Origin of the sequence: Thiomonas sp. FB-Cd, from assembly GCF_000733775.1 — a bacterium.
Taxonomy (GTDB): Bacteria; Pseudomonadota; Gammaproteobacteria; order Burkholderiales; family Burkholderiaceae_C; genus Thiomonas_A.
The window spans coordinates 2,621,612-2,677,758 of record NZ_JPOE01000002.1; the positions used below are offsets into that span (position 1 = coordinate 2,621,612).

Sequence of the window (56,147 nt, forward strand, 5' to 3'; positions counted from 1 at the left end):
CGCTTGCGGCCGGGTGCCCGGTGATCGTCAAACCTGCCGAGCAGACGCCATTGACAGCACTGGCACTCCGAGAGCTGGCGCACCGAGCTGGCATTCCTCCAGGCGTTTTCAATGTGCTCACGGCCGATGCAGCAGAGTCCGTTGCCATCGGACGCATGCTTTGCTCCCATGCTGCAGTCCAACATATCTCATTCACGGGGTCGACGGAGGTTGGCCGTGCCCTGATGAGGCTGGTCGCTCCTAGCCGCAAAAGGCTTGCGCTTGAACTTGGAGGCCATGCGCCCTTCATCGTCTTTGATGACGCCGACTTCGATGCCGCCATCCAAGGTGCGATGAGCAACAAATTTCGCAATGGCGGGCAGACCTGTGTCGGGGCCAACCGCCTGTACGTGCATGATCGGATCTATGATCGACTTTTGGTGGCTCTTGTCCAGGCGACACGGCAATTGAAGGTCGGCAATGGATTAGAGAGCGGGGTCTCGCTTGGCCCTCTCATGCATGAGCATGCTCTACAAAAAGCTGAACGCCACGTCCAGGATGCGCTGAACAAAGGCGCTCGCCTGCTGATCGGTGGCGGACGGCTGAGCGAAGCTTGGGGTTTTGGGAGGCTGCATGCGATCAGACAAGCTCAGTGAGGAGAGGATTGGGGAGATTTTGGCGATCCTCGATGAACTCAAGGCCAGCGGTGCGAGTGCCGAGGTTTTTGCCCAAAGCCATGGCGTCAGCTACGGGCAGCTTCGGGGCTGGCTGTCCCACGCACCGCCCTAGCGTGCGCAGTTGGCAGGGCAGGAGGTGCCTGCGCGAGCGAGCGGGTTCGTGAAGGTGAACCTGCGGCGAAGGTGATTGAAGCCTATGGGTTCAACCGCACGACGATCTACAAATGGCTGCAGGCGGCGATGCAACCGGGCCTTGGCATTCGCGCCCTGCGCTCCACACCCGCCAGGGTGCGACCGCGCACCTTGACACCCAGGCAGGAGGGTCAGGTGTTCCGGTGGGGCAACGGGCGCGACCCTCGGCAATATGGCCTGGACTTTGGGCTGTGGACCCGCGCTGTGGTGGGCGAACTCATCGAGCACAAGTTTGGCATCACGCTGGGGCTGAGTGCCATCGGCGCCTTGTTGGCCCGACTGGGACTCACGCCACAGAAGCCCCTGCAGCGTGCCGACCAGCGTGACCCCGAGGCCATCGAGCGCTGGCAGCGCGAGGTCTTCCCCGACATCGCCCGGCAGGCACGCCAGGACGGGGCCGACATCTTCTTCTGGGACGAGTCGGGCTTTCGTGCCGACACCGTGCTCCTGTCTCAATCCCCGTAGGGAGGGAGGCATCCATCACATCTCCTGTCGAAGACCGAGACCGATTGCCTCGATCTTCAACACAGGACTCACCACATCTCCGCACCCGCGACACCCTCTCCGGAGCGCCTCCCGCGAGAGCACTTTAGTCCTTGGCCAATTTGGAGATGGTGTCCCAGAACCCAATTGCGTTACTGATGAGTCGTTGTCAGTTGAGAAGGCTCGGGAAGTGTGACCCAGAACAGTCCTTGAGTAGTTGCTCAGCAGCGACATTCGCGAGCTAACTTGACGAAACCCTGAAGATAGTCCGTGGCAACTTCCGCTTTCCGGTAACCAATGAAGATTTGTTTGGCGATCCCCTTCTGTCCCAACCGCACGGGAACGACAGCAAAGTGAGATGCCTGTTCATCGACGAGCCAACGGGGCAGCGCCGCAACGCCACGCCCGCTGGCAACCATCTGCAGCATGATGTCGGTGGTCTCGATTGTCTTGTGCTTGCGCGGAGAGATCCCCGCTGGGGTCAGAAACAGACCGTAGATGTCCAATCGATCAACGCTGACGGGATAAGTCAGCAGGACCTGCTCGCTCAACTGGGAAGGTTTGATCCATACCTGCTGCGCGAAGGGGTGGTCCACACCGACAACCAGGACCTGCTCATAGTCAAATACAGGCTCGAAGACGAGGCCTGGCTTGTGCAGCGGGTCCGGAGTGACCAGCAAATCGATCTCATGGTCGAACAGGGCTCCGATGCCGCCGAACTGGAACTTCTGCTTGACGTCGACATCCACATCGGGCCATGACGACAAGAACGGTGAGACCACCCTCAGCAGCCATTGATAGCAGGGATGACACTCCATGCCGATGCGTAAGGTCCCACGCTCGCCCTGAGCGAACTGCTCCAGGCGCTCCTCGGCCAAGGCGAGTTGCGACAAGACGCGGTTGGCGACGGCCAGGAAGTATTCCCCTGCCTGCGTCAACCGCAGGGTTCGACCGTCGCGAACCCAGATTGCAGTTCCAAGTTGCTGTTCCAGCCTCTTGATCGAATGGCTCAGCGCCGACTGCGTCAGGCACAGGGTGTCGGCTGCGGATGTCAGCGTGCCCACACGGGCGACCTCGCGCACGATGGCCAAATGTATTCGCTCGATCATTGATGACCCATGGTCATATCTTTTTGATAAATGATCATTTTACGTCACACTATGTGCTCGTTACGATGGCGACTCTTATACCCAGAAATCGGTCAAAGACATGGTCACTACCCACAATCTCGGCTTCCCGCGCATCGGGGCCAAACGTGAATTGAAATTCGCCCTCGAGTCCTACTGGAAGGGGTTGTCATCTCGCGATGAACTCGCCTCAGCCGGAGGCGAATTGCGCCAAAAAAACTGGACTGATCAGTCAGGCATCGACATGGTCGCAGCAGGTGACTTCTCTTTTTATGACCATGTGCTCGACATGACCTTCATGCTAGGCAACATCCCCGAGCGCGCGCGGGGGCTCACGGACGATGTTCTGGACAACTACTTCCGCGTTGCACGCGGTCGCTCGGCCAACGTGCGCGGCGGACATGCCGGATGTTGTGCCGAGGTAGCCGCTGGCGAGATGACAAAGTGGTTCGATACCAACTACCACTACATCGTCCCCGAATTCACTGCCGACACCACTTTCAAGCTCGACGCCTCGCGCCTGCTCGCTCAGTTGGAGGAAGCACGGCGCGCGGGGTTCAAGGCCAAGCCCGTGATCGTGGGCCCGGTGACGTATCTGGCGCTCGGCAAGACCAAGGATGACTCGGAGCGTCTGGCCCTCCTGCCGCGCCTCGTCACCGTCTATGCCCAACTTCTGGACGCACTGGCCGAACAGGGCGTGGAGTGGGTTCAACTCGACGAGCCGATCCTGGTCACCGAACTTGACCTCGACTGGCAGCAGGCCTTCAACATTGCGTACCGCCGACTGCGCAATGGGCGCATCAAGATCCTGCTCGCGACCTATTTCGGCGAACTCCTGGAGAACCGCTATCTGGCGGCCAATCTGCCCGTCGATGGCCTGCATCTCGACGCCATCAACGGCCGCGAGGACGTGGCTCCTCTGCTGAACCTGCTGGCGCCGTACAAGGTCTTGTCCTTGGGGGTGATCAATGGGCGCAACATCTGGAAGACCGACCTGACCGCTGTGCTTGACTGGCTCGAGCCCATTGCGCAGCGGCTGGGGGATCGGCTGTGGATCGCGCCATCGTGTTCGCTGCTGCATGTCCCGGTCGACCTGAACAGCGAAGACAGGCTCGACGCCGAGGTGAAATCTTGGCTGGCTTTCGCGCGGCAAAAACTCGATGAACTTAAGATCCTTGCCAAAGCGCTGCGGACCGGGCGGGCGTCGGTCGCGGGCGATCTCGACGCCAACAAATCGGCGATCGATTCGCGCCGCAACTCGCCTCGCGTACACAATCCGGATGTCAAGGCGGCGCTGTTCGGAATCACCCCAGAGCTGGGGAGGCGCAAGAATCCTTACTCGCAACGTGCCCCAAGGCAGGCTGAATTGCTGAATCTGCCCGCCTATCCGACCACGACGATCGGATCCTTCCCCCAAACGGCCGAGATCCGGCACGCCCGTAGCGAGTACAAAGCCGGCCGCCTTGACGATGACGGGTACAGGCGAGCGATGCACGCCGAGATCGAACGCTGCGTGCGGGAACAGGAATCCCTGGATCTCGACGTGCTGGTGCATGGCGAAGCCGAGCGCAACGACATGGTCGAGTATTTCGGCGAACAGTTGGAAGGCTACGCGTTCAGCAAGCTCGGTTGGGTACAGTCCTATGGATCGCGCTGTGTGAAGCCGCCAATCCTGTTCGGCGACATCACTCGCCCGAAAACGATGACTGTCGAATGGATTCGGTACGCGCAGTCACTCACGCAGCGCCCGATGAAGGGAATGTTGACCGGTCCGGTCACGATCCTGAACTGGTCCTTCGTGCGTGACGACCAGCCGCGTTCAGCCTCCTGCTACCAGCTTGCGCTTGCGATCCGCCACGAAGTCATGGACCTGGAGAAGGCCGGTGTACGCGTGATCCAGATCGACGAGGCTGCGCTACGTGAAGGACTGCCTTTGCGAAAGTCGCAGTGGGAACGTTATCTCGACTGGGCTGTCGAGTCGTTCCGCATCACCGCCAACGGTGTTGCCGACGAGACGCAGATCCACACCCATATGTGCTACTCGGAGTTCAATGACATCATCGCGTCCATCGCCGACATGGACGCCGACGTCATCACGATTGAAACCTCGCGCTCCGACATGGAGCTTCTGGATGCATTCGACGACTTTAACTACCCCAACGAGATCGGACCGGGTGTCTACGACATCCATTCGCCCAACATCCCGACCCAGGAGCACATTGAATCGCTGATGAAGCTTGCGGCCAAGCGCATCCCCGCCGAACGCCTCTGGGTGAACCCGGACTGTGGCCTGAAGACCCGTCAATGGCAAGAGGTAATCCCGGCTTTGCGCAACATGGTCGCTGCAGCCAAGGAATTGCGCAAAACAGCATAAATGACCTAACGAATCGCGACCTGAATCCCGACGCCCCTTATGGCCGCCATTCAGGAACTCTATGCACAGCCTTGATCTGCCGCGATCTCTTTTAACGGCACCGACATCTTCCTCGTTGGGTTTGATCGTACGGCTCCCCGGCGCAAACGGATTCACCGCAAGATGATTTTCACGTCTTGACCATCCTGACGAATGATGACCGAACCGTCTTCCTGCTCACTGCGACTAGCGACGTTGAGCAATGCGACGGCTTTGCGCAGGATCTCCGCTTTCGAACTCGCGTCGTAGTGGGTCTTCAGCGCTTCGAGCGTCTGATCAAGTTTCGGATCGACATTGAACGTGGTGACAGCCATGATGACTTCCTTGAGGATTTGTGTGAAATATATTTAGATTTCACATGTCTAACACGTTCGGGCCTGCTCAAGACTGGCTTCTCAATGTTTTCATCGCGCCGGCTGTTGACGCCGACGCCAAAATGAACAGGCTGTCGATCGAAGCCATGACCAAGCCGGTGGCTTGATTGGCCGGGCGGAGAAGCGCTCTGCATGATGCCTGGGCGATCACTGCGGGATCGGCACGCGAGATTTTTTTGCTCAAGCCAACGTCGATGCCGCGAGGCCGGCTCGCGCACTTCGATCCTGGCAAGAGCAGAAATCGCGGAAGACACCGCATGAGCGATCGTTGTCATCGTCGATAGGTTGGCATGATCAGTTTCCGATTAAATCGCGTGAGTTCGCCGGCTGCCAGGCGCCCGGGGCGCCTTCGATATCGATTTATTTGAGCCAAGTCAACTTTCCGGCGTCGGCTGCGGTTTCTAATCACCGCTGCCGCCGCCTTGGTGCGGAGTCTGCCGCATCGAGGGACATCCATGAAGATCATCGTGCTCGGCGCCGGGGTTGTTGGCGTCGCATCCGCGTACTTTCTACGCGAGCAGGGGCACGAGGTGACCGTCATCGAACGTCAAGCCCAGGTCGCGGCACGCACCAGCTTTGCCAATGGAGGCCAGATCTCGGTCAGCGGCGCCGAGCCTTGGGCGAATCCCGGCGTGCCACGGCAGTTGCTTGCCTGGTTGGGGCACGAAGATGCACCGCTGCGTCTGCGCCTGCGCGCCGACCCGCGGCAATGGGCCTGGTGCCTTCGCTTTCTCCAGGAGTGCCTGCCTTGGCGCACTGCGCGCAACATGCGTGAGCTCGTTCAGCTGGGGCTGTATAGCCGCGAGGTCCTGCGCGCGCTGCGCAAACGTCGCGACCTGCACTACGACAAACAGTGCCGGGGCATCTTGCATCTCTACACGGATGCGCGAGCACTCGACGGGGCAGCCCACTGCACCCGCCAGATGCGCGAGCTCGGCTGCGAGAGACGGGTGGTTGGTGTTGCCGAGGCGGTGCGCATCGAACCGGCGCTTGCATCGATGCGCGCACGTCTGGTGGGTGCCACCTATACCGCGGATGACGAATCGGGCGATGCCAACGCCTTCGCGCGCCAACTGGCGGCGAGCTGCGAGCGCGACGGCGTGCGGTTCCGATTCGGCCGCACCGTCACAGCGCTACGCCGATCCGCGGACAGCGTGGATCATGTCGAGCTCACGAACCCCGACGGAAGCTTCGAGCGCATGACGGCTGATGCCTATGTGCTGACCTGCGGGTGCTGGAGCGCGCAGCTCGCCAAGACTGCGGGCCTTCACCTCCCCCTCTACCCGGTGAAAGGCTATTCGGTCACGCTCCCGGTCGCCGATGCCGGCGCTGCCTGGCAGGTATCGCTGACCGACGAGCAGCACAAACTCGTCTTCTCGCGCCTGGGTGACCGACTGCGGGTGGCGGGGACGGCCGAGGTCGGCGGCTGGACGCGCGAGTTGGACAGCCAGCGTTGCGCGGCGATTGTGGCGCAGGTCAACACGATGTTTCCAGGCGCAGCAGATGTCTCCCGCGCCCGTTACTGGGCCGGATTGCGACCGATGACCCCGGGCAACGTGCCCATCGTCGGTCGCAGCCGACTGCGCAATCTCTATCTCAACACGGGCCATGGCAGCCTCGGCTGGACACTGGCCTGCGGCTCGGCGGCCGGCCTGGCAAGCATCGTTGGGGGCCGCCGACCCGACGTGGCCTTCGCCTTCACGGGAACCTAGCATCCGCCGGCGGCGGATCATGCATCGGTAGGAACGCTCAAGATGATCAACAAACAGGAATCAGCTCGCGACGCCGGATGGTCGGTCGATGGCGTCACGCTGCACAGCCGACTGCTGCTCGGCAGCGCCAGCTACCCCTCGGCGCAGAGCATGCGCGACGCCATCGTGGCCAGTGAGGCCGAGATCGTCACCGTCGGCCTCAAGCGGATCGCCAGCGGCGGCGAGGACCAAAGTTTTGTGCCGACCCTGCTCGACACGCTGCGCGAAAGCGGCGGGCGGCTGCTGCCGAACACCGCCGGGTGCTACGACGCGCGCAGCGCGATCGAGACCGCCATGATGGCGCGCGAAATCTTCCAAACCAACTGGGTCAAGCTTGAGGTCATTGGCGATCGCGACTCGCTGCAACCCGACCCGGTGGAGCTCGTCGAGGCTGCGCGTGTGCTCGTGCGCGACGGATTTGTGGTCTGGCCCTATTGCACCGACGACGTGGTGAGCTGCAAGCGCCTGCTCGACGCTGGTTGCGCCGTGCTCATGCCGTGGGGGGCGCCGATCGGCTCCGGCCAAGGACTGTTGAACCCGTTCGCCCTGCAGGCGCTGCGCAAGAGCATGCCGCAGGCGACCCTAATCGTCGATGCCGGCATTGGTGCGCCGTCGCATGCCGCGCAGGCCATGGAGCTCGGTTTCGATGCCGTCCTGCTGTGTTCAGCCGTGTCGCGGGCGCGCGACCCGGTGGAGATGGCTGGTGCGTTTGCCGCCGCGGTGCAAGCCGGTCGCAGCGCCTGGCGGGCCGGCGTGATCGGAAAGAGCGAGCGCGCGATACCCAGCACGCCAGTGGGAGCATGATGCGACGTGGCGACGCGTCACGGCGTAGGGTAGGACGGGCGGCCCACCCCATCTAGGCCGGACCGATTGGCCCCCTCCACAGTTCGCGCCTCATGGCGCCCAAACGCGTGGCGTTGAGCAGCGGTGACGAGCCCTTTTTGCTGCCTCGATTTGCCACCGGAGATGTTGCCGCCGACACGGGATGGAGCTGACAGAGCAGCGTGTTCCGCGCCATCCGCGACCAGCCTCGATTGCCATAGCCCATTCATCTGGCTGGTTATTCACGGCAGCCGCATGGTCACGGCCTCGCTCGGCAGCATGGTCAGGGCAGCGGCAGCATCTTCTGCGTCAGAATGCGCCCGGCACGCTGCAACAGGAGTTCGCTGGAGTTACATGGACGCTCCAGTTTGCCAGGCTTTCGGTTCATGATGATCAGAAGAAGGAAAAATTGCTCCCATACATTCGGACTTCCAGCGCCAGATGGACTCGCTTTCTCTGATGGGTTTTGCTGGTCAGCATTTCGATCGCTTACACGCGCTCTGGGCGCCTTGTCTGGCTTGCGATGCGCCGACCACGGTCTTGCCTGTTGTGCCATCAGTTCGAAATCGTCGGAGCGAACGTGGTGCAGTCTCCTTCACGGTGTGATTCCTCGATACGCTTGTGGACGGCCCGGTGACGCGGCTGCCGTAGCAGCTGCGTCACCGGGCCGGAGCTGCCGATCGTGTGCCAGAAACGTTCAAACGGCGCGGGCAGTCTTGTTGGCTAGCGCCACGGCCGCGATGTTCTTGTTCCGACGCGAGGTCACAGCGAAGACCCAACTCCTCAGGTCGCCTTCTGTCTCGCACGGTAAATCACGGATCGCGCCCCATGGATCAAAAGCGTACGCACGTACGCCTCGCCCCGCTTGCTCATACCCAGCAGGTTCTGCTTGCCGCCGCTGGAATGGTGTCGGGGCACCAGACCGAGCCACGCTGCAGCGTTGACGCTCATTGTCAAAGTTCCTCGCGTCGCCAAACGTGGCGAGCAGCGCGCTCGCTGGAAGAGGGCCGATAGCTGGGATCTTCTCCAGGCGCTGGCTCATCTCGTTATCCCGATGCCTCGCCTTGCTTTGCATCTCGATCTCTTCGACCTGCTGATGCAGCAGTCGCAGATGCTCGAGGAGCCGATCCATGAGCTGGCGGAACGAGCCCTGGAGCTCGCTGCTTGCATCCTCCATCAATTCAGGAGCGCGCTGCGTGATGTACGCGATGCACTGGGCTACAACAATCCCGAATTCACCCAACAACCCGCGGATCTGGTTGGCCTGCGCGGTGCAGGCCTTGACGAAGCCCTGGCGCACCCGGTGCGGCGAGAGTACTGACTGCGGCTCGATGCTCTTGATCGGGGCGAATCGCATCGAGGGCCGGCGGAGCGCCTGAAGGTCGCGCATCGAACGCAACTCTGCTTCGCGCATGACCAGAGCCTGGGTGGTAAGGATGCCCTCCTTGCCCGCGCCTTGGAGATCGCGCGCCAAGGCTAGCCAATCCGCGAGATTCATCTCCCCAGCGTCGTGAGCAGATCAACTCCCCCAATACGTCGGTGTCAGCCACCGTGTTGGCGACATGTGCGTAAAAATCCGTCAATACGGATCTGGGCACCAATACTGGCCTGAGCCCACGGTGAGTGGGATTCTTGCGGGAGTTTCGATTTCTGGCATGCCCACTCTCCAGAAAACTTTGTGCCGTCAGGTCCGGCGAGTCACCGCCATGGCCGGTCATACGCGCCGAGAGTGTGCTGCTGGCCCTCGGCCCAGCGGTTCAGCTGCTCGGACCATGCGGGGAGGACTGCATAGCGATTGGATGAGACCGCCAAGTCGATGGCGGCTCGCCAGACCCGTGTGACTTCGGCAACGTAACTGGGGCTGCGCTGGCGGCCCTCGATCTTAATGGCCTTAACGCCTGCATCAATCAACTGCGGCAGCAACTCCAGGGTGTTCAAACTGGTGGGTTCTTCCAGCGCATAGTCGCGCACACCATTGACCTCGAATCGACCCTTGCACAATGTCGGGTAGGCGCGAGGCTCATCAGACGCGTACCGATCGATCAAAACATCGTTCAAGCGCGCCTCCACGGCGCCGGCCCGTTCGATCCAACGCACTGCAGAGGGTGGCGAGCAAACGCCAGCATTGTTGGGGGACTTCCCGGTGGCGTAGGACGACAACGCGCAACGGCCTTCAACCATCACACACAAACTGCCGAAGCCGAACACCTCGATGTCAACGCCGGCATTCCGGATGACATGTGCGACCTGCGATAAGGTCAGTACCCGGGGAAGAACTGCGCGTTGAATGCCATAGCGCTCACGGTAAAACGCTATAGCTGCATAAGTCGTTGCCGAAGCCTGCACGGACAGGTGAAGCCGCATGACCGGGTGTTGACGCCGCGCATGGGCCATCACCGCGGTATCCGCCACGATCAGTGCATCGGCGCCCAATTCGACTGCGCGATCGACAGCGCGGAACCAGGGTGAGGTGTCATCAGCGCCGGCAAAGGTGTTGAGCGCCATCAGAACGTTGACACCGTGTTCATGGGCGTAAGCGACGCCAGCGCGAATCTGTCCGTCATCGAAATTCAGTCCCACGAAGTTACGCGCATTGGTGGCGTCGCGCAGCCCCAGATACACAGCGTCCGCACCGGCATCCACCGCCATTTGCAGTGCACGCAAGGACCCTGCGGGGCAGACCAGTTCAGGTCGGTTTTTTACGGTGGATTGCATCGATGTCATCAAGATTCCTCCATTGTGCGGCGCTGCTCATCGCAGCGCAAAGCCCGGCATTTGCGTGCTCAGGAGTCGCACCGTAGGGCTCTCGAGATTCAAGCTTGCCTGACTCGCACCCAACTGTCCCGGCAAACGACAAGCTTGAACAACCCAATGGCGTACACCGCGAGCCGCAAGATCCGTGCCCATGGACAGAAGCTCGGTTTCGCTAAAAAGACCCGGATGCCAGGTTGTCCTGCATTCGTAGGCCACTCCATGGGTCAAGACCCGCCTCAGGGACTCCCGTGCCCGCTCGCCACTGCCAGGAACACCAGTGATGGCGTCGTAACTCAGCCAAGGAGCCTTAACGTCCAAACCCACCCAATCGATTAGATGCAGGACTGTGGCAAGGCGCTCCGGGTACATACCTGCCGTATGCAAGGCCACTTCAAAACCCAGGCGTCGGACTTGTTGCATGGCATCGGGCAACGCCGCCTGCAATGTGGGTTCTCCTCCGGAAAATACGACGCCGTCGAGTAAGCCCCGCCGCCGCTCCAGGAAAGCCATGACAGCAGCCCAGGGCATCGTGAGCGCACCCCCGCCAGCATCAAGAAGATTGGGGTTGTGGCAGTAACCGCAGCGCCATGGGCAGCCTTGGCAAAAAACCACCGCAGCGAGACGCCCGGGGAAATCGATAGTGGTTAGCGCGGTGATCCCGCCGACGCGCAGCATGTCCATGCCACGATCTCAAGTTATGCGTCCAGGGCACAGCGTTGTTCAGCGAAGAACAGGCGCTCGTGATGCTCCCCCTTTTTGCCAACGTTAAAACTTGACACGGGTCGGTGATAGCCCATGACGCGTGTCCAGACTTCGCAAGGCTGGCGTTCCGTATCGAGCAATTCGACTGCTTCCGTGCTCGCCGGGATGGTATGAGACGCTTGTGTCATTGCTTTTCTCCTGGGTTTATGGTGGGCAAGGTTATGAATTAAGCCGCGAGCAAACCTCGCTTGCGCGCGAATGCCTCTTCGTCGCATTTAGGACAAAAGTGGTGCTCTCCAGACAGATAGCCATGTTTCGGGCAGATGGAGAATGTTGGCGTGATGGTGATGTAGGGCAGCCGAAAACGTGTGAGTGCGCGCCGTACCAACTCGCGGCATGCTGCTCCACTAGACAATTGTTCTCCCATATACAAGTGCAGCACGGTGCCACCGGTGTAGAGAGTCTGCAATTGCTCTTGCCGCTCGAGTGCATCGAATGGATCATCGGTGAAGCCGACTGGCAATTGCGTCGAATTCGTGTAATAAGGCTGAGCTGGCGTGCCCGCCTGCAGGATGCCCCGGTAGCGCTTGCGGTCTTCCTTGGCGAAACGGTAGGTCGTACCTTCGGCGGGAGTGGCCTCGAGGTTGTAAAGATGCCCTGTTTGTTCCTGAAAAGCAACGATGCGGCCGCGAACGTGATCAAGTAAACGCCTGGCAAAACTATGGCCCCATGACGTCGCGATATTGTGCTCATCAGCCGTAAAGTTACGAATCATTTCGTTGACGCCGTTGACTCCCAATGTCGAAAAATGATTGCGCAGGGTACCGAGATAGCGTTTGGTATAAGGAAACAGTCCTTGGTCCATCAACCGCTGGATGGCTTTGCGCTTGATCTCCAAGCTCTGCCTGCCCAAGTTAAGCAACGTGTCTAGGCGGCGGAATAAGCCTACTTCGTCTCCGCGATGGAGATGGCCTAGGCGCGCGCAGTTGATCGTGACGACGCCGACCGAGCCAGTCTGTTCGGCCGAACCGAACAACCCATTGCCGCGCTTGAGAAGCTCACGCAGATCGAGCTGCAAGCGGCAACACATGGAGCGCACCATATTGGGAGTGAGGTCGGAGTTGATGAAATTCTGAAAATAGGGGAGCCCGTACTTGGCCGTCATATTGAACAAGCGCTGGGCGTTCTCCGAGTCCCACGGAAAATCTTTGGTCATGTTGTAGGTTGGGATCGGAAAGGTGAAAACCCTGCCCTTCGCATCCCCGGCAGTCATGACATCGATGTAGGCGCGGTTAATCAGATCCATCTCTGCCTGTAACTCCCCGTATACAAAGGGCTGGTCTTCGTCCCCGATACTTGGCGTTTGCTCACGCAAATCCTCAGGACAGGTCCAGTCGAAGGTAAGATTTGTGAACGGAGTCTGCGTCCCCCAACGCGATGGAACGTTCAAGTTGTAGATCAACTCCTGCATGCACTGACGCACGGCCTGGTAAGACATCCGATCCTTGCGCACGAAAGGCGCCATGTATGTGTCGAATGACGAAAACGCTTGTGCTCCTGCCCATTCGTTTTGCAGAGTCCCGAGAAAATTGACAATCTGTCCGACTGCGGAACTCATATGCCGGGGTGGGCCAGACTCGACCTTGCCGGGAACGCCATTGAGCCCCTCATTGAGCAAGGTCCGCAGCGACCAGCCGGCGCAGTATCCCGACAGCATGTCGAGATCATGAATATGAAGATCTGCGGCGCGGTGTGCTTCGCCAATTTCCACCGGATAGACATGAGACAGCCAATAATTGGCCGTGACTTTCCCCGCAACGTTCAGAATGAGCCCACCCAGGGAATAGCCTTGATTGGCATTTGCATTCACACGCCAATCCGTACGCTTGAGATACTCGCTCACTGAGCTTTCCACATCAACCAAAGTCCGGTGATCCTGCCGAAGCCTGGCGTGCTGTTCACGATAGGCGATGTAGGCACGCGCGGTTTTCACATGATCCGCGGCAATTAGTGTCTGCTCCACGACATCTTGAATTTGCTCTACATTCGGAGCGCGATCGTGGAATCGATGCGCCAGAACTTCAACCACGGCGTCGCAATGCACACGCGCGGCTTGCTCATCGAACTCATGAGCGGCGGCTCCTGCGCTCTGGATTGCACGATAAATTCGCTCTGCATCGAAGCCTTCTTGCCTGCCGTCCCGCTTGATCACCACGAGCGGCCGAGCCTGTGATGTCCCGCTTTTTACAAAGTCCATCCCTTATGCCTCCCTTCTTGAGCGAACACTATATCTAGTGTTTCTATCTTTTGGAAAACACTAGATGTGTTTATGACATGGGTCAAGTGCATCACCTTGAAGGCATAGGGGCAGCCGCGGGCTGCCCCCCACGCTTTGCTGATGGGCCTTGCAGATTCATCTACCCTCGGTCGCCAAGTCGCCTGAATGCCCAAGACCACGCCGCGATCTGCGTAGCTGGATCTCGAGGGTGACGTTTAGGATCGGCGGCGCACTGCCGCGCTGCTCGTCATGAAGCTCAAAGGCAAATTGTCGACGCCCGATGACCACGCGTGATGCGGCCATCCGATTCCTCGCGAAGGCATCGCCGACCCGCAGGCGCTGCCAATCATGACAAGCTTTGTCGAACTCTTCTATCTGCGCGCTCTTGGCCGCACGTTCGAATAAATGACAGAAAAACTTCTTCGCGTCAGGTCGACTGAGGCCGGGGCGATCCAACAACGGGCACTCAGCGACAGGTCACGGCTCTTGTAGGCCCCGAGTGGCATACGGTCGACTCGGTCTAGTAGCTCCCATCTTGATGGCCATCCGTCGGCCGGCGGCGCGAGCCTTTTGGCGCAGGCCAAATCTTGCGCTTACGGCCAGGCCCACAAATTAGATGATTCTTTACGACGCGCGGCGAATAGCCCGCTCGAGCCACGCGTTCCACACCTCGAAGGCGCTCCTCTCCAGAACGGGCGCAAATTCAACGCCATCACCTCTCAACGCGGCAACGTCTACGCTGGCGGCGGCTAACTCAGCGGCATGCCCGACATACCAACGTGGCAGATTGCGCGCCCTGATCTCGGCGTGAAACTGCAGTCCGAGAGCGTAATTCCCGACGGCGAACGCTTGGTTGGCATATAAACGTGAGTGCGCCAGGTGATCAGCGTCAGGCGGAAGTTCGAACGTATCACCATGCCAGTGTAGGACTCGTACCTCGGGGGCAAATAAGCTAGCCATGGCAGGGTGGCGTGCGGCGCCCGCGCCGGGTTCGATGGGACCCCATCCGACTTCCTTGCCGTGCTCGCCAACGTAGACCCGCGCCCCCAGTGCCGCTGCCATCAACTGTGCACCGAGACAAATCCCGATAGTGGGAAGGCAGCGTTGCAAGCGGGCATGCAAGAGCTTGATCTCGGCATCAATGAAGGGGTACACGGCCCGGTCGGCGACGCCGATTGGGCCTCCAAGCACGACAAGGACTTCAGGCTCGAAGGGATCCAGACGGTACAGGTCAGTAGTGCAAGCGTCAACATGCTTGAGCGCAATGCCACGCGCGCGCAATGCCGCTGCTAGCGAGCCACAATCCTCAAACGCGACGTGTCTGATCGCGATGGCGCGGCGCAACCCACGATCGAGCATGGCGCAAGTGGGTCACACCGGGGATGCAACAGGCTCCGCGCCATACTCGTATGCGGCATTGAGTTCACGCACACGTTGCGTAAAACGTGTCAGTAGGCTCTGCGCCTGTTGCGAGTCAAAATCAGCATGCGCCGTCTTGCGCACCGCATGCTCGGCAAGCTGCAGGTGCTGTGTTGGCACGACCCCGATTTGGGCCAAGCTGTTCTTGGCGCAGGCCAGTGGACAACCATCGATGGCCAAGATCGGTCGCCCTTGCTGCGCTGCCCGCTGCGCAATGAGCACCAAAGGTTTCACACGGCCGCCTACACCCGCGATACATGACATCTCGGCATCGCCGTTGCGATCCATGCGTACCGCCAAATGATTTGCAAGTTGCGCGGCGCTCGAGCAGCCCGAGCAAGCATAAACGAGGGTTGGCGGAGGCGATTTATCCGATCGTGTCATGCATGCACTCCATTGCGTCGATTGCGTGTATCTCACTCGTGGGATGCAAGCCGCGTGTCTATCCGGAAGCGCGGATCTCGGCCCAAATGCAATCGAAACAAGACTAGATTATTGAAGATGAATTGTCAATGAATCTTAAAGGCGCCACGCATCTGTAGTTCATGTTTTGCCGCAGCGCTCTTCAAATTTCGCAGCGGATGCCGTGGATTGCAGCCTGGCTGCTTTGATCTGCCTTTATTGGGGTGTATTCCGAAAAACGAGGATGGCCGAGTGGATGCTTCAAAGGAGGCTGCGGTCTCACACACCATTCGCCAGTGCAGATCTATCAGCGTGGTGGCCCTTATGGCACTACCGCACAAGGGATCCCCCGGGCGTCGCGCTTGAAATCCTGCTCGCCTTTCGAAGTCTCGATGTCCCAGTTGGGCCTGTTGATTCATCGCATCCGCGAGCGCTTGCTCTCCTTCAATACGAGTGCTTCGGTCCGCCAGGCAGTCAGGAGTTGCAGCCATGAGCTTCGTTGACTCAGACCGGTGGCGGCACAAGCGTCGCGCATGAAAAAAACGTGCGCCCATAGGGAGCACCACGCTTGGGCAGGCGAGGCCACCGCGTTCGTCTGCTGGTGGCGATTTGCCTCGGCGTCAATGCCGAACTGGCCACGAATAGGCATTCCCAGGCAAAGCTCGACAACGCTATGGCCGTTGCCACCATTCTTGACTCTGCTCTTGGGGTAAGACCCGGCGCGCGTTCCGGGCTTTATCCGGGATCATATAAAGTTGTATTTAGAATACCTCTTTTCAAGCCAAACCAGGAGATGTTGATGATCGGATCGAAGGTGTCACGTTGGACAATGACGTACTTCGGCTGCTCCATCGCTGCGCTCGTGCTGGCCGAGATCCTGGTCGTTGCGGGCTATGTGAACCCGCTGGCAGCCTTGCGTGCCCCCAGCACGCTGATTGGGGTGCACCTGATCACCATCGGTTGGCTCAGTTTGTTGATACTGGGTGCGCTGTACCAGTTTGTTCCCGTGATCACAAACACGTCGTTGGTCAGCCAGCGTCTTCCACTTTATTCGCTATCGGCGATTGTCTCGGGGCTGGCGATCATGCTTGCCGGCTTCCTGGCGCTGGGGGGTGCACCACTCCTCACCACGACCCTTTTGCCGGTCGGCGGCGGCCTAGTGTTGATTGGTTTCGTGTTGAGCATGATCAACCTTGCGCTCACACTGTGGCGCGCACGCCCGCTGCCGCTAGCCGCCGACTTCATCGCCTTTGGCCTGGTCTTTCTGCTGCTAACCGGGCTGATCGGCCTCGGCTTCGCTCTCGCATTCGCCCTGCCCCAGCCGCCGGTACTCCTGCTTGCGCTAATCGATGGCGGGCTGGGTCTACACGTCGCGGCCGGATTCGGCGGCTGGTTCATGTTAACCGTCATGGGGGTCAGCTATCGCTTGTTATCCATGTTCATGCTGGCACCCGACGAGCCGCGGCGTAGTACATATGCAGCGTTGATCCTAACGGTCGCTGGTTTGGGATTTTTGGTCTTCGGAGGTCTGGCCGGACTCTGGAGCAGCGTGGCGGTCGGACCAGTCGAAGCGTCTGGTGCCGCGTCGCTCGGTTTCGGCGCACTGTTTTATGCGGCCGACATCCTTGAGTTTTACCGCGCGCGCAAGCGCCGTCGCCTGGAACTGAACAGCCTAACCGCAGCCGCAGCGCTCTTCCTGATAGCCCTGGCTCTAGTGCTCGGGGCGCTGGCGCTTGCGTCAGGCGTACTCGATCGTTTTGCCGGGGCGATCGGCTATTTGTTCGTGTTCGGTGGTCTGACAGGCCTCGGCTTGGGTCAGCTTTACAAGATCGTTCCGTTTCTCACTTGGCTCGAGGTCTTCGGCAAAAGGCTCGGCAAAGGGCCCGTGCCACTGGTCCAGGATCTTGTCGACGAAGCGCGTGCCACGCCCGGTTTCATCCTGTATTTCGTGGCCGCGATACTGGCCAGCGCTGCCCTTGCTGGCAGACAGCCTGTGCTTTGGCGTATCGCCGCGGTTCTGCAACTAACGGCGACCGTGATGATTGTTGTCGAACTCTGGCGGGCGCGCCATCCCGACCCGACCGCCAAGCCGAGCGCCATACGACCACCGAGAAGGCCACTGGCTAGGCCGAAGGCGCTATCAACCGCGCAGACTACGCCGACGCTCGATTCCCCATCTTCCCACCCGCTACAAGGAGACTGACATGACAACTTCACCTCTGACGCTCGACGTGCGCCCGATTCTGCACAGCGGTGGCGAACCATTTCCCGAAATCATGCAAGCGGTGGGCAATCTTGAATGTGGACAGAGTTTGCGCCTGTTCACAACCTTCAAGCCAGTTCCACTTTTTTCGGTGATGGGGAAGAAGGGCTATGCCCATCATGAAAGAGAGCTTGGAGAGAACGACTGGGAAGTTATCTTCGAGCCGCTAGGCGACCCCGAGGAATCGCGGCTGGATGCTGCAGCGGGCGGACTTGGGCGCGGCGACGCCAGTGGATGGCCCGCACCCATTCGCACACTCGACAGCCGCGGCATGATGCCTCCCGAACCCCTGGTGGCCACCCTGGAGACACTTGAATCGATGGGACCGGCTGAGGTGCTGGAAGGCTGGTACGACCGTGACCCCCTGTTGTTGTATCCGGAGCTAGAGGCCCGCGGCCACCAGGCTCGTTGCGAGAGAGTTGAGTCTGGGACGTACCGGGTTTTGATTCGATGCGCAAGCGCTTCTGGCGTCCAATCAGGAGACACAAAATGAACCAGCCCAGCAGCGAAGAGATCCGCGAAGCGCTGAAGGACGTATTCGATCCAGAACTTGGCTACAACATCGTCGACCTCGGCATGGTGTACGCGATCAAGATCGACGAAGGCGTGGTCAAGGTCACCATGACCCTGACCACGCCCGGCTGTCCGGCTTCGGACATGATTGAAGGTGGAGTCACGCAGCGTCTAGCGGCAATCGAGGGTGTCACTGCTGTTGACATCGATCTGGTCTGGGACCCCCGCTGGAGCCCGCAGTCCATGAGCCCCGCCGCCAAGGAGCATTTCGGCATTGCCGCCGAATGAGAGGCATGGATGCAGTTGATCCGCTCGCCGAACTTAACCGCTTGTTCATGCAGGCGCTGCTTCGTCTTGGCGATCGAGGTGAAATCGACGCTGCCTGCCGTCTGGCGGCGCAAGGCTGGTCGCTGCTTCGGCACGACCAGCCAAAGGAAGCCGAGCGGTTGAACGGTGTCATGCATAGCTTGACCAACCCGCGGCGCAAAGGCAAACCGGGCACGCCGAATGGCGATCTCGCGTTTTGATCCGCAACAACCTAAAGGAAACATCATCATGAGCGAAAACCTAGAGTTGGACGTACGTCAACTCGTACCGATGCAACGCCATCAATCCATTTTCAGAACCTGGCAGAACCTACCTAACGGAACGAGCTTCATCCTGATCAACGATCATGACCCGAAGCCGTTGTATTACCAGTTCGATGCCGAGCATCCCGGGGAATTTACCTGGGATTACCTTGAATCTGGTCCCGAGACCTGGCGAGTACGAATCGGCAAAACGGCAAACGCTTCGGCTGACGCGACCTGAGTTGCGCTCAGCACAGCGATCCACTCCAACGCCCGGCGCTGCAATAAAACGGTGAACATAATCTCAACGAGGCCACGAACCGTCGCGGACGCCGAGCGCACCAAGTCCACGACGTCGGTTGGCAAGGACAAGATCAAGTTCCTTCTGCTCGAAGGCATCCACTCGTCGGCGGTTGGCATCCTGAACGCCGCAGGATACGCGCGGATCGAAGCCCTTCCCATGGCGCTAGCCGACGACGAACTGAAGCGCAAAATTGCTGACGTTCATTTCATCGGGATCCGATCGCGCACCCAACTCACCGCCGAGGTGCTCGGCTATGCCAGCAAGCTCGTCGCAGTGGGTTGCTTTTGCATCGGCACTAATCAAGTCGATCTAGCTGCGGCGCGAGAGCGCGGTGTTGCGGTGTTCAATGCACCCTTTTCCAATACCCGTTCTGTGGCGGAACTGGTACTGGCCGAGGCAATTCTGCTGCTGCGAGGCGTACCTGAGAAAAATGCCGCGGCACACCGCGGCGTCTGGCTCAAATCGGCCACCAATGCTCACGAGATCCGCGGCAAGACGCTCGGTATCGTTGGCTATGGCGCGATTGGCAGCCAGCTGTCGGTTTTGGCTGAGGCGTTGGGTATGCGAGTCCTCTTCCATGACGTGGTCGCAAAGTTGGCGCTAGGCAACGCCCAGCAGGTAGGCACCCTCAGCGAACTCATGGTCAAAGCCGATGTGGTGAGTTTGCATGTGCCCGAAACCCCCGGCACGCAGTGGATGATCGGAGCTGCGGAAATCCACGCGATGAAACCTGGGAGCGTCTTGATCAACGCCTCGCGAGGTACCGTCGTCAGGATCGATGCGCTGGCCACGGCATTGCGTGAAAAACAATTGCTGGGCGCCGCCGTGGATGTGTTCCCACACGAACCGCGCGACAACGCAGAAGTGTTCGAGTCTTCACTGTGCGGCCTCCATCACGTGATCCTAACGCCGCACATCGGTGGATCGACGATGGAGGCGCAAGAAAACATCGGGATCGAAGTTGCGGAAAAACTCATCAGGTACAGCGACAATGGAACGAGCACTTCGTCGGTTAACTTTCCCGAAGTGACATTGCCTGCACACCTTGGGAAACACCGCCTGCTGCACATCCATCGCAACATTCCTGGCGTTCTTGCCCGCATCAACCAGATTTATTCTGACTTCGAGATCAACATCGCTGCGCAGTATCTGCAAACCCGAGAGACCATTGGCTATGTCGTGATTGATCTGGACGCCACTCACTCGGATGCGGCATTGGCCGCGTTGCGCCAGCTGCCGGGCACGTTGCGTTGCCGGATTTTGTACTGAGCATCCCTGGCCCCTGTCAGCGCCGAGATGACTGAATACACGTTGATGCGAGCCCGCACCCACCATGACCGGTGGGCATCGCGTTTGAGCGATCGACTTGAACCCAGTGATTCCCGTGGCGCAACCGCTCGATAGCCCTCTCGAAGCAAACGCTCTCGGTGCCCAAAGGACACTATCGTCAGGTCTTGCCGAACACGACGGGCATAGACGTTGATGGATCGAGGCAATGGGAGGAGTGCGCCGCAGGCCAGCGCCGAAGAGCCCGCCAGAGTCCTTTACAGTGCGTTGCCTTCCGGCAAGGAAGTTTGCATGAATGCGCGTGTGGCTCTCCACACCGAGCAGCACCATGAGCCCCCCACTCAGATCATCGCTTCCTCGGACACATTCGGCCAAACCGTCTATGTCTACACCAGCGCCCAAGCCATCGAAGATGGCTTGCTGGTTAGTGGCAGCAAGCCCACGCGCGAAGCGGGCTTTGCCTGCCGTGTGCCGATGACCCACTGCAGTGCGGCCGATTACACCGTGCCATGCGATGCAATCAAACGCGGCAAAAGCACACCAAGCGGGATGAGTCCGGGCTATTGCATGGCGGGCTGACCATGGCCCGCATCACCCTCCGTACCGCATGCCACGCATGGCGCGCCTACCGCTGATGGTCGGTTCCTGCGCTCATCCGAGCCATCATGATCGCAAGCCGGAACCGAAAGTGAGCGGGTGGCGGAACGCATTCCAGTCGCTCTTCTGCAAGGGACGACACGCGCTGCAGGACGTCGGAGCAAACGATGATTCCAACGATGAAAACCATGCCGGAGCGTGCCCCCCAGGGCCTCAGCGGGCGTATTCGATAGACCCCCGGAAATCCAATGATTGCCCCTCTTTCTCCGCTCATACGCTCCGGGTGAGCGCCGTGGCAAGCGCCGAGCGTCAGCGCAGACAGCACCAAGAGCTGCCTTATTCTTCAACACTTGACTCGCTCGCGTGTCGCACAATGCGCAGAATCCCGATCGCCGGGAGATCGCGTGGCTGCGCCTGTCACACGTGTCTGCGGCAAGTTGTCGCGCGGATTTTCCTCAGAAGTGACCAATCGACGGCGCCCAAAACGCGACGGTCGACACGGCGGAAACAATCCAGCGATTCCATTTTGTGAAAAATTCGACTCAGCGTTTCTGGGCGCAGGCCGAGGTAGTTGGCCAGATTTTTCCCGCTGGGAAGTAGCACGGATTGACTGCCCTGTGTGTTCAGTCCATTTTGTTGGCCCAACTCCAAAAGGAAGTCTGCGAGGCGCGACATCGCGCTGAGGCGCAAGCGCATCGCGTGGCGCAAAGCGCGCTTCAATTCAGAAGCAGCGAGTTCGGCCAAGGGCGGAACGTCAAAGCTGCCCGCTGCTACTCGATCCCACGCTCGCGGTGTGATCAGGCACACGACGCAGTCACCAATCGCCGTTGCGTCCGCACGATGTGTGCCGGCCGCAAAGTCCGCGAAGCCGATCAGAGCGCCTGCACGCGCGAGATCAATTATTCGCTCACGCTTACCCCCGTTTAAGCATCTTTCGCTGAGCGACACCTGCACGGCGCCACTCATCAACACATAAAGGTGGCGCATCGGGGAGCCACGCTCATACAAGAACTCGCCTGCCGCGACTGCATGAAATCTGCCGGCGATATGACCGGCTGCGAACACTGCGCTCGTGGCGTCGACGCCTGCGCCGTCCCATAGCGACGTCCGCTCCATAGCGGCGATGGATATGGGAAAGAGCTGCGAATTCTGGTTTGCCTGTTGGTCGGCACCCATCACGCGACCACATTGCCGATTGCACCGGCAAAATGTTGCTTGACGCCGAGCACCCGGGTGGGCCCTACGTGAGCGTACGGTGCGGCATGAGAAGACGAGCGGACATCGGTTTCAATAGCGATCATGGGTTGGCGCCCCCAATATAAACGGTAACTGCATTACCACTTTATAGGCGGGACTATTTGGCTTCGCCTTGCGCTGGGTCAACACTTGATGCCTAGGCAGGCGAGCCGCCCCTTGCATGGCCGCCTAACGGCCTCTCAGGCCGTGCGCTCCCCAGCCAGGGCTTGCCCACGGAGCCAGTCACACGTCCAGCAGACACACCGACTGACACAGTGAGTTTCGAGCTCCACTTACCTCGCATCTTCCACACACGGCCGGTTCGCCAGAGACCCCCGCGCATTTGCGGCCACTCGACGGTTACCCACGCCATGGCCGCACGCGTCACGCACCTTGCCATGCACCCAGCGGTCTGCTTTGGCGACCGTGTTGGGGAAGCCGCCGACAGAAGCGACGTTCAACAGATTGCCGGGGTGACGTGGACGCGCCAATTGCCCACTCGGTTCGCGGTGGGTGATAAACCCCATCTTTCCTGGGTGCGGACCAGTCGACAGGTACAAGGTGGAGGGGTGCATGGACTCCACGCCTACGCCCCCGTAGCCTGGCGAGCGCCCTACTTCACGCTGGCGAGAATTGCCTTGAGCTGCCGCGGATTCGGCGGACCGGCCACCATCATCGCTTCCCCCGGTTTGTCACGGTAGAGCCGCGTGGCCCCCCCCCGGAGACTTGGTAGTTTCGCGCAAAGCGTTGTTCGCATTGAGAATGGCGCTGGTCTTGGGCGACACCTCGGCCGCCGGGGCGATGCAGCTGCCTTTTCCATTCGGACTTTTACCATAAGTGTGCTCATTCTCGCGGAACGCGGCAAGGCGGTTCGGTGCCTGCAGAATGGCAGCCTCTTTGGTCACGCTGGTGGGGGTGAGCACGGCCACCGCCACCCAGCGGAATTCCAAACCATCCTTGCCAGCCTCGGGGCCCAGAGCGGTGTACAACTCGTGGCAATAGGGGCAGTTGGCATCGAAAAAGATGTAGAGCACATGCGGCCCCTTGCCTTCAGTGATAACCGTAGCCTTTCCTATATCGGCGAGTGCCTTTGTGGCTGCGGAGTTCTGCGTTTGTTGCGCAGTGGCCAGCGGGGCAATGCCAAGGAGGTAGCGCCAATGGCGACAACGCATGCGGTGCGCAATGGGGTGCGTCGATATCGATTCATTGGTGCATCTCCGGGATGGCGGAAAGCCATGTGCACCGCCGCAAGCCATGGAAGATTGCTCATCGCTGGCACCCGCCCCGGGGCGCGCTTTGTTGATGCCTTTCTCGATGCTCTCGGGCGCGCCCATCACCACGGTAGGAATAGGGCAGCCAACGATCCGGCCTCATAAAAGTCGAACTTTCGGGCGATGTGGTGCTCCAAAATGGCATGGAAAAAGAAGGCGCGAGATACCAAACACTGGAGCAGTTGCACGAGGGCGCAAGCAAGTCATCCGGCTGCACAAACGGGGCATCAAGGTCATGGCGTTGGTGCAGATGACCGGCTTGAGCTACCCGGCAGTGCGCAAGGTTCTTGATCTGTTTGAGCAAGGCGGCTGGCCAGCCATCAAACCCGCAGGCCGTGGGCGCACCAAGGGCAATGCCCGCTTACTCACGCCCGAGCAAGAAGCTCACATCCAAAAGACCATCTGTGACAAGCGCCCCGAGCAGCTGAAGATGAACTTCTTCCTGTGGAGTCGGGCCGCCGTGATGCAACTGATCGAGCGGGAGTGCGGTTTGAAGTTGGGCGTGTGCACCGTGGGCAAGTACCTGGCCCGCTGGGCTTTCACGCCACAAAACCCATCAAGAAGGCTTACGAGCAACTCCCAGAAGCGGTCAAGGCCTGGCTGGATGAGCACGACCCCGCCATCGAGGCCAAGGCAGAGGCAGGCGAGATCCACTGGGGTGATGAAACCGCACGGGTCAACACCGATGTGCGCGGCAGGAGCTATGCACCGGCAGTTGACACCGTCGTGGCTTATACCGTGGGCAGCACCCGCCAGAAGCTGTCCATGATCGCCACCGTCACCAACCGCGGCAAGGCGCGCTGGATGATCATCGACGAGGCCTTCAACAGTGACAAGCTGATCGAGTTCCTGGAGGTGCTGTTCAAGGACGCGGGCAAGAAGATCTTCCTGATTCTGGACAATCTGCCGGTGCATCACAGCAAACCAGTGAAAGCCTGGCTGGCGCAGAGAACAAAACAAATCGAAGTCTTCTATCTGCCCAGCTATAGCCCGGAGCTCAATCCAGAGGAGCGGCTCAACGCAGCCCTCAAACAGGCGCTGGGCAAACGGGTGCCGGTCAGAACCAAGGCCAAACTGCGCGATGCGGCCAACGCGCACATGACTATGCCGGAAACATCACCCGAACGAGTGATGCGCTATTTTCAGGACCCCAGGGTCAACTATGCCGCCGGTTGAGACTTTATGGGGCCGGAGCAATAGGACCCCAACGGAATGCATGCTTAATCGCCAGGGTTTTGCAAATTAGACATGATGGCGACTGTCGCGAAACGCTGGAGAAGTTCAATGCCCACGTCCCCCATCTATCCGCGAGCTGATCGCGAGTTGGTGCAGATGCGCCAAGACCTTGCACCGGATCAGCTTGGCGCCTTTCAGCAATTTAGCAACCAGGCCTTCGCCAAGGGCACGTTAGACGTGCGAACTAAACAGCTGATTGCCGTGGCAGTCGCGCATGTGACGCAATGCCCCTATTGCATCCGCAGCCACACCAAAGCTGCACGCAAGGCTGGCGCGAGCCGAGAGCAAATCATGGAAGCGATTTGGGTCGCCGCCGAAATGCGCGCGGGAGCCGCGTATGCACATTCGCTTCTGGCGCTAGATACGATGCGTCAGGAAGATGGCAAGGAAAGCTAAGGGTGCCTGCCAGGAGCTGTACACCAAAAGGCCAGAGACTCGCGATGGATGTCGATATGGCGAATAACCTCGGCATCAAACGGGTCTACGAAGCGCCTCACCCGTCCGACGGATTCCGCGTGCTCGTTGACAGGCTCTGGCCGCGGGGGTTGAGCCGGGAGAAGGCGCGCATCGATGCGTGGATCAAAGAGCTGGCACCGAGCGACGCGCTGCGCCGCTGGTTTGCCCATGACCCGGCGAAATGGGCTGAATTCGAGCGACGCTATGCCGGGGAACTGCACACTCATGCGGAGGCCGTCCAAAGTTTCAAGGCCGAGCTGGCCAAGCAGACGCATGCAACCTTGCTTTACGCAGCACATGATGAAGCGCACAACAATGCGCTGGCGCTGCTGAGGTTTTTACGCTGCAGGAACGGGGCGTCATGAGGTTCGCGCTTGTGCCGCTTGCCCCGTTTCGGCTCGATTTGACAGTATGGGCTTTGCGACGGCATCCGCGAAATCGCATCGACGCATGGGACGGCTCGCGTTATGTTCGAGTCCTGATCTTCGACTCAACGGTATTGCGCCTTGAGGTCATGCAGCATGGTGGGATTGATGCGCCGACCCTCGCCGTCAACGTCGAGGGCCGTGCCGGTTGCACGGCTGCGGCGCGCGAGTGGGTGATTGCCACGTTGCGCCGCACGCTAGGAATGGACGTGGATCTAGGCGATTTTTACCGCTTTACCGCGACCAAACCAGCGTTGGCGGCACTGGCGGCGCGCTATCGTGGCATGAAGCCACCGCGCTTTCCCAGCTTGTTCGAGGCGCTTGCCAATGCCATCGCATGTCAGCAGGTGAGTCTGGCCAGTGGGATTGTGTTGCTCGGCAGACTGGCCCGAGAGCTTGCGCTGACGAGCGACATCATGCTTGGGGCGCCCCCGTTTCCCACGCCTACCGTGGTCTTAGCGGCTGGCGCCGACGCATTGCACGCAAGCGGTTGGAGTCGACGGAAAGCGAGCTATCTGCTCGGCGCTGCGGAGGCGATCGAGGATGGCACACTGGATGAGGGAGAACTCAACCGAGCAGGTGATGAGCTGGCTCAACGCCTGCTCTCGCGCCTGCGGGGTATCAAGCGCTGGAGCGCGCAATACATCGCATTGAGAGGGCTTTCGCGTTTGGCAGTTTTTCCGGTCGATGACATTGCCGCGCACAAGCACTTAGCGCTGTGGCTGGCGCTTCCCGCCAAACTCGACGCGGAGTCTACCCAGGACCTAGTGGCGGACTGGAAGCCGTATGCGGGGATGGTGTATTTTCACATTCTTCTCAAAAGACTTGAAGCCGCTGGCGAGTTGGAGCCGCAAGGTCGAGGTGGCGATCAGGGCGCAAAAATGACTCCGATGCCCATTACGGTTCAAAAGTCCGACGTCCCATGATATGGGATGCGATGTGGCGCCTGGATCTCGCCTTACTCACGGGCAACGAGCATGACGCAAACGCCGGATTCAACGGATGGACTGTTTGGCACGCGGCAAACCGTGCCAACGCGGGAGCCGCGCTGATGTGCAAGTTCTCCTGCCGCTACGCCGGAAACCCTGGGTTCTTGCCGACGCTCATAAGCTTGCAGTAACGTTGGGTGGGACGACTAGTCGCATTCGCCCCCGGGTCGATGGGTTCGACGATACCGGGAAGAGTCTGGTGCTGTGCGGGGTATCACTTCTTTTGCAGCACTTTTCCCTATATCGCATCGAACGCGATGCATACCGTTTGGCTATGAATACGCTGTGTGGGCGTGGCTCCCTTGTCACGCGCGCTTCGAGGCGTACGCCTCAAGCTGCAGGTGCTGCATTGAGGCCAGTGATCAGTCTCGCGGTGCTTATCTCTGCGTAGAACGTGCAACGCGCGTCCGGATCTGGGGCGAAGAGCGCAACAATGGGTGCGTGCGCACTGAATGCCGTCGCTGCCTAATCGCCCGATCGGCGATTAATCGTCGGCCATCAAATCCAGCGCGTCGCGCAGACAGATAGAAGACACCCGATTGGGCGGCTCCCCACCAGCATCGCGACGTGGTTCACACGTCGGCGTTTGCGGTCATGCGTCGCAAGATCTCCATGATATTTTGTTTGGCGTGGGACACCACGCTTGGTGGCAAGCTCTGCGTGCGACAAAATCTTGCAGATCCGCTTTCCAATACGGATAAGACGCAAAGCCAAAATTGGAAAAAATACCTGTCAGCAGTCGCAAAGGCGTGAACCCGAAGTGGTATTGTGCATGCGACAAAGGCGTCCTATAGTGCAATCGTATGGCCTTCAGATTCACTCAAACGAGGTTAGAGAAACCACCGTGAGTTCATCAAACGCGTGTGCATTCCAGTCCTGCTTGTGCGACCCACGCTCTCCGGGCGGCGTGAGCATACAAATCGAATACATCTGTCTCTCTCTCGAGGATGAGCACATCGATTTGTTCGTCGGCGAAGCTGGCTGAGTCATGCATGCCGAACTCAGTCCTGAAACGGGGTGGCCAAAGCTGTTGTTCGATGCTGCGAGCCCCGCACCAAGGTGCCTTCGAATGTTCCTGCTTGAAAAAGGTCTGCGCGTACCGAGCGTGACTGTCAACGTGCTCAAGGGGGAAAACCGCCAGACTGCTTATCTGACTCGTAACCCGGCTGGCCAAACTCCCGCCCTCGAGCTCGAGGGCGGAACGGTACTGGGCGAAGCCGTGGCGATCGCTGAATACATCGAAGAACTTCACCCCGAGCCGGCGCTGATCGGCAACACACCGCTGAATCGGGCGCAAACCCGGATGTGGTGGCGCCGCGTCGAACTCAACGTTACCGAGTTCATCCACAATGCCTACCACTACGCAGAGGGGATCAGGCGCTTTGAGGGCCGAATTCCAGTCGTTCCAGAGGCAGCCGGTGGTCTCAAGCGCGTCGCGCAAGACCGCATCGCGTGGCTCGACGCAATGATGGGGGACGGCCCTTTCCTGTGCGGCGATCGCTTCACGGCCGCCGACATTTGGCTTTACGTCTGGCTTGATTTCGGCAACGATGTGGGTCAACCCTTCGATCGCCGATTGCTACGGCTAGGGCCATGGTTCGATCTGATGCAAGCAAGGGCCAGCGCACCGCAAAGTCGCGAGCTGTTTGCTTCGCACGGGGCGGCATCAAGCCCAGAGCACGAACCAGTGTGGCCCCGCGGGGGGCCGTTTACAGCATGAAAGTTGCAGGTATTCGACAGCAGCCGAAATGGGCCCAGACGGCGGGGCAGTTTTACGCCCTGACCAAACCGCGAGTGGTGCAACTCATCGTGTTCTGTGCAGTCATCGGCATGTTCCTCGCAACTCCGGGGCTTCCATCTTGGCGCCCGCTGGTGTTCGGCACTCTGGGTATCTGGCTCGTGGCTAGCGCTGCGGCCGCGTTCAACTGTCTAGTCGAGCAGAAGATTGACGCGGTGATGCGTCGCACCTCCTGGCGGCCCTCGGCCACTGGGGAACTGGGCACGGCCTCGATCATCGCCTTCTCAAGTGTATTGTGCGCGTTGGGCATCGCGATGCTCGATACCGAGGTCAACGCTCTGACCATGTGGCTAACCTTTGGAACTTTCATTGGGTACGCGGTAATTTATACCGTGTTCCTCAAGCCCGCGACGCCACAAAACATCGTTATCGGAGGCGCCTCGGGCGCGATGCCTCCAGTGCTCGGATGGGCGGCCATCACGGGTGACGTCTCGGCGCAGGCGCTGCTCCTGTTTCTCATCATTTTCCTGTGGACCCCACCGCATTTCTGGGCGCTAGCGCTGTACCGCACGGAGGATTATCGAAAGTCTGGCTTGCCTATGCTTCCAGTCACCCACGGTTCGGACTACACCCGACTGCAATCACTGCTGTACACGCTGCTTCTTTCGGCGGCCAGCCTCATGCCCTTTGCCATGCACATGAGCGGCATCCTCTACGCCGTGGCCGCTGTGCTACTCGACTCCATATTCGTTGCCTACGCCTGGGAACTAAAGCAGCGCTACAGCGATGCACTCGCGCGCAAGATGTTCCGCTATTCGATCCTTTACCTCTCGCTGCTGTTCGCGGCGATGTTGGTGGATCACTATTGGATGTTCTGAACCCACGCCACACAGAAAAGAGATGCCAGTATCGGCGGCCCTTTCGTTCCAGGGGAATGACCCCAGCGTTCGGTCAATGCATCTCGCCGCGAATGTCGAGCGGTCCTGTAAGGCTGGCCACATAGGCTGCGATGTCATGCAATTGCTGCGCATCGTACTGCGCCACCATGCCACCCATGATGGGGTTGCTGCGGCCATACAGGGGCGTCTTATGCTTGCTCTGATATTGCTGCAGGGCATGAAACAGATAGGACTCGCACTGGCCAGAAACGACTGGGTAGCTGGGGGCGACGGATTTGTCGAGGCTGGCGCCATGGCAGGCGATGCAGCCGCCCTTGTTGACCAACTCCTCGCCCTTCTTCATGTCGGCGGCATGCTCCGCGCCGACGAATGCCAAAACCGCGGCAGTCAGGGGCAGTCCTCCGAACATGCGATTCATCTGGGCGTTTCCCACTTGACGCTCACGTCCTTGGGCAGGGCGTAATAGGCGGCCATGTTGGCCATTTCCTTGTTGTCAGGGAACTGGCGATGGCTTTCATGGTCGCGTTGCGACGCGCGCCGCTGCGGTAGTCCTGCAGGGCCTGCACGATGTAGCCCGCGCTCTGGCCATTCAGCATGGGTACGTCGTACACCTTGGGAAAGTCGACTTTGTAGCCACCACCGACGTTGTAGCAGCCTTCGCACATGAAGATCTTGCTTTTACCGGCAGCAGCGCCACCTGTCGCGGTTTGGGCTTGTGCGACGGGTGTGACGCTCAAGGCCGAGATGAGCAAAACGGAGCGAAGACGAATCGATGTCATGGAGACTGCTGAGCAGATAGTGCAGAGAACCGGGTGAGTTTGAAGGGCTTGCACAGAATGCCGGACGCAATTATTTATACGCCAGCACCCGTGTTGCTGTCTCATCGAGGAGGGGAGGCGTCGTGTAGGTGTGGAAAGGTGCGGGGGAAGGAATTTCCCACTCCAAGCCGCGCGCGCCTTCCCAGGGCCGTTGCGGCGCCCTTTCGCCCTTGCCACGTAGTACAGGAATGACGACGGCAAAAAGAAAATACGCCTGCGCCAAGCCAAAGCCGAACGCACCGATCGACGAGATCATGTTGAAATCGGTGAACTGTACTGGATAGTCGGCATAGCGGCGGACCATGCCGGCGAGCCCAAGGAAATGTTGGGGGAAAAAGGCAATGTTAAAGCTGATGAGCGAAGCCCAGAAGTGAATCTTTCCCGCGGTTTCGCTGTACATCACCCCCGTCCATTTCGGCGACCAGTAATAGAACGCCATGAAAATGGCGAACAAGGCGCCAGCAACAAGCACGTAGTGAAAGTGGGCGACCACGTAATAGGTGTTGTGAACATAAGTGTCGATTGGTGCCATTGCCAGGACTAGACCTGAAAACCCGCCCATCGCGAACACGAAAATGAAACCAATGGCCCACAGCATTGGCGTCTCGAAGCTGAGCGAGCCACGCCACATGGTCGCGACCCAGTTGAAAATCTTGACTCCAGTGGGGACCGCGATCAACATCGAGCCGTACATGAAAAATAACTGACCAGTCGCCGGCATGCCGGCGGTGAACATGTGGTGGGCCCAGACCAAGAAAGACAGGATCGCGATCGACGCCAAGGCGTACACCATCGAGCTGTAGCCAAACAACGGTTTGCGTGCGAAGGTAGGCACGACCATGCTCATAATGCCAAAGGCCGGCAAAATCATCACGTAGACCTCGGGGTGTCCGAAGAACCAGAAAAGATGCTGGTAGAGCACGGGGTCACCGCCACCGGCTGCCGTGAAAAACGTTGTGCCAAAGTGACGGTCAGTTAGCGTCATCGTGACGGCACCGGCCAGCACCGGCATGATGGCGATAAGAAGATAGGCGGTGATCAACCAAGCCCAGACGAAAAGGGGCAACTTCATCAGGCTCATTCCAGGAGCGCGCATGTTCAGGATGGTGACGATGATGTTGATCGACCCCATGATGCTCGACGCACCCATGATGTGAACGGCGAATATCACCAAATCCATGCCCATGCCTTGTTGGATGGTCAGCGGTGCATACAACGACCAACCTGTATCGGGTGCGCCGCCAGGCACGAAGAAGGAAGTCGTCAGCAAAAGGGCTGCCGGAATCAGTAACCAAAAACTCAGGTTGTTCATGCGCGGGAATGCCATATCCGGCGCGCCGATTTGCAGCGGGATCATCCAGTTGGCCAACCCAACGAACGCTGGCATCACCGCGCCGAAGATCATCATGAGTCCGTGCATCGTGCTAATGGACAGAAACAATTGTGGATTGAGGAATTGGATGCCAGGCTCGAACAGCTCAGCGCGAATTAGCATCGCCAGGATGCCCCCTTCGAACAGCATGAACAATGCGAACACCAAGTACATCGTGCCGATATCTTTGTGATTCGTGGAGAAAAACCAACGCCGCAAACCATGAGGATGGCCTTCGTGGCCGCTCGCCGAAACGCGAGACGCGAACGTGTAGGAATCGAGTTTGGCGCTCATGATTTGTGCCTCCTGAAGCGGAACATGCCCGACATTGCGGAATGCGGTGAATAACGTCGCCGACGACCGGGCGCTTATAGGTTCATCATAAATGCATGTTTTCTCATGCAACCACATGATTTCCCTGATGGCAGCATGGCCAAACCCGCTATGAAACGGGCCGCACGCGCGTCGTCTCTATAGATAAGGCCCAATAAAATATGAACTTTCAGCAAGTTTTTTGATCCATTGATGATGGAAAAAGAAAACGCAAGAAAGCAAACACTGGAGCAACTTCACGAGCGGCGCAAGCAAGTCGTGAGGTTGCACAAGCGGGGCGTCAAGATCATGCAGATCGTGGACATGACGGGGCTGAGCTACCCGCCCGTTCGAGCGGCCATTGACTTGTACGAGGCTGGCGGCTGGAGCGCCATCCGGCCGACTCGGCGCGGACGCGCCAGAGGCGACGGTCGGGTGCTCAGTCAAGCGCAAGAAGAGACGATCCAGCGCCTGATCATTGACACGCGTCCCGAGCAACTCAAGATGGACTTTCACCTGTGGAGCCGCGCTGCAGTGATGCAGCTCATTGAACAGGAGTTCGACATCAAACTGCAGGTGCGCAGCGTTGGAAAGTACCTCACCCGCTGGGGCTTTACGCCACAAAAGCCGATCAAGCGAGCCTATGAGCAAAGCCCCGCGGCGGTGCAGGCTTGGCTGGAAGGCGAATACCCCGCCATCGAGCAGCGCGCCAGGGCTGAGGGCGCGGAAATTCACTGGGGAGACGAAACCGCGCTGGTCAACACGGACGTGCGCGGCAGAAGCTTTGCCCCTGCGGGCAAAACCCCGGTGGCGATGGCGGTGGGCGGCACGCGCCAGAAGCTCTCGATGATCGCCACGGTCACCAACCAGGGCAAGACCCGCTGGATGATCATCGACGAGGCGTTTGACGCCGACAAGCTGATCGAGTTCTTGCAGGCGTTGATCAAGGATGCAGGCAAGAAGGTGTTCCTGATTCTGGACAACCTGAGGGTGCATCACAGCAAGTTGGTGAAGGCGTGGGTGGCCTTGCACAACGCGCAGATCGAGCTGTTTTACCTGCCAAGCTACAGCCCCCAACTCAACCCTGAGGAGAGGCTCAACGCCGATCTCAAGCAGGAGATGGGCAAACGCGTGCCGGTGCGAACCAAGGCCAAGTTACGCGAAGCTGCCAACGACCACATGGCGAGGCTGGAACAAAACCCGCAGCGTGTGATGAGCTACTTCCAGGACCGGCATGTTCGCTACGCAGCTTAATACTTCACAGGGCCGGAGCAATAACCTCAAGGCATGCAGCGGTGGACCCGAGAACCCCTTGTTCGATTCTGGCCTTGTACTTGCAATAGGTTCTTGAATGAACCGATCGTATGCCTCGATGGATCGCACCAACCAAAGGAAGCCCCCCGTTCGGCACGACGTTAACGCAGCAATTAAGCATGACGCCATCCGGTCATGCTCGCACGAAAGGGTGGTATTTCAGAGGGGTGATTGATTGGCAGCGACGGTCTTCAAAGCGGGAGGGTTTCATCGCTGACGGATATGGCCATCCGGCATGGCCGCACGCCAAACTGGAGACGCAGCAATAGGTGGAAGGCTCCTTGAGAGATGGCTTAACCGCCTCGGCTGCGAGACCGCGGATCGTCGTGCAGTGCTTGAAAGGCCCCAACCGAGCCCGTCAGGAATTTTGTGTGCGAGGCATAGCATGAGAATCAGGAGCATGTATGCCAAGCAAGACGAAGTTGAAGAACGCGGCCATTGCGGCCAGGTCGGCGGCATTGCCGTCCATTCCCAAGGAACTGCTTGATCAGTTCGTGAGCGGGCCGATGACGGGCGCGGAGGTCAACGCCGCATCGATGGCGTTCAAGAAGGCCTTGATCGAGCGAGCCCTGGGGGCCGAACTCGGCCGCTACCCGAGTGGCCAAGCCAGGCCGGAGGCGACGAGCAATCATCGCAACGGCACGAGCGGCAAGACGGTCATGACAGGGGATGGCACGCTGCGGCTTGATGTGCCGCGGGATCGCGATGGCAGTTTCGAGCCGCTGCTCATTGGCAAGCACGAACGCCGTTTCACCGGGTTCGACGACAAGATCATCGCCATGTATGCGCGCGGGATGACGGTGCGCGAGGTCCAGGGCTTCCTGGCCGATCAGTATGGGGTGGACGTCTCGCCCGAGTTCATCAGCAGCGTGACCGACGCCGTCATGGCCGAGGTCGGTGCCTGGCAGGCTCGCCCGCTGGAGCCGATGTACCCGGTGGTGTTCTTCGACGCGCTGCGCGTGAAGATCCGTGAGGACGCGGTGGTGCGCAACAAGGCCATTTACCTGGCACTGGGGGTGCTGCCCGACGGCACGCGCGACATCCTCGGGCTGTGGATCGAGAACACCGAAGGCGCCAAGTTCTGGATGAAGGTGTTCAACGACCTGAAGCCCCGGAGCGTGGCCGACATCCTGATCGCCGTCACCGACGGCCTCAAGGGCATGCCCGAGGCGCTGGGGGCGGTCTACCCAGGCACCACGCTGCAGACCTGCATCGTGCACCTGATCCGCAACAGCCTGGACTTTGCCAGTTGGAAGGACCGCAAGCTGCTGGCCGCGGCGATCAAGCCGATCTACACGGCCACCAGTGCCGAGGCGGCGCAGGCCGAGCTGGACGCCTTCGAGCAGGGCCCCTGGGGGCAGAAGTTCCCCACGGTCGTGGCGGCGTGGCGTGGCGCCGCGCCTGGGGCCGCGTGATCCCGTTCTTCGCATTCCCGCCGGCGGTGCGCCGAGTGATCTACACCACGAACGCGATCGAGAGCATCAACGCGCGGCTGCGCTTTGATCTCAAGACCCGCGGGCACTTCCCCAGCGACGACGCAGCGGCCAAGCTGATCTGGCTGGCCCTGCGCAACATCACGGCCGACTGGGGCCGGGCGGCGAACCACTGGAAAGAGGCCATGAATCAATTCGCGATCCTCTATGCCGACCGCTTCACCAAACCCATTGCGTAAGATGACCACCGACTTTCCCACGGCGTCGCTCGGTTCGTCGCAAGCGCCGACCGACGCCGTGGAAAAGTCTCCCGCGCCTCAAACACAAAAATCCGGACATCCCCCCAACCCAGCCTGAACGAACAGTTCAATACAAAGGCCACCTGCTTGCCCTCCTGGCCTTTGCGAACTAAAAAGAAAAAATACGAACTCGCTTTTTGAAGCATTGCGGTGGCAACGAAGTAAACAGGCTATTTGGCTGGGATCATGCCGCCAAGTGTACGGCGCGGCATGATCCCGTCCTCCCGAGGAGGCGTTGATGCATAGGTTTGAGGTCTTTCGTTACGATCCTGATACTGATTCCAAGCCATTCATGCAGACTTACACTCTTGAAGTCGACGCCGGCGACCACATGCTTCTGGATGTCTTGTTACGGCTTAAGAGAATCGATGAAACTTTGAGCTTCCGACGCTCTTGCCGCGAAGGCATCTGCGGATCCGACGCCATGAACATCAATGGCAAGAACGGACTGGCTTGCATCACCAGCATGCACGAACTTCCGACCAGGATCGTGCTCAAACCTCTTCCTGGGATGCCAGTCATCCGCGATCTCATCGTCGACATGACGGAGTTTTTCGCCCAATACCACTCCGTCAAACCGTACTTGATCAACGACCAACCACCTCCCGAAAAAGAACGCCTGCAGTCTCCGCAGGAGCGCGACAAGCTCAATGGACTGTACGAGTGCATCCTGTGTGCTTGTTGCTCGTCAGCCTGTCCGAGTTATTGGTGGAATCCGGATAAATACGTGGGCCCAGCGGGATTGCTGCAGGCCTACCGCTTTCTTGTGGACAGTCGCGACCGGGCAACTGAACGACGGCTTGACAATCTCGACGATCCGTATCGCCTGTTTCGCTGCCGGTCCATCCTGAATTGCGTCGACGTCTGCCCCAAAGGCTTGGTGCCCGTGGGCGCGATCAATGAAATCAAGGCGATGATGCTGCGACGTAACGTTTGACGACGCTTCACCCGAGCTACGGAGCGAGGGCCAGCAGGTACCAGCCCTTTGCGTAAGTACGCCACGAGCGCGTACTAAACGGAGAAACACATGAATGACTCAATCAACGCAAATAAGCGCATACCTTCCAGCGAGATTGCCCCCTCTCGACAAACTCGACAGCAAGAAGATGAGCATCAAGAATGGCTGCTGGACGAAGCACTGGTCGAAAGTTTCCCGGCCAGTGATTCTCCCGCGATGTCGCTATATGGTCCTCGAGACACCAGCGAACCTGGGCGCTCTCAATCGGGCGCTGAGCACGCTGCGCAGGCCGTTCCTTCAATGGAGTGCGATCAGTGCCATAAGCAATTTGCTGAAACCGTCGCGCTGAGTTTCGAAGGCGCCGATTACGTTTATCACTTTTGTAGCGCAGATTGCTTCGACTCGTTCACGAACACTGCGGGCTGACGAGACAAGCCAAATCCGAAATTACCGTGGGCTCAGCCTCTAGGCGCTATCCGGCTCGTCGATTTATCGGCGACCGGCTTCGCCAGTGTCTACGTTTTCGCTTCACGAAAGCAAATGTTCGGTGATGACATAGGCTGATTGCGTCACGCGCAACACGTGCTGAATGCAGAATGTTTTGCACCCTACCCTGCTCGCTTTGAACAGTGAAGCCGCAAGCGCCGAACCAGCGGCGGGGACGGTTCCCGACACGGGAGAGCCAACGCCCAGGCCTTTTGATTAGGAGTTTGTCGCGCTTGACCAATGGTGAGCACATCGAGCTGGAGCTGCAGGGAAGTTCACACGGATCCCTGCTTGGGCGAGCGGTGGCGCGCATCGAATTCGTGGAACGCCGGCATCAGGCCGAGAAAGCATGATTTGCGCAGCGTGAAGCCGAGTTGAAGGCGGCGCTGGAGGCCGCGCAGGCACAGATCCGCGACCTTCGCCTGCGCGTGTTTGCCGCCAAGACGAAACAGTCGCGCTCGATCAACGCGGTGTGCCAGGTCAGCGCCGACCCGCCGCGGGCCAGCAGCGTGGGCGGCGCGGTCACGGTCGCACGCGCGCGCAGGCGTTGCCAGCCAGCGTCAAGGAGGTGACGCTGCAAGCGCAGTGTCCGCACTGCGGTCTCGGGTTGAGCGCGTTTCCCGATACCCAGGATGCCAAGATTCTGGGGGTGGAGGTCAATGCGTACCGCCGCATCGTCCGCCGACACTGGCTTGCGGACGCACATATCGGGGCCTCAGTTAGCTTGAAGTCAAACGAAATCGGGATTTGTTGATTTGCATCAAGTGGCAAGACTCAAAGCGGGCTTAAATGATATCCGTAAATAATGCGATACGACCGGAACAGTGGGGCGCTTAGCGCAGGGGGCGTGATGCATGCAAAGCGGAAGGCACAATCGTGGGCGATAACGGATGATTTCTGGGCACGCGTGGAGCCGCTGATTCCGCAGCGCAGGCGAGTTGCTGACCGCCCGTACCTGCGAAAGGCCGGTGCCGGGCGGCCTGCCAAGTCCGCACGGTTGGTGTTCGAAGCCATCCTGTACGTGTTGCGCACGGGGTGCTCATGGAAGGCCCTGCCAAAAGATCGCTTTGGCAGTGCAAGCTCTGTGCACCAGAGATTTTTGGATTGGGAGCGAGCGGGCGTTTTTGCATCGTTGTGGAGTGCTGGCATGGCCGAATGCGACGCGATGGAAGGCATCGCGTGGCATTGGCAGAGCATCGATGGGGCCATGTTCAAAGAGCCTCTGGCGCAAGAGGTCGTGGACCACGGTCCCGCGGAGCGTAGAGACAACGGGAAGCAAGCGCCGCATTCTGGTGGACGGATTTGGCGTCCCCTAGTCCCTCGTCGTCATCGCGCCCAACGCCCGTGACACGCCCGGCCCCCTGCTGCGCTGCAGTGCATGGCGCAGGAAGCAAAAAACGCGGACTTTAGCGCCGGCTATCGAGGCTGGCCGATGGGTGCCACCAAAATTTGCATGGCTGCCTCCCCGACGCGATGAATCGCGATTACGCGGCCGTCGCGAGGGGGTGGAACCTAGCGACGCGCAGACGCTAATGGAGCGTCGAGATTCAACGCAGTGAGGATAAGCGATTGCGGAAAGCGATCTTGGCAACGGAAAACGTGAGCGTAGCTTGCGCATGCTGGAGCCTCTGGATCCTGCCATCAGCGGCAGGCATTAAGCGCTATCCAAGCGCATAGCTATTTACGGATAACTTATTATTTCGACTTTATAGTGGTATAGTGAATGCCTCTTTAGCCTTCTGAACATGATCTGCCTGAAGTGACATTCGCTGATGGCATCTTTCGTTGGCGAATGATGCGCAGAACGCGCGATGAGGGAGTTGGGCGGGCGCGGGACCGTGGGCACGATATTTCAGCATTCAGAGAGTCATGAAATATTGGGGCCGATGCAAAGTTTGAGAACATGATTGGGAGCCACGGATGATCAACATTTACGCGGGCATGATTGCGATGGTCGGAATTTTTCTGATCATGGGCATTGGTTTTTTCGTCATTTCCCAAAGCACGGCAGACGAAGATGCCGCGAAGGTGACCCACAGTGTCTACCGGGTGCGGAAATATTGGTTTTTCGCGCTCACGCTGATCCTCCTCGTCATTCTTGGTTTCACGATGCCTCGTGCCCCGAATCTCGACCAGTTCAAGGAAACACCGCAGGCGGTCGTGGCGGTCGACGGAAAAATGTGGCAATGGACTCTCACGCCGGTGTCCGGCGCGACCACTGTCGCCGGAATGCTGGTCCTTGGCTTGAACCGGACGATCGAGTTTCGCGTCACGTCCAGTGATGTGAATCACGGCTTTGGCATCTACAACGCTGCCGGCACCATGTTGACACAGGTGCAAGCCATGCCTGGTTACACCAACCGATTGTTATACACGTTTCACACTCCAGGGCTTTACAGCATTTTGTGCTTGGAATATTGCGGCGTGGGCCATCAGGTGATGGTTTCCCAATTCAAGGTCGAGTGAGAGAGATGCCATGAAACGCTCCGATTTGCTGCTCTATGCCATCACCGTGCCCCTTGTGTTCATCGTCTTGCTGCTCGCCGGCATCGCCATGCGGCTGAACCAGGGGGACGTTCTCACCATCGGTGCAACGCGTTTCTATGCCTTGATGACCCTCCACGGCCTGGGCATGGTGGGCACCCTGTCTGTGGGCGCCACCGCCGGGTTGTTCTATCTGCTCAAAGATTATGTCCAGGTGCGGGCGTCCATGGTGCGCGTCCTCTACCTCTGTTACGTGCTCGCGGTCGTGGGCCTGTTGGCGGCCACGCTACTCGGCAATTTCGGCCCGGGGTGGTACATGCTTTATCCGCTGCCCTTCCAGTCCATGGGGGTGTGGACGAGCTGGAGCATCGGCATCGCGATCATTTCATTGATGGTCCTGGACAACGCCCTCCTCTTGTCTCAGTACGCCATGCTCAGTGCGATCGTGAAGCGGTATGGATTCGCCAATGCCATGGGTTGGCAGTACCTGCGTGGAACTCCCACCGTGGAAACGCCACCGCCGATCATCATCGCCATGTGCAGTTACATCCTGCCCGGCATTGCCACGTCTTTTGCCGGCTCCGTCCTCTTGATCATGTACCTGGGGCAATGGATCCAGCCGAGCCTTCATTTCAATCCATTGTTCGCCAAGAACCTTGTCATGCTTTGGGGCCACACCATGGCCAACATCTCCCTGTACGTCGGGGTCGCGTTCGTCTATCAGATCCTGCCGCGTTACACGGGCCGTCCGTGGAAAAGCAATCGCTTCGTCGCGTTGGCCTGGAACGCCGTTTTCTTCTTTGTCCTGCTCGCGTTCCCCCACCATCTGTATCAGGACTTTGCTGAGCCCTTCGCCCTCGCCGTGATCGGGCAGATTGCGTCTTATGCCTCCGCAGTGCCGTCGACCGTTGTCACCGTGATGGGCGTGGTCACCCAGATCTACAAGTCAAACATGAAGTGGAGCTTCGCGCCGTTGGCGGTGGTCATCGGCATCATCGGCTGGATCGCCGGGGGTTTCGCAGCCGTCGTGGACTCCACCATCATGGTGAACAACGTTTTGCACAACACCCTATTTGTTCCGGCCCATTTTCACACCTACTACCTTCTCGGCTTGCTGCCGATGTTGGTCGGCTATTACTACCACGCGCTTGGCTCCAGCTCGGAAAAATGCGGCATGTGGGGACTATCGCTGCTGATCGGGGGAAGCTTCGGCTTTCTCGCCATGTTTTTCATTGCGGGCTCATTGCAGGTACCAAGACGATATTCCGATTACAACGCCATCCCGGCCGAAGCGGTACGCGCCATCGGTCAGAATACAGCGACTCTTGGGGCAATTTTTGCAGTTCTGATTATGGCTGCCATGGGATTATTCCTGGCAACATTCATTCGTCATCGCCGAATAACCAGCGCATCTGCGCCCCGTTAGCAACATCGAATTCACCTCAAAAATCAACTCTTCTAATCATCTCATTCAACACGATGGAAACGACCTACACGAAAGATCCCGGTTTCTGGCGAGCGGGCGCGATTAGCGCCACATCAGTCATGCTCATCATTCTGGCTTTCCTCACCGTCAACAGTCTGGCCGACATTTCAGCCGGTGGCGGGCATGTTCCCCCCTATACGGTGATCAATCACAAAATTTCCTATCAATATGATCCAAACGTCGATCACGACGTTCCGGTGATTGGCAAGGAACAGCTTTTATTTGGGAAACGGTACAACGAGGCGCAGGCAAAGGCCCTGCTCGCGCAAGGAAAGTTGGTCATTCAATCACGCGCGTGCATTGATTGCCATACTTTCTTGGGGAATGGGGCTTATTACGGCCCGGACCTTACAAAATCCTGGCTCGATCCGGCTTGGGAGGCCCAGTGGATGCCCATGACCCAAAGCAGTACGAAGCAGGAGGCGATGGTCAAATTTCTCATGCACCCGGAGCTTTACCCGACCTGGAGCCGCGAAATGCCAAATCTGCAAATCAGTCAAAGCGGCGCCGAGTCAGTCGTTGCCTATCTCAAATGGCTCTCGGCGATCAACACCAATGGATTCCCAGCCAATTTCGGCCATGAACCCCAGCAATGACAGGAATAACCATGTATCTCTCTCAGAAACTGGCCATTAAATATCTTATTGCGGCGTTCACCTTGTTCGGGGTCATGATCGTTGCAGGCCTGCTTACCGCTGCCTATTACATCCAGCCCTCGATGCTGCTCGGCACCCTCAATTTTAACACCGCCAAAATATTGCATATCGACACGCTCGTCGTTTGGAATTTGATGGGGTTCTTCGGTGCCGTCTATTGGTTTTTGCCTGAGGAAGTCGAGCGCGAGGTTGTGGGAATCAAATTCGCCAATCTCATGTTTTATGTCTTCTTGCTGGCGTTTGCGATCGTGGCCGGCGTTTTTATCTTTGTCCAGTATGGCAAGGGCGATGAATTCAGCCTGTGGTTCATCAATCAAGGCCGCAAATACGTGGAAGCCCCTCGCTGGGCTGCCCTGGGAATCCTGGCCATCGTTGCAACGTTCATGTTCAACATCATTGCCACGGCGATCAAGGCGCGAAAAATGACGGGTGTGCTCGGCGTGCTGATCGTCGACCTGATCCCGCTATTCGTGCTTTACCTCGATGCCTTTCCAGCCACAACCAACATGTCCAAAGACATGTACTGGTGGTGGTGGCTCGTGCACCTCTGGGTCGAGGCTACGTGGGAGGTCCTGATTGCCTGCATCATGGCCTGGGCGTTGATGCGCCTGCTGAACACCCCACGCCGGATCGTCGAAACATGGCTCTACGTGACGATCGCCCTCGTGATGGGCTCCGGGATTCTCGGGCTCGGCCATCACTATTACTGGATTGGCACCCCGAAATACTGGTTCGACCTTGGCGGTTTCTTTTCCGCGCTCGAGCCACTGCCCTTGATCGGAATGGTCGTGCACTCGGTCTATGACGCCGGGGTCCACCGTATGGAGTGCAAGAATCGGCCCGCGCTTTATTGGATGTTTGCCGAGGCCTTTGGCAACTTCTTCGGTGCGGGGGTCTTCGGCTTCATGATGACGTTGCCACAAATCAATCTGTTTACCCACGGCACGCAATGGACGGTTTCGCACGGGCACTTCGCGTGGTGGGGAGCTTATGTTTGTGGCCTGATATCGATTTTTTATGTGATCCTTGCGCAAGTGCGCGGGGCGAAGAAGGTGACAGGACCTCTTTGGAAGTGGGCATTTGCGTTGCTGAACATCGGCGTGATCGGGATGGTCGGTGGGCTGCTGATTGCCGGCATGGCGCAAGCGTTCTATGAAAGGGCGCTGGGAGGCTCGACGATGCAGGCATTCATCAACGCGCAGGGCAGTTCCTGGTTTGTCGAGGGCATGTATGTGCGCATGGGGTTCGGCATCATGTTCGCCATTGGCTATCTGCTGCTGATCTACGATCTGGCCATGGTCGGAAAGCGAAAAGACACAGAGTCCAACCCCGACGAAGTCGTGCCCCAGATTTTGGCAGGCGCCAGATCGTGAATGCGCAAGCAGTGCTGTCGACCGCCCTATTGCTCGGCCTTTTTGTAATCTTTGCAGGTTTTTATGCGCTGCTCTATGCGGCTGGGCGCATGCGCGGAAATTCACTGCTCACAGCGGCCGGCTATCTGTGCTATGCCAGCCAGATCTTGACGGTTGTCCTGCTTTGGCTCAGCACCCCACTGGGCCTTCCATGGAAAATATTGATGGGCGCAACAGCGGCGGTCTGCAGCTTCATTCCCAAGCTATCTTGGCGTTATATCCAGTCGCTTCATGAAATTTGAGAGGGATAAAAAATGCGCGTTTTCTTTAACCTCATCTGTACAGCCATCGGGCTTTGGCTCTCGTATGCCGCGGTGCTCGATATTGGCAGCCTGCAGAGTTCGGCTTGGGTGGCTTATGTGGGTGCAGTCATTGTCCTCGGATTGAGTATCTGGACGCGAACACGCGACTTCGCACGCTGGCCTGGGATGACCAACATCGTTGCGGCCATCGTGGCGATTCTCGGCGTCGCACTGTTCCGGATTGGATTTCTAAATGGAACGGTGGCGTTCTGGGCGCTCTTCTTCGCAGGCAACGTCATTTCCGTTCTTGCGTTGTGGGCTGCAATTTATCGTGGTGGAATTCTGACGCAATCGTAGACAGTCGACGTTGAAGGTTGTTCAACGTCGACTATAGATAAGGCCCAATAAAATATGAACTTTCAGCAAGTTTTTTGATCCATTGATGATGGAAAAAGAAAACGCAAGGAAGCAAACACTGGAGCAACTTCACGAGCGGCGCAAGCAAGTCGTGAGGTTGCACAAGCGGGGCGTCAAGATCATGCAGATCGTGGACATGACGGGGCTGAGCTACCCGCCCGTTCGAGCGGCCATTGACTTGTACGAGGCTGGCGGCTGGAGCGCCATCCGACCGACTCGGCGGGGACGCGCCAGAGGCGACGGTCGGGTGCTCAGTCAAGCGCAAGAAGATACGATCCAGCGCATGATCATTGACACGCGTCCCGAGCAACTCAAGATGGACTTCCATCTGTGGAGCCGCGCTGCGGTGATGCAACTCATTGAACAAGAGTTCGACATCAAACTGCAGGTGCGCAGCGTTGGAAAGTACCTCACCCGCTGGGGCTTTACGCCGCAAAAGCCCATCAAGCGAGCCTATGAGCAAAGCCCCGCGGCGGTGCAGGCTTGGCTGGAGGGGGAATACCCCGCCATCGAGCAGCGCGCCAGTAACCGTGTTGAAAGTCAAGCAGTGAAAGGCTGATTTTGAGCGTTCAGATGGTCCCGGGTGATGGCGTTGAGGTGGGTGATCAGCTTGCGCATGCAGGCGATCAAGGCCACCTTCTTGAGCTTGCCCGCGGCCACCAGACGCTTGTAGAAGGCGCGAATGGCGGGGTTGAATCGTGTGGCGGTGAGCGTGGCCATGTACAGGGCACGTCGCACCTCGAAGCGCCCGCCGGTGATGCGTCGTCGGCCTCGGCTGGACCCGGAGTCCTTGGCGTAGGGGGCCACGCCGACCAAGGCACAGATCTGGCGCCGGTTGAGCCGCCCCAGTTCAGGCAGTTCAGCGATCAAGGTTGCGGCAGCGATGCGGCCGATCCCGGCCACGCTTTGCAACAGCTTGGCCATCACGGCATGATGCTGTTCGACATGGCGGACCATTTCGGCATCGACGTCGTCGAGCTGGCGGGCAATCGCCTCGAGCAGGGCATCGATACTCGGGCGCGTCACCGGGCGGGCCAGGCGCAAGCGCTGGCGCTCGGACAACTGCATGGCCACGAGCTGACGCCTGCGGGTGACCAGGGCTGCGAGATCCTGCTGCTCGGGCTCGCTCAGCGGACGCACGAAGCGCTCGCAGTCGGGGCGCTGGGCCAGCACGGCAGCGAACTCGGCCAGGGTGGCCGCATCGATGCGATCGGTCTTGGCCAGGCGCTGCATCGCACGAGCGAAGTCACGCGCCATGCGCGGGTTGATCACCGCCACACGCAGCCCCGCTGCTTGCAACGCGCACGCCAGCGCCGCCTCATAGCCACCGGTGGCCTCCATCAGCACCAGCCCCGGCTGCAGCTTCACCAGGGCGTCGGCCAGGGCGGAATGCCCCTCGGCATCGTTGCTGACATGAGCCAGCTCCGATGGCAAGACTGCTCCCAGGCAAGCCACATCGACATGCGCACTGGCAACGTCGATGCCCACCATCACGGATGATCCAGACATGGTCTTCATATCCCTTGCCTGTGCATGCGAGCAGGCGAAACGCCGCTCAACTAACCGTTCGGGCGTCAGGAAGACCAGCACGGGGTCCGTGCGCAATCGACTCAGCCACGAGCTGGCGAGCACGCTCGCCGACTCCAGGGCGTTTCAGGCTGCACGATCCGGTCCGGTCACCTCAACGGTGATTAGACTGCACCGCGCTGATCTGGTTTAAACATACAAGGGCGGGGAAATTCACTGGGGAGACGAAACCGCGCTGGTCAACACGGACGTGCGCGGCAGAGGCTTTGCCCCTGCGGGCAAAACCCCCGTGGCGATGGCGGTGGGCGGCACGCGCCAGAAGCTCTCGATGATCGCCACGGTGACCAACCAGGGCAAGACCCGCTGGATGATCATCGACGAGGCGTTTGATGCCGACAAGTTGATTGAGTTCTTGCAGGCGTTGATCCAGGATGCGGGCAGGAAGGTGTTCCTGATTCTGGACAACCTGAGGGTGCATCACAGCAAGTTGGTGAAGGCGTGGGTGGCCTTGCATCACGCGCAGATCGAGCTGTTTTACCTGCCCAGTTACAGCCCCCAACTCAACCCTGAGGAGAGGCTCAACGCCGATCTCAAACAGGAAATGGGCAAACGCGTGCCGGTGCGAACCAAGGCCAAGTTACGCGAAGCTGCCAACGACCACATGGCGAGGCTGGAACAAAACCCGCAGCGTGTGATGAGCTACTTCCAGGACCGGCGCGTTCGCTACGCAGCTTAATACTTCACAGGGCCGGAGCAATAGCTAAGGCCGGCCAGAGCACTGCTGAGGGCACCAAGCCGCCAAGGTTCTCCTTTTGCGCGCCGTAGTTTGACGCACGGAAGCTGCGCTTTCGGCAAACTCCCTCGATCGGCGATCTCGCGTCAACCTCTCGCGGGGAGCCAAAGATCTGTTCCGCGCAAGGCGCTTTTTAACGACCCAAGCTCCTTCTCCGGACAGCCTGACTCCAGATGCCGACGCCACGAACAATCGGAGGCACCGCACGATTATAAGTGGTATCATACATACCGATTTGAACTAGACGTCATCGGCCCGTCGGCGAGGCCGACGCTGCTTTGGGTAGAGCCGGTGTCTTCGCCTCGCTCCAGAGGAGTTTCTCGCTATGACCTTCGTTGTCACCGAAAACTGCATCCAGTGCAAATACACCGACTGCGTCGAGGTCTGTCCCGTCGACGCCTTCCGCGAAGGACCGAATTTCCTGGCCATCGACCCCAATGAGTGCATCGACTGCGCGGTCTGCGTCCCCGAGTGCCCGGTCGGCGCGATTTTTGCGGAAGACGACGTCCCGTCCGACCAGACACCGTTCATCCCCCTCAATGCCGAGCTGGCGACTCGCTGGCGGGCCATCACCAAGCGCAAGTCGCCGCCGGCGGACGCTGAGGACTGGAAAGGCAAGCCCGGGAAGCTGCCTTTGCTCGAACGCTGATCGAGCGATGCGAACGTAAGGCCGCAAACCGCAGACGAGCAGACATGGAAGCCGGCAGTTGCTGCGTCTCCATGCCCCTTCCTTGACTATCTGCCGCACGGTGCAGGTGTCTCAGGGCGGGACAGAATTTTTCCGATTTTGTTGTGCAACGGGCCCGTCGACTAGTCGACATAGTTCTGCGGCGGTTAGAGACCATTGAGAAAATTCAGAGGCTGAGCGCGAGGTCGCTATTCATGTAAGGCCTGTTAACACCAACCACGAAGGCCATCGACCACCAGCACGAAGCTGAGGAGGCCGCGGAACATCGCGTCGAGTTTTTCGAACAGAGAGAACATGCGCCGGAACAGGCGCTCGACTTCGTTGCGGCGCTTGTACATCGCTCGGTCGTACTCCCATGGCTCAATGGGCGTCTTCATGGGCGGCGCCACAGGGATGAAGCCAAGTTCAGGGGCCAGTTGGCGCGTCTCAGTGCCTTCATAAGCACGGTCCATCAGCAAGTAAATGGGGCCGCTCGTTGGCCCCGGGTGCCAAGCAATTGCCTACCCGCGGGCGCATCGTGGGCCTGCCCGGGAGACAGGCTAAACGTTATGGCCTCTCGAGCATCCGCAGCAACCAGATGACCTTTGGTATTCCATCCCCGCTGGACTTGCCGATGGATTGCGGTCTGTTTTTATAGAGCGCCATTGCCGTCGGGATGCACCTTGATGCTGGTGCAGTCCAGCGAGGTCGCCTCGATCTTGATGCGCACCGCCTGCTGGCGCTGCAGCTCTTCGAGCACCTTGTCCAGCACGCTCGCCTTGGCCCAGCGCCGCATGCGCATGTACAGCGTGTGCCAGTTGCCTCACCGATTGGGAAGCCCGTGCCACTTGCAGCCCTGTTCGGCCACCTACAGCACGGCACTGGTGATTTGCAGATTGGTCATGCTGACGTTGCCTCGTTGCTTGGGCAAACAATGTTCGACAAGGGCGAATTGCTCGGGGCTGATTTCCATAAGTGGCTGGGTCACTCGTCTGTGCCATCGGGGTAATTCGTGTTAACGCGCCCTAGAGGAACCGCCGGCGCAGCAGTAGAACTGGACGCAGGCACTAGCCCCGTGCAGTTCTTTTCCCTTGAGTTGCTGGCCGTCGCGTGGACGTTGCAATCGCCCCCATTCGGCACGCGGAGTCCGCGCCTTCGGCCAAGGTTCGGCAGCGCGTTGTTTTTGTGATTGAGCGGCACCAAGTCCGGATCAAGTTCCCGGATGATGCGCAGGTCATCGAGCGGATAGACGCTTCGTAGGCGCTCCGTCGTTTTGGCACTGCGACGCAACCCAGCCAGTTGCTGCAGTCGCCATACTTCGCGCAGAATCTCCACACACCCTCCCGGCACGACCGCCGGAAACTAAGAGTGTCATTGACTTCGTCCGTGATGTGATCAATCGCGTCCGGCACCGACAACCCACAGGCATCGACATCGGCGCTGTGGGTGTCCATGCGTGGATTCTCACTCGACTCGGGATCGTATCGATAGATCTCAAATTGGCGGGCATGGCTTCTTCGCGCCAATGTAGGCCACGCCTGACCTCGTCCTAATCGAAACTAAGGGTCCTAAGGGTCAGGGCCGAAATTCCGTTGCAGCGGAAAGTGCCTGACCACAGTATGAGGGGGAACCTAGTCCGCGGTTTGATGCGCACGCTCGCGCTCCTACCTGTCACGTCCACATCCCGCGTGGCACGTTCCCAGAGAGCCAGCGGCGAAAGGAGAGATAGGAAAGTATGAACTTGCGCCGGTACTCCGGCGTGCTCGCAAAGTGAGCGGGGACGAGTACAGCTCGCCGATAGATCGCCAAGGTGCGCGCAACCCACTGTCGCGCTGCCAGCTCACCATCACGCGCCATAAGAAAGGCGATCCTCCCCGCTTCGATGTCGGGCAACCCCGACGAACGAATGCCCTGGGCACCGTCGCCACCTTTGCCACTTCTTTGGCCGGCGTCGTTGGTCGAACAGCAATCGGGACCACAGAAGTGGTAGATGTAATCCGCACCTTCGAAAGTTAAGCAGGCCGTTCGTGCGATCAATTGGTGGCAGCGGTCGCATTCCACCAGATCGCGCTCCGCCGAAGACTCCAGCGGCACGAAGGTTTGTCCAGTATCGGGGGGAAGCATCTCCATCGCCTAGCATGCCCATTTTGGGTAATTTCAATACCACATTGTAGGTGCGTGCGATGATCCGCTCAAGCAGCAGCCATGCTGAAGCGCCTCTGCCCGCGCGGCGGGCGCCGGATTATGCCGTAAGGGTTTCGTGCCGTGACGCGGTTTGAGTTATACGTGTCCGATAAGGGGCAGTTGCAGCGCATGTTCTTCGCTGAGCGCATCTTCGTCGAGATCGAACCGCCGGACTATGGTTATGGTGGCGAGTGCTTCGTGGCCCGCCACAAGCCGGAGGTCGCCAAAAACTTCGATCTCGTCATCGAGGACGACATTCTGTGTTGGGCGCGCAACGCCCAACACACCTGTGCCGAAATCCCGCTCAATGGCATTGACATCATGCGCACCTCGGTTGCCACCGATCGTATGGACGGCCCCGAATGCGTGCGCAGCGACAAGGCGCTGGCCAACGTCGAGCATGCGTTCCGCTCACTCAAAACGGTTGATCTGAAGGTGCGTCCCATCCATTCCAGGCCATTTGCTGCAGCAGTTGGTGGCACCCCGCAAGATCCACGCGGTCTGCCAAGTCTCAGGCAAACGAAGGTTTGTGCTGCGCTGAGATCGCTCAAGAAAACCTGGCGCTACCCGCGAGGCAACGGGTAGCGCCGGATTCCATGACGCGCGGTTTGGGCATCGTCGCTGCATTCACAGGCCGGCGAACGCCATCGCAAGACCCGTAGAGACTTATTCCTCGCCTTTGATCTCCGATATCGAGCGGGGACCGTTGCGAGCGAACCGAGCGTAGACGGCGACGCCGATCACACCCACCATGGCGATGAGCACCTCTGCCGCGAGTGAAAGAAGCTCATAGATCCATCGACAATCAGCACTTCATTTGGGATTGTTCAGGTCCGTAAGCTCTACGCCCACCATTGAGAAGGCTGTTTCTCGGGCACGAACGCGACGTCGCGGTAGAGCTCAAGAATCTCGCGCGGCCCCGCGCAACCCTTGAATACGGTTGCTGCCCACCGCCAAGCGCGCATGGGTGTCAGGCTAACTACTAGGCGCCGACTTGGACATTGCCGCTGCTCAAAAGCGCCCGCACCGGCTATGCTTTGGAGTTGGGAATGCTGCGTTGATCAACGTTACCGCGTTTGAATTGAACCATCATGAGAGTCCGTTCCCTGTTCATTGTCGCGGCCAGCAGTTGCGTGTTGGTGACTGGCGCAGTCGAGTCCGGTGACCTCAGCGCCGCGCTGGGCAGCAAGTAACCCGGGCATCGCATGCGAGGGCGCGGCAAGTACGCTTCCGGGGCTAGCGTTGATCACGCTTGGCGGCCGCTATACCCCTGCGGCGGGCGCAGTGGCATCGCCGCCTGGCTGGCCGAGCGCGGCTCGTTGACATCGCGGTTGCGGGCACACTGCGATGCCTTCAGCCTGCTGCGACTGCATCAGGGCCTGGCGCGGCCGCGACGCGACGAGGCGCCGCTGCTGGCGCAGCCGCTGGGCCGGCGAGCGTGGGCGCGCGAGGTGGTGCTGTTTGCTGACGGTGTGCCTGTGGTGTATGGGCACAGCGTAGCGCGTCGCGATGTGCTGCGCCGCAACTGGCGGCTGCTGGTGGCGCTGGGCAGTCAGCCGGTCGGCGATGCCGTGTTCGCGCGCGCGATGACGCGCCGCGGCGAGATCCGGGTGCGACGCTTGCCGCCGCGCGACGCATTGAGGCGCGCCGCCTGCGCATACGCAGGACTGCCTACGGCGACGCCGTTGTGGGCGCGGCGATCCGCCTTCGTGCATCGTGGCCAGGCGCTTTGGGTGACCGAGGTCTTCCTGCCGGCTGTGGCCGCGCTGCGCGGCCACAGCCGGCCGTTAGCTCGCGCATAGGGCCACCAATCTCGGCCATCGGCACCCCGATTCCGCTTGCACTTGCACTTGCCCGCAAGCGCAGAATGCCCGCGATATGGGTGACGCGCTTTTCGATGCCGATGAGCCCAGCCTCGCTGAGTTGGTGCAGGACGCGCGAGAAGTGCTCTGCGGTGAGATTCAGCCTGGATGCTATTGTGCCCTTGCTACTGGGAAGGCGCAGCGACACCGGGCCGACTTTCAGGATGCGCTCGAGTGTTGTCGCCAACGCGAGATGGAGCAGACAAAGCAGCATGTTCCGCTCGGACCGTTACCAGCCTTGATTGCCATAATCCATTCATCTGGCGGGTTATTCACGGCGGCCGCGTATTCACGGCTTCGCTCAGCAGCGCGGTCAGAGCAACGTCAGCGGCAACATCTTCTGGTGACAAATGTGCCCGACCTGGCCCCCGCCGATGTCGTCGGGCGCTACAAGTCTCTGGCCGACATCGAGCGGGGCTTTCGGGCCCTCAAGTCGGAGATCGAGATCGGCCCGATGTTCCACCGCTTGCCTGAGCGCATTCGCGCCCATGCCGCCATCTGCTTCATGGCCCTGATCCTGTACCGCGTCATGCGCACGCGACTGCAGGCCAGCGCCACCCGCCTGTCCCCCGAGCGCGCCTTGGACAAACTGCGCCGCATTCAACATCACCAAGTCACGCTCGGTGTCGCGCAACCCGCCGCGGGCCTGTCCACGATCCGCCAGGAGCACGCCGACATCTTGTCGGCACTCACTATCAAGAAACCCACACTCAACACTCAACTAACCCTCTTGTAGTGGAGCGATTCGATCCTCACACAAGAGAAATCAATCATTTGCGCCGCGAACTGTTGAACCCGGGCCTACGACGGCCACACCCTGAGCGAGCAACTGGAGCGCGCCACGATCCTGATGCAGGACAGCAGGTCAAAGCCGGCGACCGCGTTCGTTGACCTGAGCTATCGGGGCGTGGATGCTGGCAACCCGGATGTGCATATCGTGCACCGGGGCAAATCCAAACGCATCAGCAGCAAGGACAGAAAACAGCTCAAGCGGCGCCAGGCCATCGAGCCCATCATCGGCCACCTCAAGAGCGATCGCCGCATGGACCGTTGCCCCCTCAAGGGTGAGCAGGGCGACCGGTTGCACGCCGTGCTGTGCGCGGCAGGCTCCAACATCAAATGGCTGCTGCGCATGATCGCCAGGAAGGGGATGCCCTTCGTGCGCCGGGTTTATTTGCGCCTGTGTCAGGCTGCGCACTCACGCCCGCACTGGCATCCGATGCTGCGCGCACTTGCCTGCTTTGCGTTCAACAGCCCAGCGCTGCGACTGGCCGCCCCTTGAAGATGAATAAATCAGGGCCGACACCTTAAAGTTCACGGATAATTCGTGCCGTGTCTATAGGTAGAGAAGCGGTCTGAACTGGTAGAGCGACACCACCCAGATCAAGGCCGATAGCCCGGCGATCTCGGCGAGATCAGCGGCCTGCAGGGATCACCTTTGCGATGCGAAGGACCACAGCAAAAGCGTGCACCTCAGGATTTCTGCGATCGCTAGAAACATGAGAACTTCCCACAGGGCTCCCTGAACGGAGGTGCCTTCGCTCCCTCGGCCCTTGGCGTACCTACTTTAGGTGACTTGACCCAACGCGGCGCGAATCAAGATTGACAATGTCATGACGTAGGAGGCGGCATCAAGCGCCTGAAGCATCCCCCCGGAGTGCCCGCGCTGATTGCCGTCACCCGCACCCAATGCTCCCGCCGCGGGGGCTGGTTTGGCGCGTGCAAAGCTGCGCGGCGCCGCATTGGTCACCGTTACTCCGTCCATTTGAAGTGCCTTCAACCACGCGTTGCGCTGGATGATCGCGCTGTCGGCGCCACGAGCGTTGGGCGTGTGATGCCACTGCAGCGCATCAAGCAGCAAGGGAGCGCCCAAAGAATGCAAACGGCCTACCGCGCTCAGCCATAGCTGAGCTTCTTCGATGTCGGTGAAGACGATTGCGTGGTCGTCTGTGTCATGCCTTGCCCAGTGCACGGTCAGCACCCTCTCGACCGCCACCGGCTCCTCACTGTGCCATGCGCGCCAGGCAGCCAGGAATGACTGCGCATCGCGCTCCAACGCCCTGGGTTTAAGCAGTCGATGTTTTCGAGGCCGATCCAGCGCCAGGGCCCCGACGCGGATCGTCCCGTCGACGTAGCCCGATGTCGCCCGCCTCGCAGGGCTCGGGCCGCGCAAGGATGACCAGCGTCGAGTTTGCTCTGCGATGGCCCGACACACGGTCGGTCCGGCAAAGCGAAGGGCCTCGGGCGCTTTCGGATTATTCCGCAACGCGTGGATCAGGCGCAGTGCCTCGACAATGTTGCCCAAGCGCTTGGACGCTGCGTTCTCCGCCGCCACCGCTGACCGGCGGCCAGCCTTCTGGAGTGACTCGACTGGCCACGGACACGACAGCGGGAAACGCTGCGAGAGCTTGGGCACGAGGCGCGCGATCAACACCGACGCGAGCGTTTGAGGTGTAGCGCTGCCTGCGGCGGATTTTAGGCTGTGGCGCAGCACATCAATGCTGGACGGCCTAGTCTTCCCCAGCCAGGCCAGCGTCATTGAGGGGATACGCAGAGCCATGGCTTCCCGGCGTGTTGCATGGCCGAGCAACATGTCCAGAACGTGCACATAGCTGCCGAGCGTGGTTTGGGGTGTGACATGCCCCAGAAGGGCACTGGTCGCCCAAACCAGCGGTCTCAGCGATTGCCCGGCTCCGACAAGAGCGCGGTGACGCAAAGATGCGATGTCTCGACTCAGCCCTTCTGGGTCGAGCAGATGCGATGCCCCAGGGACAGCCGCCTCGATCAAGTCACAAAGCGTGCGGTTCGCGGCGCTGTGCCGGAGGTGATGAAATCGAATCGCGCCTTCTCCGCATATCTGTCGCAACACATCCTGGACCGGACCAAGCAACGACTCTTCGGGCAGGCGTGCCGCCGGATCGCTGGCCTGAGGAAGCAGCAGGACCAGGTCGCGCGCAATGGGCGAGGCTTGCGCCATGCGCTCGCTGGCGTCGGCTTGCGCGTACAGCAGCCCGAGCTCATCCTCGGTACAAAGGCTTTTGAGCTGCAGCACGCGACGGCCGCTATCGCGTTTGAGCGCGCGTCCCGCATGGCTGCGCACGAATAGCAAAGGCTCCACGCGACCCTGAAAGTCGATCAGGCGCAGGCCTCGAATTTCCGTGCGCCGCAGCCCGCATCGGTAGCCGAGGATTGCGGCGACTTCACATTCGCGGGATACAGCCTGCGCTCGCAACTCCTGCATCACATCTTGAAACTCCCGTTCGGTCACAACTTGGGCATCGACAACGCTACCCTCATCCCTGCCGAGGTCAGCCTCGGGATGCTCCCAGCACCGCACGCTGCGCACATGGGCGTCGAGCATAGCCAGCGCGGTGCGGATGTTGCCGCGGCTGCTCTGCGGTGCACACTGAATGATGGCCTCGATCGAATCGTTCCAGATCGATGGATCGTCGGGAAGAGTCGAGCCCAGCACGGCGTCAAGCCTACGGTCAACTCGGGTAAGCAACTCGCGCGCGGAACTCAGGCGATTGCCTGTTCGACCACTCGGGCGCATCAGCGCAATCATCCAGTCGCACAGGATCCAGTCGAGTTTTCGGGAGTCGCTTAATTGTTTCCGATAGCGCCTCAGAGCGGCGAGGACAACGCCCGCACGCCGGTTGTCGCCAAGCATCAGTGCGCGGACTTCGCCGTTGCGTCCGGCCGGCTGCGCGCGAGCACCTTGGCCTGGGGCCCGTCCTCGTTTGCCCTTGCCATCTGCGACGAAGCTGGCGGGCGATTCTTCGCCATCCTCGGCACGTTCGGCTGGTTGCGGTGCGAGCCTCTTTCCAAGAAGCACCCGCCAGCACGCATGTGGAGGCAGTGATGCGGTACTGATCTTCCCATGCGCGTAGTGCGCCAGAGCCGGCGGCAAGACGTAGTGCCATTTGGCCTGCGCCGCGCCTAGGAAGTCCGACCAACAGCGCACGCCAAACGCCTCACTGCCGAGCCTCGCTCTCAGGGTGCGCCAGACCCTGAGCGACAACCTAAGCGAGGGAGACTCTCGATCTTTTGGCGTTGCCTCCACAGAGTTGTCGGGCCCGCTGACGCGATCGTCCAACCAACGCAAGATCAAAAGGGTCGTGTATGGATCGAACACATGGCGCTGCCAGTTGCCTGGTGCGTCCTGCCATTCCACCCAGGCCCACTGCCCGTCAGCAGTGACACGCACGGACCCCGCACGCAACTGTTCGTCGACAGCGTTGATGCGCTTTCGATCAATCAGCGCCGAATGCCAGATCGCACTAATAATGATCATCTCCTGCGTCGCCGGGGCCGCAGACTGCGCGCATTGGCCCCAGGACGCGAGGATGGCCTGCTCAATGTCAGTTGACTTTGTCAGCCCGACGAAGGTGTCTGCGTTGAGCTGAGGCGACGGCAATCGCAACGTGAGAACGTGCGGGGGCACCTTCACATGCCAGCCGCACTGCAGCCGCCCACGTTCGAGGCCTCGGACAAGATAGTTCGTCGCCCATCGCCTATCTGACCCCCTATAGACCAGGTCAATCTTCGCGCGCAGCGCCTTGACATGTTGCGCGTCTACGGTAAGGCCCATCTGCCCCTCGAGCCAGGAACGATGTCCCCCATCTTCGATCCATGCACGCACCGTGCTTTGCACGTCAACGCGCCGGGTTTCGCTGGCCTCTCGCCGGCGCCGAATGTCTGAGGCTGCCCCTGAAACAGCAATGGGATCGATGTCGAAACCACCCCAAGCGGACCCTGTCATGCCCAGCCTCTTAGCGCGCTGAAACCCGCCTCGCACACGAGTTTTTCCAACGTTGGGCGCAAGGTCTCGGTCACCACCCGCGCAGGCAGAGCGCTATACCGTCCCCACGGCTCAGCGCCTCGCTGCCAGTGCCCCATGAAAGCTTCGATCATCTCGCCTGGCACGCCCTCCTGTGCGAGGCGCGTCCGCAGCCAGTGGCGACTTGAATTCAGCGGCAGACCGTAGCCCGTTAGAAGCTTGAATTGCTGCCGCATCTCCGCAGTGGGGCGCTCGATCACCTGGACATGCGAGCCCTTGCGCAAAAGGTAGAACAACACCGGAGGCAGGCTATCGCATGAGTGTGAGAGCAACTTCGCCCAAGTCGCGCGCCAGTGCTTCGCGTAAAGCTGGAGCTGCCGGGAAAGGGTGGGGCAAAGCGGCGCGATTCGTGTGGCCGTGCTGGCCACATCATCCTTGTCGCTCAGCAGCACGACCATGTTCTTCGTGTCGATGCGCTCCCAATTGGGCAACGGTTGTCCCACGTCACGCATCCCAAGGGCAAAACGAAGCATCGCATGCACATACTGCGTGTAGGCGTTGTGCAATTTCAAGCGGGCATCGCTGGCCATCGGCATGCCCCGTTGCAAATCCAGTTCCTTCCGCAGTGACCGAACCATGCGATGGATCACTTCGAGTCGGGGCACAACCCGTGCACCAACGACTGTGGTCACCGCTTTACCGATCTGCGCCCGGATTTCTCTGTCCTCGGCGATGGCATAGGGAATGGGGAGCGCCGCCCGACTCAATTCGGCCAACCTCTGCCGCTGTTCAGCGCGAAGCCATTGCGCGGCCTCGTCTGCACTGACGCAGAGGTAATGCAAACCGGTGTCGGCAAGTTGATGCGGCCTCCCCGTCAACAAACTGGCGAGTGCATGGTCGCGACGGTGCTCAACGATGCATCTGAACATCCACGTCTCGACCATCGCCAAGGTGAGGCGACCGTGCTCCTGCTTTGCGTGCTCGCGTACCCAACTCCGCGCTGCTTCGATCAAGGTCTTCGTCGGCGTGGCGAACGCCATGGCCGCTCGAACCCGCTCAGACGAAGCCAGCGAAGCCGCATTGGGCAAGACGACGAGAAAGTCACCGAGGAGCTCATCCACATCGAGCGTGATACGGTCAACGGTTGGCAAGGCCTGGCCAAGGTCGATGCCGCGATGCTTGGGTTGGCCGACTGGACGCAGCACCGAGGCGGCCAGATCGCGGGTATCGATGGCCCACATCAACAGGCCTGCCGACCACTGCTCGGGCGCCTTTTCACGCCGGTTGATGATCTGCATCCTTGCGACCTCCTGAACCGGCCTGCCCGTCCACAATGTCACGGCCAGCAGTGCTCTGATTTCCCGTTCCTGATCGTCAGGGCTTGCTGTCGGCCGAAGCTTCAGAGTCGCCCACAGCGCTGCGATCTCAACGTCAGCCGGGCGTATCCAGTCGCAGGCGAGCAGCTGGGCGGCCCGTTCGCGCCGCCCAA

General features: G+C 59.7%; 53 protein-coding genes and 10 pseudogenes (2 of these 63 running past the window's edge). 41 read left to right on the forward strand and 22 right to left on the reverse strand.

The window, feature by feature from the left end:
• From CD04_RS0112675 to CD04_RS0112685, 3 genes and pseudogenes are all read left to right on the forward strand, one after another.
• Positions 1-635 carry the 3' portion of an aldehyde dehydrogenase family protein gene (locus CD04_RS0112675; protein ID WP_051849157.1) on the forward strand. It extends 529 nt beyond the left edge of the window, so 635 of the gene's 1,164 nt are visible here — the last part of the coding sequence; the start codon falls outside the window, past its left edge; the stop codon is at positions 633-635.
• Positions 613-768 (forward strand): hypothetical protein, encoded by a 156-nt coding sequence (locus CD04_RS21855; RefSeq protein WP_231480575.1) that lies wholly within the window; start codon positions 613-615, stop codon positions 766-768. The genes CD04_RS0112675 and CD04_RS21855 overlap by 23 nt, the downstream gene beginning before the upstream one ends.
• Positions 744-1,292: pseudogene (locus CD04_RS0112685) on the forward strand (winged helix-turn-helix domain-containing protein); the annotation flags it as partial. The gene CD04_RS21855 and the pseudogene CD04_RS0112685, both read left to right, overlap by 25 nt.
• A gap of 260 nt (positions 1,293-1,552) precedes the next feature.
• Here the strand turns inward: CD04_RS0112685 and CD04_RS0112690 are convergent.
• Positions 1,553-2,440: a LysR family transcriptional regulator gene (locus tag CD04_RS0112690; protein WP_031407318.1), complete on the reverse strand. Its 888-nt coding sequence runs from the start codon at positions 2,438-2,440 to the stop codon at positions 1,553-1,555.
• Positions 2,441-2,540: 100 nt separating this feature from the next.
• Between CD04_RS0112690 and metE the strand changes: the two genes are divergently transcribed.
• Entirely contained in the window at positions 2,541-4,832 is a 2,292-nt protein-coding gene (metE, locus tag CD04_RS0112695; RefSeq protein WP_031407319.1) for a 5-methyltetrahydropteroyltriglutamate--homocysteine S-methyltransferase, read from the forward strand.
• A gap of 152 nt (positions 4,833-4,984) precedes the next feature.
• Here the strand turns inward: metE and CD04_RS0112700 are convergent, their stop codons facing one another.
• Positions 4,985-5,185, reverse strand: coding sequence for a hypothetical protein (locus CD04_RS0112700; protein ID WP_031407321.1), 201 nt, complete (start codon positions 5,183-5,185; stop codon positions 4,985-4,987).
• Between the two features lie 44 nt (positions 5,186-5,229).
• Between CD04_RS0112700 and CD04_RS25040 the strand changes: the two genes are divergently transcribed.
• From CD04_RS25040 to CD04_RS0112715, 3 genes are all read left to right on the forward strand, one after another.
• Positions 5,230-5,352: a hypothetical protein gene (locus CD04_RS25040; protein ID WP_255333618.1), complete on the forward strand. Its 123-nt coding sequence runs from the start codon at positions 5,230-5,232 to the stop codon at positions 5,350-5,352.
• Positions 5,353-5,700: 348 nt separating this feature from the next.
• The gene (locus CD04_RS0112710; protein ID WP_031407322.1) at positions 5,701-6,957 is read left to right on the forward strand and encodes a D-amino acid dehydrogenase; all 1,257 of its coding nucleotides are present in this window, start codon (positions 5,701-5,703) and stop codon (positions 6,955-6,957) included.
• A gap of 42 nt (positions 6,958-6,999) precedes the next feature.
• Positions 7,000-7,800: a thiazole synthase gene (locus CD04_RS0112715; protein ID WP_051849158.1), complete on the forward strand. Its 801-nt coding sequence runs from the start codon at positions 7,000-7,002 to the stop codon at positions 7,798-7,800.
• 801 nt (positions 7,801-8,601) lie between these two features.
• Here CD04_RS0112715 and CD04_RS25265 read toward each other — a convergent pair.
• Positions 8,602-8,769 carry a transposase gene (locus CD04_RS25265; protein ID WP_369792807.1) on the reverse strand — a complete coding sequence of 56 codons (168 nt, stop codon included), beginning with the start codon at positions 8,767-8,769 and terminating at the stop codon, positions 8,602-8,604.
• Between CD04_RS25265 and CD04_RS25270 the strand changes: the two genes are divergently transcribed.
• Positions 8,759-9,139: a hypothetical protein gene (locus CD04_RS25270; protein ID WP_369792808.1), complete on the forward strand. Its 381-nt coding sequence runs from the start codon at positions 8,759-8,761 to the stop codon at positions 9,137-9,139. The genes CD04_RS25265 and CD04_RS25270 overlap by 11 nt on opposite strands.
• Before the next feature lie 377 nt (positions 9,140-9,516).
• Here the strand turns inward: CD04_RS25270 and CD04_RS0112735 are convergent, their stop codons facing one another.
• The 7 genes from CD04_RS0112735 to CD04_RS0112765 form a co-directional block, all read right to left on the reverse strand.
• Positions 9,517-10,533 carry a peptidase U32 family protein gene (locus tag CD04_RS0112735; protein WP_031407328.1) on the reverse strand — a complete coding sequence of 339 codons (1,017 nt, stop codon included), beginning with the start codon at positions 10,531-10,533 and terminating at the stop codon, positions 9,517-9,519.
• 36 nt (positions 10,534-10,569) lie between these two features.
• Positions 10,570-11,253, reverse strand: a complete 684-nt coding sequence (locus CD04_RS0112740) for an anaerobic ribonucleoside-triphosphate reductase activating protein (protein WP_038167788.1) — start codon at positions 11,251-11,253, stop codon at positions 10,570-10,572.
• Positions 11,254-11,267: 14 nt separating this feature from the next.
• Complete coding sequence (gene nrdD / locus CD04_RS25045) at positions 11,268-11,462, reverse strand: anaerobic ribonucleoside-triphosphate reductase (RefSeq protein ID WP_031407332.1); 195 nt, start codon at positions 11,460-11,462, stop codon at positions 11,268-11,270.
• Between the two features lie 38 nt (positions 11,463-11,500).
• The gene (locus tag CD04_RS0112750) at positions 11,501-13,531 is read right to left on the reverse strand and encodes a ribonucleoside triphosphate reductase (RefSeq protein WP_051849159.1); all 2,031 of its coding nucleotides are present in this window, start codon (positions 13,529-13,531) and stop codon (positions 11,501-11,503) included.
• Positions 13,532-13,687: 156 nt separating this feature from the next.
• Positions 13,688-14,011: a hypothetical protein gene (locus CD04_RS0112755; RefSeq protein WP_156030259.1), complete on the reverse strand. Its 324-nt coding sequence runs from the start codon at positions 14,009-14,011 to the stop codon at positions 13,688-13,690.
• A gap of 165 nt (positions 14,012-14,176) precedes the next feature.
• Positions 14,177-14,911, reverse strand: coding sequence for a glutamine amidotransferase (locus tag CD04_RS0112760; protein ID WP_038167790.1), 735 nt, complete (start codon positions 14,909-14,911; stop codon positions 14,177-14,179).
• Positions 14,912-14,923: 12 nt separating this feature from the next.
• On the reverse strand, positions 14,924-15,355 hold the full coding sequence (locus tag CD04_RS0112765) for a putative zinc-binding protein (RefSeq protein WP_081857930.1): 432 nt from the start codon (positions 15,353-15,355) through the stop codon (positions 14,924-14,926).
• 817 nt (positions 15,356-16,172) lie between these two features.
• Between CD04_RS0112765 and CD04_RS0112775 the strand changes: the two genes are divergently transcribed.
• The 7 genes from CD04_RS0112775 (at position 16,173) to CD04_RS0112805 (ending at position 20,888) form a co-directional block, all read left to right on the forward strand.
• Positions 16,173-17,576 carry a hypothetical protein gene (locus tag CD04_RS0112775; protein WP_156030260.1) on the forward strand — a complete coding sequence of 468 codons (1,404 nt, stop codon included), beginning with the start codon at positions 16,173-16,175 and terminating at the stop codon, positions 17,574-17,576.
• 1 nt (position 17,577) lies between these two features.
• Positions 17,578-18,129, forward strand: a complete 552-nt coding sequence (locus CD04_RS0112780; RefSeq protein ID WP_031407347.1) for a DUF2249 domain-containing protein — start codon at positions 17,578-17,580, stop codon at positions 18,127-18,129.
• Positions 18,126-18,437 carry a metal-sulfur cluster assembly factor gene (locus CD04_RS0112785; protein WP_031407350.1) on the forward strand — a complete coding sequence of 104 codons (312 nt, stop codon included), beginning with the start codon at positions 18,126-18,128 and terminating at the stop codon, positions 18,435-18,437. Before CD04_RS0112780 ends, CD04_RS0112785 begins: the two co-directional genes overlap by 4 nt.
• Positions 18,438-18,442: 5 nt before the next feature.
• Complete coding sequence (locus tag CD04_RS0112790; protein ID WP_031407352.1) at positions 18,443-18,676, forward strand: hypothetical protein; 234 nt, start codon at positions 18,443-18,445, stop codon at positions 18,674-18,676.
• 28 nt (positions 18,677-18,704) lie between these two features.
• Positions 18,705-18,959 (forward strand): DUF2249 domain-containing protein, encoded by a 255-nt coding sequence (locus CD04_RS0112795; RefSeq protein ID WP_031407354.1) that lies wholly within the window; start codon positions 18,705-18,707, stop codon positions 18,957-18,959.
• 60 nt (positions 18,960-19,019) lie between these two features.
• Positions 19,020-20,291, forward strand: coding sequence for a phosphoglycerate dehydrogenase (gene serA, locus CD04_RS0112800; RefSeq protein WP_051849283.1), 1,272 nt, complete (start codon positions 19,020-19,022; stop codon positions 20,289-20,291).
• Positions 20,292-20,600: 309 nt separating this feature from the next.
• On the forward strand, positions 20,601-20,888 hold the full coding sequence (locus CD04_RS0112805) for a hypothetical protein (RefSeq protein ID WP_031407358.1): 288 nt from the start codon (positions 20,601-20,603) through the stop codon (positions 20,886-20,888).
• 435 nt (positions 20,889-21,323) lie between these two features.
• Here the strand turns inward: CD04_RS0112805 and CD04_RS0112810 are convergent, their stop codons facing one another.
• Together CD04_RS0112810 and CD04_RS21865 are read right to left on the reverse strand one after the other, a co-directional pair.
• Complete coding sequence (locus CD04_RS0112810; protein ID WP_031407360.1) at positions 21,324-22,082, reverse strand: Crp/Fnr family transcriptional regulator; 759 nt, start codon at positions 22,080-22,082, stop codon at positions 21,324-21,326.
• A gap of 752 nt (positions 22,083-22,834) precedes the next feature.
• The gene (locus CD04_RS21865; RefSeq protein WP_231480576.1) at positions 22,835-23,314 is read right to left on the reverse strand and encodes a thioredoxin fold domain-containing protein; all 480 of its coding nucleotides are present in this window, start codon (positions 23,312-23,314) and stop codon (positions 22,835-22,837) included.
• 242 nt (positions 23,315-23,556) lie between these two features.
• Here CD04_RS21865 and CD04_RS21870 point away from each other — a divergent pair.
• From CD04_RS21870 to CD04_RS0112855, 7 genes and pseudogenes are all read left to right on the forward strand, one after another.
• Positions 23,557-24,589 (forward strand): annotated as a pseudogene (locus CD04_RS21870) (IS630 family transposase).
• A gap of 156 nt (positions 24,590-24,745) precedes the next feature.
• Positions 24,746-25,045, forward strand: a complete 300-nt coding sequence (locus tag CD04_RS0112825; protein ID WP_231480633.1) for a carboxymuconolactone decarboxylase family protein — start codon at positions 24,746-24,748, stop codon at positions 25,043-25,045.
• A 56-nt stretch (positions 25,046-25,101) separates the two neighbouring features.
• The gene (locus CD04_RS0112830) at positions 25,102-25,470 is read left to right on the forward strand and encodes a DUF488 domain-containing protein (RefSeq protein WP_031407363.1); all 369 of its coding nucleotides are present in this window, start codon (positions 25,102-25,104) and stop codon (positions 25,468-25,470) included.
• Entirely contained in the window at positions 25,467-26,456 is a 990-nt protein-coding gene (locus tag CD04_RS0112835; protein WP_051849161.1) for a DNA-3-methyladenine glycosylase, read from the forward strand. Before CD04_RS0112830 ends, CD04_RS0112835 begins: the two co-directional genes overlap by 4 nt.
• 657 nt (positions 26,457-27,113) lie before the next feature.
• Positions 27,114-27,272, forward strand: a complete 159-nt coding sequence (locus CD04_RS23770) for a hypothetical protein (protein ID WP_156030262.1) — start codon at positions 27,114-27,116, stop codon at positions 27,270-27,272.
• A gap of 235 nt (positions 27,273-27,507) precedes the next feature.
• Entirely contained in the window at positions 27,508-28,239 is a 732-nt protein-coding gene (locus CD04_RS0112850; RefSeq protein ID WP_081857931.1) for a glutathione S-transferase family protein, read from the forward strand.
• Positions 28,236-29,135, forward strand: coding sequence for a heme o synthase (locus tag CD04_RS0112855; protein ID WP_051849162.1), 900 nt, complete (start codon positions 28,236-28,238; stop codon positions 29,133-29,135). Before CD04_RS0112850 ends, CD04_RS0112855 begins: the two co-directional genes overlap by 4 nt.
• Before the next feature lie 73 nt (positions 29,136-29,208).
• Here the strand turns inward: CD04_RS0112855 and CD04_RS0112860 are convergent, their stop codons facing one another.
• The 3 genes from CD04_RS0112860 to ctaD all read right to left on the reverse strand — a co-directional run bounded on the left by CD04_RS0112860 (position 29,209) and on the right by ctaD (position 31,640).
• Complete coding sequence (locus tag CD04_RS0112860) at positions 29,209-29,574, reverse strand: c-type cytochrome (protein WP_031407375.1); 366 nt, start codon at positions 29,572-29,574, stop codon at positions 29,209-29,211.
• 22 nt (positions 29,575-29,596) lie between these two features.
• Positions 29,597-29,935, reverse strand: a complete 339-nt coding sequence (locus CD04_RS21875; RefSeq protein ID WP_231480577.1) for a cytochrome c — start codon at positions 29,933-29,935, stop codon at positions 29,597-29,599.
• A 70-nt stretch (positions 29,936-30,005) separates the two neighbouring features.
• Positions 30,006-31,640 (reverse strand): cytochrome c oxidase subunit I, encoded by a 1,635-nt coding sequence (gene ctaD, locus CD04_RS0112870; protein WP_031407377.1) that lies wholly within the window; start codon positions 31,638-31,640, stop codon positions 30,006-30,008.
• 234 nt (positions 31,641-31,874) lie between these two features.
• Here ctaD and CD04_RS0112875 point away from each other — a divergent pair, with 234 nt between their 5' ends.
• From CD04_RS0112875 to CD04_RS0112935, 13 genes and pseudogenes are all read left to right on the forward strand, one after another.
• On the forward strand, positions 31,875-32,912 hold the full coding sequence (locus CD04_RS0112875) for an IS630 family transposase (RefSeq protein WP_031407379.1): 1,038 nt from the start codon (positions 31,875-31,877) through the stop codon (positions 32,910-32,912).
• A gap of 464 nt (positions 32,913-33,376) precedes the next feature.
• Positions 33,377-34,644, forward strand: a pseudogene (locus CD04_RS21880) (IS256 family transposase).
• A 298-nt stretch (positions 34,645-34,942) separates the two neighbouring features.
• Positions 34,943-35,641, forward strand: a complete 699-nt coding sequence (locus CD04_RS0112885) for a succinate dehydrogenase iron-sulfur subunit (RefSeq protein ID WP_031407380.1) — start codon at positions 34,943-34,945, stop codon at positions 35,639-35,641.
• 90 nt (positions 35,642-35,731) lie between these two features.
• Complete coding sequence (locus CD04_RS23775; protein WP_156030263.1) at positions 35,732-36,088, forward strand: hypothetical protein; 357 nt, start codon at positions 35,732-35,734, stop codon at positions 36,086-36,088.
• A gap of 196 nt (positions 36,089-36,284) precedes the next feature.
• Positions 36,285-36,836 (forward strand): annotated as a pseudogene (locus tag CD04_RS24170) (IS66 family transposase); the annotation flags it as partial.
• A gap of 162 nt (positions 36,837-36,998) precedes the next feature.
• A pseudogene (locus tag CD04_RS0112900) lies at positions 36,999-37,461 on the forward strand (IS5 family transposase); the annotation flags it as partial.
• A 628-nt stretch (positions 37,462-38,089) separates the two neighbouring features.
• Positions 38,090-38,614 carry a hypothetical protein gene (locus CD04_RS0112905; RefSeq protein WP_197033098.1) on the forward strand — a complete coding sequence of 175 codons (525 nt, stop codon included), beginning with the start codon at positions 38,090-38,092 and terminating at the stop codon, positions 38,612-38,614.
• 10 nt (positions 38,615-38,624) lie between these two features.
• The gene (locus CD04_RS0112910) at positions 38,625-40,058 is read left to right on the forward strand and encodes a cbb3-type cytochrome c oxidase subunit I (protein ID WP_031407388.1); all 1,434 of its coding nucleotides are present in this window, start codon (positions 38,625-38,627) and stop codon (positions 40,056-40,058) included.
• A gap of 53 nt (positions 40,059-40,111) precedes the next feature.
• A complete protein-coding gene (locus CD04_RS0112915) occupies positions 40,112-40,714 on the forward strand; it encodes a c-type cytochrome (protein ID WP_038167794.1) in 603 nt (200 codons plus the stop codon).
• Between the two features lie 11 nt (positions 40,715-40,725).
• Positions 40,726-42,147, forward strand: a complete 1,422-nt coding sequence (locus tag CD04_RS0112920) for a cbb3-type cytochrome c oxidase subunit I (protein ID WP_197033099.1) — start codon at positions 40,726-40,728, stop codon at positions 42,145-42,147.
• Entirely contained in the window at positions 42,144-42,428 is a 285-nt protein-coding gene (locus CD04_RS0112925) for a hypothetical protein (RefSeq protein WP_031407394.1), read from the forward strand. The genes CD04_RS0112920 and CD04_RS0112925 overlap by 4 nt, the downstream gene beginning before the upstream one ends.
• A gap of 12 nt (positions 42,429-42,440) precedes the next feature.
• Positions 42,441-42,785 carry a hypothetical protein gene (locus CD04_RS0112930; RefSeq protein WP_031407395.1) on the forward strand — a complete coding sequence of 115 codons (345 nt, stop codon included), beginning with the start codon at positions 42,441-42,443 and terminating at the stop codon, positions 42,783-42,785.
• A gap of 88 nt (positions 42,786-42,873) precedes the next feature.
• Positions 42,874-43,368 (forward strand): annotated as a pseudogene (locus CD04_RS0112935) (winged helix-turn-helix domain-containing protein); the annotation flags it as partial.
• Positions 43,369-43,385: 17 nt separating this feature from the next.
• Here the strand turns inward: CD04_RS0112935 and CD04_RS0112940 are convergent.
• Complete coding sequence (locus CD04_RS0112940; RefSeq protein WP_369792830.1) at positions 43,386-44,336, reverse strand: IS110 family transposase; 951 nt, start codon at positions 44,334-44,336, stop codon at positions 43,386-43,388.
• A 235-nt stretch (positions 44,337-44,571) separates the two neighbouring features.
• On the opposite strand from CD04_RS0112940, the pseudogene CD04_RS0112945 reads away from it, so the two are divergent.
• Together CD04_RS0112945 and fdxA are read left to right on the forward strand one after the other, a co-directional pair.
• A pseudogene (locus CD04_RS0112945) lies at positions 44,572-45,108 on the forward strand (IS630 family transposase); the annotation flags it as partial.
• Positions 45,109-45,490: 382 nt separating this feature from the next.
• On the forward strand, positions 45,491-45,814 hold the full coding sequence (gene fdxA / locus CD04_RS0112950; protein WP_031407403.1) for a ferredoxin FdxA: 324 nt from the start codon (positions 45,491-45,493) through the stop codon (positions 45,812-45,814).
• Positions 45,815-46,059: 245 nt separating this feature from the next.
• On the opposite strand, the pseudogene CD04_RS23780 reads toward fdxA, so the two are convergent.
• The 3 genes and pseudogenes from CD04_RS23780 to CD04_RS24685 form a co-directional block, all read right to left on the reverse strand.
• Positions 46,060-46,805: pseudogene (locus CD04_RS23780) on the reverse strand (IS5 family transposase).
• A gap of 94 nt (positions 46,806-46,899) precedes the next feature.
• Positions 46,900-47,358, reverse strand: a complete 459-nt coding sequence (locus CD04_RS25275) for a 2Fe-2S iron-sulfur cluster-binding protein (protein ID WP_197033100.1) — start codon at positions 47,356-47,358, stop codon at positions 46,900-46,902.
• Positions 47,359-47,503: 145 nt separating this feature from the next.
• On the reverse strand, positions 47,504-47,956 hold the full coding sequence (locus CD04_RS24685) for a hypothetical protein (protein ID WP_231480578.1): 453 nt from the start codon (positions 47,954-47,956) through the stop codon (positions 47,504-47,506).
• A 162-nt stretch (positions 47,957-48,118) separates the two neighbouring features.
• On the opposite strand from CD04_RS24685, the gene CD04_RS0112975 reads away from it, so the two are divergent.
• Together CD04_RS0112975 and CD04_RS24690 are read left to right on the forward strand one after the other, a co-directional pair.
• A complete protein-coding gene (locus tag CD04_RS0112975; RefSeq protein WP_156030264.1) occupies positions 48,119-48,601 on the forward strand; it encodes a hypothetical protein in 483 nt (160 codons plus the stop codon).
• Between the two features lie 620 nt (positions 48,602-49,221).
• Positions 49,222-49,818: a chorismate lyase gene (locus CD04_RS24690; RefSeq protein ID WP_051849163.1), complete on the forward strand. Its 597-nt coding sequence runs from the start codon at positions 49,222-49,224 to the stop codon at positions 49,816-49,818.
• Positions 49,819-49,909: 91 nt separating this feature from the next.
• Here the strand turns inward: CD04_RS24690 and CD04_RS24695 are convergent.
• Positions 49,910-50,092, reverse strand: a pseudogene (locus tag CD04_RS24695) (helix-turn-helix domain-containing protein); the annotation flags it as partial.
• A 99-nt stretch (positions 50,093-50,191) separates the two neighbouring features.
• Here CD04_RS24695 and CD04_RS23255 point away from each other — a divergent pair.
• Positions 50,192-50,614 (forward strand): annotated as a pseudogene (locus CD04_RS23255) (IS1634 family transposase); the annotation flags it as partial.
• 114 nt (positions 50,615-50,728) lie between these two features.
• Entirely contained in the window at positions 50,729-51,160 is a 432-nt protein-coding gene (locus tag CD04_RS21895) for a transposase (protein ID WP_051849164.1), read from the forward strand.
• 285 nt (positions 51,161-51,445) lie between these two features.
• Here the strand turns inward: CD04_RS21895 and CD04_RS0113000 are convergent, their stop codons facing one another.
• Both CD04_RS0113000 and CD04_RS0113005 read right to left on the reverse strand, forming a co-directional pair.
• On the reverse strand, positions 51,446-54,640 hold the full coding sequence (locus tag CD04_RS0113000) for a hypothetical protein (protein ID WP_051849165.1): 3,195 nt from the start codon (positions 54,638-54,640) through the stop codon (positions 51,446-51,448).
• Positions 54,637-56,147, reverse strand: the 3' portion of a protein-coding gene (locus tag CD04_RS0113005) for a site-specific integrase (protein WP_051849166.1). 1,006 nt of this gene lie beyond the right edge of the window; 1,511 of the gene's 2,517 nt are visible here — the last part of the coding sequence; its start codon lies off the right edge, out of view — the gene reads right to left on this strand; it ends in the stop codon at positions 54,637-54,639. The genes CD04_RS0113000 and CD04_RS0113005 overlap by 4 nt, the downstream gene beginning before the upstream one ends.

Excerpts from the sequence above, each read along its gene's own strand:
- CD04_RS21875 (WP_231480577.1), bottom strand. The coding sequence starts at position 29,935 with ATGACATCGATTCGTCTTCGCTCCGTTTTGCTCATCTCGGCCTTGAGC.
- CD04_RS0112735 (WP_031407328.1), bottom strand. The coding sequence starts at position 10,533 with ATGCAATCCACCGTAAAAAACCGACCTGAACTGGTCTGCCCCGCAGGG.
- CD04_RS24690 (WP_051849163.1), top strand. The coding sequence starts at position 49,222 with ATGCGAGGGCGCGGCAAGTACGCTTCCGGGGCTAGCGTTGATCACGCT.
- CD04_RS0112760 (WP_038167790.1), bottom strand. The coding sequence starts at position 14,911 with ATGCTCGATCGTGGGTTGCGCCGCGCCATCGCGATCAGACACGTCGCG.
- CD04_RS25040 (WP_255333618.1), top strand. The coding sequence starts at position 5,230 with ATGTCTAACACGTTCGGGCCTGCTCAAGACTGGCTTCTCAATGTTTTC.
- CD04_RS0112850 (WP_081857931.1), top strand. The coding sequence starts at position 27,508 with ATGCATGCCGAACTCAGTCCTGAAACGGGGTGGCCAAAGCTGTTGTTC.
- CD04_RS24685 (WP_231480578.1), bottom strand. The coding sequence starts at position 47,956 with ATGCTTCCCCCCGATACTGGACAAACCTTCGTGCCGCTGGAGTCTTCG.
- CD04_RS23770 (WP_156030262.1), top strand. The coding sequence starts at position 27,114 with ATGCGTCGCAAGATCTCCATGATATTTTGTTTGGCGTGGGACACCACG.
- CD04_RS0112805 (WP_031407358.1), top strand. The coding sequence starts at position 20,601 with ATGAATGCGCGTGTGGCTCTCCACACCGAGCAGCACCATGAGCCCCCC.
- CD04_RS0112835 (WP_051849161.1), top strand. The coding sequence starts at position 25,467 with ATGAGGTTCGCGCTTGTGCCGCTTGCCCCGTTTCGGCTCGATTTGACA.
- CD04_RS0112830 (WP_031407363.1), top strand. The coding sequence starts at position 25,102 with ATGGCGAATAACCTCGGCATCAAACGGGTCTACGAAGCGCCTCACCCG.
- CD04_RS0112855 (WP_051849162.1), top strand. The coding sequence starts at position 28,236 with ATGAAAGTTGCAGGTATTCGACAGCAGCCGAAATGGGCCCAGACGGCG.
- CD04_RS0112775 (WP_156030260.1), top strand. The coding sequence starts at position 16,173 with ATGATCGGATCGAAGGTGTCACGTTGGACAATGACGTACTTCGGCTGC.
- CD04_RS21865 (WP_231480576.1), bottom strand. The coding sequence starts at position 23,314 with ATGCGTTGTCGCCATTGGCGCTACCTCCTTGGCATTGCCCCGCTGGCC.
- nrdD (WP_031407332.1), bottom strand. The coding sequence starts at position 11,462 with ATGACACAAGCGTCTCATACCATCCCGGCGAGCACGGAAGCAGTCGAA.
- ctaD (WP_031407377.1), bottom strand. The coding sequence starts at position 31,640 with ATGAGCGCCAAACTCGATTCCTACACGTTCGCGTCTCGCGTTTCGGCG.
- CD04_RS0112920 (WP_197033099.1), top strand. The coding sequence starts at position 40,726 with ATGTATCTCTCTCAGAAACTGGCCATTAAATATCTTATTGCGGCGTTC.
- CD04_RS0112860 (WP_031407375.1), bottom strand. The coding sequence starts at position 29,574 with ATGAATCGCATGTTCGGAGGACTGCCCCTGACTGCCGCGGTTTTGGCA.
- CD04_RS0112810 (WP_031407360.1), bottom strand. The coding sequence starts at position 22,082 with ATGGGTGCCGACCAACAGGCAAACCAGAATTCGCAGCTCTTTCCCATA.
- CD04_RS0112790 (WP_031407352.1), top strand. The coding sequence starts at position 18,443 with ATGGATGCAGTTGATCCGCTCGCCGAACTTAACCGCTTGTTCATGCAG.
- CD04_RS0112785 (WP_031407350.1), top strand. The coding sequence starts at position 18,126 with ATGAACCAGCCCAGCAGCGAAGAGATCCGCGAAGCGCTGAAGGACGTA.
- fdxA (WP_031407403.1), top strand. The coding sequence starts at position 45,491 with ATGACCTTCGTTGTCACCGAAAACTGCATCCAGTGCAAATACACCGAC.
- CD04_RS0112875 (WP_031407379.1), top strand. The coding sequence starts at position 31,875 with ATGGAAAAAGAAAACGCAAGAAAGCAAACACTGGAGCAACTTCACGAG.
- CD04_RS0112910 (WP_031407388.1), top strand. The coding sequence starts at position 38,625 with ATGAAACGCTCCGATTTGCTGCTCTATGCCATCACCGTGCCCCTTGTG.
- CD04_RS0112700 (WP_031407321.1), bottom strand. The coding sequence starts at position 5,185 with ATGGCTGTCACCACGTTCAATGTCGATCCGAAACTTGATCAGACGCTC.
- CD04_RS0112930 (WP_031407395.1), top strand. The coding sequence starts at position 42,441 with ATGCGCGTTTTCTTTAACCTCATCTGTACAGCCATCGGGCTTTGGCTC.
- CD04_RS0112710 (WP_031407322.1), top strand. The coding sequence starts at position 5,701 with ATGAAGATCATCGTGCTCGGCGCCGGGGTTGTTGGCGTCGCATCCGCG.
- CD04_RS0113000 (WP_051849165.1), bottom strand. The coding sequence starts at position 54,640 with ATGACAGGGTCCGCTTGGGGTGGTTTCGACATCGATCCCATTGCTGTT.
- CD04_RS0112915 (WP_038167794.1), top strand. The coding sequence starts at position 40,112 with ATGGAAACGACCTACACGAAAGATCCCGGTTTCTGGCGAGCGGGCGCG.
- CD04_RS0112690 (WP_031407318.1), bottom strand. The coding sequence starts at position 2,440 with ATGATCGAGCGAATACATTTGGCCATCGTGCGCGAGGTCGCCCGTGTG.
- CD04_RS0112765 (WP_081857930.1), bottom strand. The coding sequence starts at position 15,355 with ATGACACGATCGGATAAATCGCCTCCGCCAACCCTCGTTTATGCTTGC.
- metE (WP_031407319.1), top strand. The coding sequence starts at position 2,541 with ATGGTCACTACCCACAATCTCGGCTTCCCGCGCATCGGGGCCAAACGT.
- CD04_RS0112885 (WP_031407380.1), top strand. The coding sequence starts at position 34,943 with ATGCATAGGTTTGAGGTCTTTCGTTACGATCCTGATACTGATTCCAAG.
- CD04_RS0112780 (WP_031407347.1), top strand. The coding sequence starts at position 17,578 with ATGACAACTTCACCTCTGACGCTCGACGTGCGCCCGATTCTGCACAGC.
- CD04_RS0112795 (WP_031407354.1), top strand. The coding sequence starts at position 18,705 with ATGAGCGAAAACCTAGAGTTGGACGTACGTCAACTCGTACCGATGCAA.
- CD04_RS25265 (WP_369792807.1), bottom strand. The coding sequence starts at position 8,769 with ATGAGCGTCAACGCTGCAGCGTGGCTCGGTCTGGTGCCCCGACACCAT.
- CD04_RS21895 (WP_051849164.1), top strand. The coding sequence starts at position 50,729 with ATGCAGGACAGCAGGTCAAAGCCGGCGACCGCGTTCGTTGACCTGAGC.
- CD04_RS0112905 (WP_197033098.1), top strand. The coding sequence starts at position 38,090 with ATGATTGCGATGGTCGGAATTTTTCTGATCATGGGCATTGGTTTTTTC.
- CD04_RS0112825 (WP_231480633.1), top strand. The coding sequence starts at position 24,746 with ATGCGCCAAGACCTTGCACCGGATCAGCTTGGCGCCTTTCAGCAATTT.
- CD04_RS0112940 (WP_369792830.1), bottom strand. The coding sequence starts at position 44,336 with ATGGTGGGCATCGACGTTGCCAGTGCGCATGTCGATGTGGCTTGCCTG.
- CD04_RS0112740 (WP_038167788.1), bottom strand. The coding sequence starts at position 11,253 with ATGGACATGCTGCGCGTCGGCGGGATCACCGCGCTAACCACTATCGAT.
- CD04_RS0112715 (WP_051849158.1), top strand. The coding sequence starts at position 7,000 with ATGATCAACAAACAGGAATCAGCTCGCGACGCCGGATGGTCGGTCGAT.
- CD04_RS23775 (WP_156030263.1), top strand. The coding sequence starts at position 35,732 with ATGAATGACTCAATCAACGCAAATAAGCGCATACCTTCCAGCGAGATT.
- CD04_RS0112750 (WP_051849159.1), bottom strand. The coding sequence starts at position 13,531 with ATGGACTTTGTAAAAAGCGGGACATCACAGGCTCGGCCGCTCGTGGTG.
- CD04_RS21855 (WP_231480575.1), top strand. The coding sequence starts at position 613 with ATGCGATCAGACAAGCTCAGTGAGGAGAGGATTGGGGAGATTTTGGCG.